We start from the raw sequence: 57671 nt of genomic DNA, 5'->3' as shown, positions 1-57671 counted from the left end.
TGCAGTACGGCGCCTTGCCGCTGTCGTTCGAGCAGTCCGACGCGCGGACGGTGTCGCCGACCCTGGGGCTGGCCTCGCTGAAGGCAGGGTTGCTCGCGGGCGCGCTGGGTTTCGCGCTGGTGATCGGCTACAGCGTGCTGTACTACCGGCTGCTCGGCGTCCTGCTGGTCGCCTCGCTGGGGTTGACCGCGGGCCTGATCTACCCGGTCATCGTGCTGCTGAGCAGGTGGATGGGCTACACCTTGGACCTCGCGGGCGTGGCTGGGCTGATCATCGCGGTCGGTGTCACCGCGGACTCGTTCGTGGTGTACTTCGAACGGCTCAAGGACGAGATACGTGGGGGCAGGACCGTCCGCTCCGCGGTACCGCGCGCCTGGGTACGAGCGCGAAGGACCATCCTGTCCGCCGACGCGGTGGTGTTCCTCGCGGCCGGGGTGCTGTACGTGCTGGCGGTGGGCCAGGTGAAGGGCTTCGCGTTCACCATCGGGCTGACCACGGTGCTCGACCTCGTCGTGGTGTTCATGGTGACCCACCCGCTGCTTGCGATCGCGGGCCATTGGAGGATCTTGAACAACAAGACCCTGTCCGGACTGGGCATGGTGCAGGACCTGGGCGCTGTGGCGCAGCGTCAGCGCAACGCGCGAGCGCGCGGAGTCGCACCGGCGGAGGGGACGTAACGTGACCGAGTCATCCACCACCGAGGACGAGGCGAAACCTGCCGGCGGCGCCCGGCGCAAGCGGCACGGCAAGATGGCCCAGATCTACCTGGGCACGGGCGGTTTCGAGTTCATAGAGACACGCAAGTACTGGTACATCATCGGCGCCGCCGTGATGCTGGCGTGCATCGTCACCATCGTGTTCCGGGGCTTCACACCCGGAATCGAGTTCGTCGGCGGCACGCAGATGCAGATGCCCGCCGCTGGCGCGGCAGGCGAGATCGACCCCGACGAGGCGGGCGATGTCGTCAGCGAGGCGATCGACGCCGAGCCGTCGTCCACCCAGCTGGTCGGCTCGGGGGATGCCGCGAGCGTCCAGATCCGGATGGATACCCTGACCGTCGCCGAGACCGACCGGGTGAAGTCGGCGCTGTTCGAGGAGTTCCAACCCCTCGGCGTCGACGGGTCGCCGAGCGAGGCGGCCATCAGTGACAGCGCGATCAGCGCGTCCTGGGGCGGGGAGATCACGCAGAAGGCAGTGATCGCGCTGGTCGTGTTCCTCGTGCTGGTCTCGGTGTTCATCGCGCTGTACTTCGAGAAATGGATGGCCGTCGCGGCCCTGGCGGCACTCGTCGTCGACCTGACGGTGACGGCCGGCGTGTACTCCATGATCGGTTTCGAGGTCACCCCGGCCACGGTCATCGGGCTGCTGACGATCCTCGGTTACTCGCTGTACGACACCGTGGTCGTCTTCGACAAGGTCAAGGAGAACACCCGTGGCCTGCTGAACCTGAGCAGGCAGACCTACGGCGAGGCGGCGAACCTCGCGAACAACCAGACGCTGATGCGGTCGATCAACACCTCCCTGACCTCGTTGCTTCCGGTGCTCGGGTTGCTGCTGATCGGGGCGGGCCTGCTCGGGGCGGGGACGCTGAAGGACCTCGCGCTCGTCCAGGCGATCGGGATCACGGTCGGCACCGCGTCGTCGATCTACATCGCCGTTCCGGTGCTGGTCGACCTGAAGATGCGCGATCAGGAGTACCGGGACCAAGCCGCCCGGGTGCATTCCCGGCGCGGTTTGGCGCGACGCGGCGCAGGCACGGCCTCCAAGGAGGACGAGGCGCCGGACACCGGTGACGACGAGGTACTCAGCAGCGAGGTGCGTAAGGAGAAGGCGTACGCGGCCGCGGCCAGCGTGCCGGCGCGCACCCCGAAACGTTCCAAGTCCGGCGCTTCGCCCAGCGCCAAACCCGCTGGCAAGAGCTCCGGTACACCGACGGGCAAGTCCTCGGGCAAGTCGTCCGGCCGCCCGTCGGGCAAGCGAGGGCGGTAGCCCGCGACATCGCTGACCCGCACCGACGCACACGGTCCGTACCCGGTGGCGTTACGCTGGACACAGCGAACGCCTGAGCAGGTAGGAGGTCCGGGTGAGCCACGACGTCGGTTCCTCGACTCCTGCGGAGGAGACGACCGACCGTAGGCCGCAAGAGGCCCCGTCGGCGACCCGACGTGTGCGCGCGCGGCTGGCCCGCCGGATCACCGGACAGCGGGCGGGCTCGGTCAAGCAGGTGCTGGAACCGCTTGTCTCGGTGCACAAGGAGCTGCACCCCAGCGCGGACCTCGCGCTGCTGCAGCGCGCCTACGACGTCGCCGAGGAGCTGCACCGGGACCAGCAACGCAAGTCCGGGGACCCGTACATCACCCACCCGCTCGCGGTGGCCACGATCCTGGCCGAGCTCGGGATGGACACGATCACCCTGGTCGCGGCCCTGCTGCACGACACGGTGGAAGACACCGGCTACTCGCTGGACAGGCTCAAGGAGGACTTCGGCGAGGAGGTCGGCCAGCTGGTCGACGGGGTCACCAAGCTGGACAAGGTCAAGCTCGGTACCGCGGTCGAGGCCGAGACGATCCGCAAGATGGTCATCGCGATGGCGCGCGACCCGCGCGTTCTGGTGATCAAACTGGCGGACCGGCTGCACAACATGCGCACGATGCGGTTCCTTCCACCGGAGAAGCAGGTCCGCAAGGCGCGCGAGACGCTGGAGGTGCTGGCTCCGCTCGCGCACCGGCTGGGCATGGCCACGATCAAGTGGGAGCTGGAGGATCTGGCGTTCGCGATCCTGCAGCCGAAGAAGTACGACGAGATCGTGCGGCTGGTGGCCGACCGCGCTCCGTCGCGGGACGTCTACCTGCGCTCGGTCGTCGACCAGCTCTCCGCGCAGCTGAACAACTCGCGGGTCCAGGCGACGGTGGAGGGCCGTCCCAAGCACTACTACTCGATCTATCAGAAGATGATCGTCAGGGGCCGTGACCTGGACGACATTCACGACCTCGTCGGGGTCCGGATCCTGGTGGACGAGCTGCGGGACTGCTACGCGGCCATGGGGGTGGTGCACGCGCTGTGGCAGCCGATGCCTGGGCGGTTCAAGGACTACATCGCGCAGCCGCGTTTCGGCGTGTACCAGTCGCTGCACACCACGGTGATCGGGCCGGACGGTAACCCGCTCGAGGTGCAGATCCGTACGCACGAGATGCACCGCACCGCCGAGTACGGCATCGCGGCGCACTGGCGGTACAAGGAGACGCGCGGTACGCACAGGGGCGACTCCGGCGTCGAGGACATGGCGTGGATGCGGCAGCTGCTGGACTGGCAGCGTGAGGCGGCCGACCCCGGTGAGTTCCTGGAATCGCTGCGCTACGACCTGGCGACCCGGGAGATCTTCGTGTTCACGCCCAAGGGCGACGTCATCACGTTGCCCGCGGGTGCCACCCCGGTGGACTTCGCCTACGCCGTGCACACCGAAGTGGGACACCGCTGTATCGGGGCACGGGTCAACGGCAGGCTGGTGGCGCTGGAACGCAAGCTCGACAACGGCGAGGTCGTGGAGATCTTCACCTCCAAGGCGGAGTCGGCAGGTCCGAGCAGGGACTGGCTGAACTTCGTCGGCTCGCCCAAGGCACGCGCGAAGATCCGGCAGTGGTTCGCCAAGGAACGCCGCGATGAGGCGATCGAGCAGGGCAAGGAAGCGATCACCAAGGAGATCCGCCGCGCGGGCCTTCCGATGCAGCGGCTGGTGTCCGCGGACTCGATGAGCGCGCTGGCAACGGAGCTGCGCTACGCGGACATCAGCGCGATGTACGCGGCCGTCGGCGAGGGCAAGACCAGCGCCAAGCACGTCGTGCAGCGCCTGGTCGCGTTCATCGGGGGCGTCGACGAGGCCGAGGAGGAGCTGGCGGAACGGTCCACCCCGTCGACGGTGGGCAGGCGGCGCGGCAGCAACGACGTCGGTGTGGTGGTCAAGGACGCGGGCGACGTGTGGACCAAGCTGGCCCGGTGCTGCACACCCGTCCCCGGGGACGAGATCCTCGGGTTCGTGACAAGGAGCGGTGGCGTGAGCGTGCACCGCACGGACTGCACCAACGCCGACGACCTGCGTGGCCAGCCGGAACGGCTCGTCGAGGTGGAGTGGGCCCCGTCGGAGTCGTCGGTGTTCCTGGTCGCGATCCAGGTGGAGGCGCTGGACCGGCACCGCTTGCTGTCCGACGTGGCGAAGGTACTCGCCGACGAGAAGGTGAACATCCTCTCGGCCTCGGTGACGACGTCGTACGACAGGGTGGCTGTCAGCCGTTTCTCCTTCGAGATGGGTGACCCGAAACACCTCGGGCACGTCCTGAAGGCGGTGCGGGGCATCGAGGGCGTCTACGACGTCTACCGGGTGACCTCGGCTTCCTGACGCGACGCGGCCGCCCGGGCACGGCCGGGGTCGGCACGGCCACGCCCGGAAGCCGCACCGTAGGCTACGGGCCATGATCGAAGGTTTCGAACTGGTGCGTGAGGGTGACCTGGCATGGCTGACGTTCACCCGGCCGGACAAGCACAACGCGATCACCCTGGAGATGTGGTCGGAGATCCCGCGGGTGGTCCGCCAGGTGGAGGACGACCCTGCCGTGAAGGTGCTGATGCTGACCGGCTCCGGCGCGAACTTCTCCGCGGGCGCCGACATCGGGGAGTTCCGTGAGCTGCGCTCCAGCGCCGAGGGAGCAGCACGCTACGACGACGCGGTACAGGAAGCCGTGCGGTCGCTTTCCGAGATGGTCAAGCCGAGCGTCGCTGTGATCAGGGGCAACTGCATCGGCGGTGGATGCCAGATCTCGGTGGCGTGTGACTTCCGGTTCGCCGCCGACAACGCCCGGTTCGGGATCACCCCGGCGAAGCTGGGCATCGTCTACGACTACCTGTCCACCCGGCAGCTCGTGGGGCTGGTCGGCCCGGCGCAGGCACGGTACTTCCTGCTGTCCGGGCAACTGGTCGACGCGACGCGGGCCAGGGAGATCGGCTTGGTCAACGACACCAGTGCGGACGAGGAGCTGGACGGCGACGCGCGTGCCTTCGCCGCGACGCTGGGCTCGCGTTCGCAGTTCGCGGTGCGCGGGATGAACCGCATCATCACCAAGATCACCGACGGTCAACCGGAAGCCGATGACGAGGTGGACCGAATCCGCTCGGAGGCGATCACCGGACCGGACTACGCCGAAGGCGTATCCGCCTTCCTCGAACGCCGGACCCCGCAGTTCCCGCACCGCTGATACACCGCGATCTCCGTTCCGACCCCACCCCGCGGTGGGGAGCCGAATGTCACGTCCGGCTCCTTAGAGGGAACCGAGGTCACCTTCGGCTCCCCACCAGCGGGCTCGGGTGAGCGGGCTCAGGTGTCGATGGTGACGTCGGTGAACCGGACTTCGGTGTTGGGCTCGCCGGTGCCGTCCGGTCCGGGCGAGGCGACGCCGTCGCGGGCCACCGAGTCCAGTACCTCGAGCCCGGAGTCGGAGACGGTGCCGAACACGGTGTACTCCGGCGGCAGCTCGGCCTCGCCGTAGACCATGAAGAACTGGCTGCCCCCGCTGTCGGGTTCGGCCGTGCGAGCCATGGCCAGCAGGCCGCGCCCGTAGCGCAGCTCGTCGAAGTTCTCGTCGGGGATGGTGTAGCCGGGGCCGCCGGTACCGTCGCCCTTCGGATCGCCGCACTGCAGCATCTGCAGCCCAGCGGTGCCCAGCCGGTGGCATGCGGTGTCGTCGTAGAAGTCCTGCTCGATGAGGTTGACGAGGCTGTTGACCGTGCACGGCGCCAGCGCGCGGTCCAGCGTCAGCGGGATATCGCCCGCGGTGCTCTCCAGGACGACGTCCACGGTCCCCTCGGCAGGTACCTCGTCGCCGTCCGGTGGGGTCACCGCGCTGTCCGAGGCGTCCCCACCGGTGTCGTACTCGCATGTCTGCGGGTCGGGCAGCGGGGTCGGCCGTTCGGGCGCGGCGACGCGCTCGGCCGGGATGTCCAGAGCGGCCTCGGAGGTCTCGCCGTCCTCCTGCTCGTCGGCGGCGGACTGGTTGCCGGATTGCTGGATGACGAAGAACAGCAGAAGCCCGGCGGCCACCACGACAGCCGTGACGGTGCCGGTGATCGCGAGGCGTTTGTTGCGCCGTTCCCGTTCGGACTGACGTAGCAGTGACCGTTCGAGTTTGCGCTTCGCTGCCGCGCGTCGTTGCTCGTTCGTCCCCACGGAGGCTCCTGATTTCGGGTGCCCGGCCCATCCGGGCCGGTGGATTCGGCCTGTTTCTGCCGGTGGATTCTATTGGCGCACCCTGTGAGGGGGCCGCTGAGGTCCCAGTACGCTTGGCGGGCAGCACACCGCATCGTATGGAGGTGAGTTCGTGCTCGTCGCCGGTTTCGCAGCAGGCGCGTTCCAGGCCAACTGTTACCTGTTGGCCACGGGCGAAGGCACGGAATGCGTCATCGTCGACCCGGGGCAGGACGCGGTCGGCCGGATCGACGAGGCGCTGGCCGAGCACCGCCTCACGCCCGTCGCGGTGCTGGCCACACACGGGCACTTCGACCACGTGTACTCCGCGAGCGAGGTGGCAGGCGCGCACGACATCCCGGTCTACATTCACGGCGACGATCGGGACCTGCTGTCGGACCCGCTCAAGGGGCTCGGACCGCAGCTGTCCGCGATGTTCGGTGGTCAGGTGCAGATGACGGAACCGGCGCGCGTCGTCGAGCTGGACGGTACGCCCCTCGAGCTCGCGGGCCTGAGTATCGCGGTGGACCTCACCCCCGGCCACACGCCCGGATCGGTGATCTTCCGGTTGTCCACCGACGAAGGGGGAGAGGTGGCGCTGACCGGCGACACGCTGTTCGCCGGGGCCATCGGGCGGACCGATCTCCCTGGCGGCGACACGGCGCGGATGCAGGAGAGCCTGCGGGACACGGTGCTGTCGCTGCCGGACAGGACGGTGATCCTGCCCGGGCACGGTACGACGAGCACTATCGGGGACGAGCGCGCGAGCAACCCGTTCCTGGCGGGGCTCACACCGGCCCACGGTGCAGGTGCGGGGTAAGTGGGGGCGCGCGGATGAACGATATCGACGAGGCGGGTTCCGGCGGTGCGCCCGGGGGGCAGGAACGCGTCACGCTGCATCGCACGACCGCGACGGTGCGGCGGCGCCGGTTCTGGGTAGGCGCGGTGGCCGTGCTGGTGCTGTCGGCGGGGTGCGGCGGTATCGCGGGATTGATCGGGGGCAGGACCGTCGGCGTCGGCGTGGCCGCGGCCGTCGGACTGCCCTTGCTGTACGTGCTCGTGTGCCAGGTCCGCAGGCGGCTGTGGCTGGAGGGGTCGGCACTGATCCTGCGTACGTGCGGAACCCGGCGGGTGGACCTGACGGGAGCCGGCCGGATCGATGTCCTTGTCACGGAGATGCGCGGCGCGCGGTCGGTCGGATTGATGATCAACGCCCATCAGCGGCGCCGGTCGGTGCGCATCGACCTGGCGGTGTACGCAGGCGATCGCGGGTGGGAGCTCGACATCCTCGCGCTCCGCAGGCTCGCGGACGCCCTGGCGAACAACAACGACGCCAACGGCATGGTGTTCACCGAGCTGCTGGTGGCCCAGCTGCGCGCGGCCGCGCGGGAGGCGCCGTTCGGCCAGCGCCCGCTGCATCAGCTCGCGGTGGCCGCGCCGAGCGGCAAGCTCGTGCAGCGATACCGCATGGAGGCCGTCAGCAAGTTCGTGGCCTCGCTGGAATGAGCCGGCCGAGACGACGCCAGGCCCGGCACGGGGTGGCAGCGGGTGGCCACTGTGCACCGGGTTCGGCGCTTACGGCCCGTGCCGGGCCTCCAGCAGCATGTCGCTGTAGGAGCGTGCCTCGAGCTGGTCCTGGCCGATGCGTAGCGCGTGCAGGTACTCCTGGCACTGGTCGAGCAGCCGATCGTGGCCATGGTTGCCGTCCCGGTCGATCGCTTCGATCTCCACGAAGGAACCGAGGCCGGCAACGTCGTCGATATGGATCTTGACGTTGTCGGCCCACAGGATATGCCGGTGCTTGTCGACGACGACCGTCCTGCCGAGCGCGGCGGTGAGCGCCTCACGTAGCGTCTCGCTGTCCCCGGTGGGCTCGTACAGCAGGACGTGGGAGCCCTTCGGCCCGTCCTGGTCCGGCCGCAGGTAATGGATCAGTGCGTTCTCGATGGTTCCTTGGCGGAGCTTCAACCGGCCGTGCGGGACGGCGAAGTAGGTATCGACCTGATGGTCGCGTCCCTGCAGCCGCGCCCCGAGGTCGCGAGCCGTTCGGAGCGTCGCGTCGGCGTCCGGGCAACGGGCCTTGATCTCGACATTGAGGTGAGTCGGCACGGGACGATTCTCGTCGACGGCCCGCCGGTCGGGAAAACCGGCTAGACGTGCCGGCCCAGGTACGACAGCAGGCGGGCTTGCTCGTCCGCGTCGGCCGGGGGGTCGACCGCGGGGCCGCAGACCCCGTCGCCGCGAAGCGCCTCGCCGAACAGTTCTGTACCGGACCAGAGCCAGGGCAGGTCCTGCGGGAACAGCCGCTCGTCCTGGCCGGTGGCGCGGGCGAGGTCCCAGCCGTGCACGGCGAGGTCGAAGCACAGGAAGCGGTCGATGGCTTGCGCGAACGTGGTCCTGCCGAAATACCCGTCGAACTCGGCACCGGCGCGGGCTGGATCCTCCAGGTCGGACTGGATCTGGTCACTTCCCGTCGTGAAGGCACCGAGCGGGTCGTCGTCGACGCTCGGGCGGGGGCGCACGTCCCTGCCCACGAGCCCGAGGAACAGCGTGTGGTTGTCCGTGACGTGCCTGACGAGGTCGCGCACGTTCCATGCGGTGCACGGAGTCGCTGCGTTCCAGCGGTCGGGCGGTACCGCCGCGATCTTGTCGGCGAAGGCTGTGGACAGGCGGCTGTGTCGTTCGGAAACCTCGGTCATGCGGCAAGCGTATCGGCGCCTGTGCGGGTGTCTTGGAGAAACGCGACGCGCTACGCTGGGTCTCGTGGTCGAGCAGGTCGATCGGGACACCCGGGGCATCCTGTACCCGGCGACCGGGCTGCGGCGGTTCTCACTGACGCGCCACGAGCCGTCTCCGGCGGCGGCCCGCTTCGTGGACCGGTACTGGGAGGTGGTCTGGGACCTGCCGCCGGGGGAGCGGCACGAGCAACACGTGCTGGTGCATCCGGTGGCCAACGTCGTGCTCGGGGACGGACCGGCCGCCGTGCACGGCGTGCGGACCCGCCTGTTCACCCGTGTGCTCGAAGGGCGAGGCCGCGCGCTGGGCATCATGTTCCGTCCCGCGGGCTTCCGGGCGTTCCTGCGCGCGCCGATGGTGTCATTGACCGACCGGGTGGTCCCGGCCGCCGACGTCTTCCGCGCCGAGCTCCCCGAGCCGACGCCCGAGGCTGTCGACGCGTGGCTTCGCGACCTCGTACCGGGCGACACCCAGCCGTGTGAGGACACCGTCCGGCTCGCCGAGCGTGTCGCCGGTGACTGGTCGATTCGCCGCGTGGACGAGGTGGCCGGGCTGGCCGGTACGACGGTGCGTACGCTGCAACGCCGGTTCGTCGACCACGTCGGCATCGGTCCGAAGTGGCTGATCCGCAGGTACCGGCTCTACGACGCCGCGGAGATGGCGGCGCGCGGGACACACGTGCACTGGGCACGGCTGGCGTCGGATCTGGGGTACTCCGACCAGGCACATCTCGTTCGCGACTTCACGGCGTCGGTGGGAACCTCGCCCGCGGCCTACGCCCGTGCCTCGTGCGAGTGAGTATCGGTGCCGGTGCCAGCCGGCGCGGCGGTGACGATCAGCGCGGCGAGCGCGGTGGTGACCGGGACGGCGGCGACGATGCCGATGCTGCCCGCGAGCGTACGGACGATCTCCTGCGCGATGTCCTGCGAGCCCAGGATCGAACCCATCCCGACACCGGAGATCGCCGAGTACAGCAGGACGGGAAGCGCGGCACCCGCGTAGGCCATGACCAGAGTGTTGACCGAGGCGGCCACATGGTCGCGACCGATGCGCAACCCGGCAGCGTACAGCTGGCGCCAGCTGAGCGCGGGGTTGGCGTGGCGTAGTTCCCAAACCGCGCTGGACTGCGTGACCGTGACGTCGTCGAGAACCCCGAGCGCCCCGATCACGATCCCGGCGAGCAGGAGGCCGCGGGCGTCGATCCCGCCGCCGAGCGTGCCGATCAGGGTGGACGTGGGCTCGTCCAGGCCGGTCAGGTGGTTCAGCTCGGAGAAGACCGCCGAGATGACCCCGATGAGGGTGAGACTGACCAACGTGCCGAGTACGGCCACGGAGGTCCGTGCGGACAGGCCGTGGGACAGGTACAGCGTCAGGAACATGATCACCCCTGCGCCGACGATGCCGACCAGGACGGGGTCCTGTCCGGCGAGGATCGCGGGCAGGATGAACAGCGCGATCACCACGAAGCTCAGGCCGAGTCCGAGCAGCGCCCGCGCGCCCTGCCACCGTCCGAGTAGCAGTACGGCCAGCGCGAAGGCGCCCGCGAGCACGAGCAGCGGGGTTCCGCGTTGGAAGTCGACGACCTGGTACGACCCGGCTTGCTCCGGCGCGGCGCCGTGGTACTCGAGCACGATCGCGTCACCCGGGGCGAACCGGGGACGTCCGGGACCGACCGGCTCCGTCTTGGTGATCGTGCTCCCCGCAGCCGGACCTTCGGTGAGCTCGATATCGACTGCCACGCAGCCCTGTCCGGTGGGCTCGCCCCCGCCGGTGTCGACGTCCACGTCGCCTTGCGGGGTACAGCTGCTCTCGGCGACGGCGACCACGTCGGCGTTGACCGGCGTCCCGGTCAGCGCCTCATCGCCGGGTAGCTCGTCTCCGAACGGGTAGAGCAGTACCATACCGACGATCGCGGCGAGCGCGAACGGCACGAGCAGCGCGGTCAGCAGACTGCGGACACGCGGCGGGGCCGGCGTGGCAGGCCCGTGGGCATGCGCGTGGGCATGCCCACCGGCATCGCCGGTTCCGTGCGCGTGCCCGTCGTGCCGCGGGCCGGTGTGTGCCGCGCCCGGGCCGGACCGCTCCGGCACGCGCTGGATCGGGCCGGTCTCCTCCTCGGGGGCGGCCCGGCTCCGCCGTACTCGGTCGGGTTGGTTGCCGCTCTGGTGTCGTGCCACGCCGGTAATCTTCCTGCACGCGGCAGCGGGCGCATGCAGGGGACCTACCCCTCCGCGCGCACGGCGTGGAGTACCGGCGCCGCATCGCCGTTCACCGGTTGCCGTACGGCGGCGCGTTCAGTGCCCCAGGACCCGCTCCAGATCGCCGCGCACCGACGTCAGGTACATCTCCACGGTCGCGGTGTCGTAACCGCTTCCGGGGGTGTCGGTGGTGGCCAGCTGGTGGTTCTCGAGATCGTGCGCGGTGAGGTCGGGTGGTCGGCCGCCTGCGATCTGGCGGTAGGCGTGTTCGATGTGCCCGATGAGCGTGTCGACAGCCGCTGCGTCGTAGCCGACCGTTCCCTCCCGGGCGGCGGGAAAGTCGGGCCGGTGGAACGCCGGTTCCGGGCCCTGCGCCGGACCGTGCCGCGTGCCGGTGCCCGACTCCGCCGGGCTGGTGAGCGTGCCGGTTCGTGCGGCGGCGTGCAGGATGGATCCGACGAGCGCGAACAGCGCACCGGCACCGCCCACGATCAGCGGGGCGAGCCACCTGTGCGCCCACGAGTCGAGCGCGGCGTCCGAGGGGTCGTCCGGGTCGTAGTTGACGGTGACCTCGTCGCCGACCTCGTTGCCCTCCTGTGAGCCGGTACAGATGCCGGACTCGTGACTGAACGGTTCACCGTCCACTGTGTACTCGACTGTCGGGCAGTACGTGATCGTGGTGCGGTTCTGCCCGTCGGTGTCGCGCGTCCGGGTGGTGCGCTCGGTGACCTCAACGACGGTCGCCGCCGTGCTCTCGGTGCGGCCGGCCGAGGAGCGATCGAGCACGACCGCCACCACGACGGCCGCGAGGAGGGCCGCACCGAGCCCGATGAGCAGTAGCGGCACGAAGCGTCGGGCCGTGCCGGACAGCGGGCGTGTGGTGCCGACCCGGTAGCTCATGCCGCGCAGTGTCGCATGTCTCGTGCCGCGTGTCGGAGCTGGACGTGATGTCGAACTCGTGTTCGAATAAGGGTGTGCGCTGGGAACAGTTGAGAGAAGGTACTGACAATGGGGCGTTGCTGGACATCAGTGAGGTTCGGCAACCGGTCGAAAGAGGAACGGGCCGGGCGGGGCTGGGTGCCCCCGGATCGGGCCCGGTCGTCTCCGGGGACGAGTCCGATGCGGTCGCGGTGGAGATTCGTGCGCGGTCGATCATCAATCGCGTGCCCGGGGAGTCCGCGGTGCCGTTCCGCTGGACGGTGAACCCGTACCGCGGCTGCAGTCACGCCTGCGTGTACTGCCTGTCGGGGGATACGCCCATCCTCATGGCTGATGGCCGGACCGAACGCCTGTCCTCGATCCGCGTCGGCGATCGGGTCTACGGGACGCGGCGAGTAGGCGACCACCTGCGTTACACAGCGACACCGGTGCTGGCGCACTGGGCGACGGTCGACCGCGCGTACCGGGTCACCCTCGCGGACGGCACCACTCTCGTCGCAGGCGGCGATCACCGGTTCCTGACCAGCAGCGGGTGGAAGCACGTCACAGGCGGTACGGCCGGTCGACAGCGGCGTCCGTACCTCATGGAAGGCGACACCCTGGTCGGTACCGGCCGGTACGCGTGCGGCCCCGAGGACACCGAGACCTACCGGCGGGGTTACCTGTGCGGGGTCGCCGACGGTGCTGCTGCGCCCGGGGAGTACAGCCATACCCGCGCGGGAGGCTCCGCGGATGACGAGCGCGGTTACCGTTTCCGTCTCGCCTCGGACGACCACGAGGCGCTGAGCCGTACGGCACGTTACCTCTCCTCGTTCGGCGTGCGTACCGATCGGTTCGACGTGGCCGCGGCGACGGTCGACCGGCGAGCGGCCACGTCGAGCGCGCGGCGTATCGCGCCCGTGCGCGTCCGCGACCTCGTGCGCAAGCCCGTCGCGCCGTGCGACGACTGGCGCAAAGGGTTTCTCGCCGGGATCTTCGACTCCGAGGGCAGCTGTTCGGGTGGAGTGGTCCGGGTCTGGAGTACCGACGACGAGATCATCACGGAGGTCTGTCTGGGTCTGAAGTGTTTCGGCTTCGACTACACCGTGGAGGGGTGCGCCGACCGGCCGTCCATGCGGGTGGTCCGGCTCACCGGCGGGCCTCGGGAGCGGCTGCGCTTCTTCCACACGACGGATCCGGCCGTAACCGGTAAGCGAGGCATCGACGATGCCGCGATCAGGCCGGAGGCCCGGCTCGAGATCGTCTCGATCGTGGACACGGGCGAGGAGCGCGCACTCTACGACATCACCACCGGCACCGGGGACTTCCTCGCCGACGGCGTGGTGAGCCACAACTGCTTCGCGCGTCGCACGCATGAGTACCTGGACCTGGACTCGGGGCACGACTTCGACACCAAGATCATGGTGAAGGTCAATGCGGGGGAGCTGGTGCGCAAGGAGCTCGCGCACCCCAGGTGGTGCGGCGAGCCGATCGCGATGGGCACCAACACCGACCCGTATCAGCGCGCCGAGGGACGGTACCGGCTCATGCCGCAGATCATCGGGGCGTTTCGTGACTTCGCCAACCCGTTCTCCATCCTGACCAAGGGCAGCCTGATCCTGCGGGACGCCGCGCTGATCGCCGAGGCTGCGCGGCAGGCTCCGGTGTCTCTCGCCGTATCGGTCGGTTCGCTGGACGAGCAGGTGTGGCGGTCCGTGGAGCCGGGTACACCACGTCCCCAGCGGCGGTTGGATGTCGTACGCCGGTTCGCCGACCTGGGGATCGGCTGTTCGGTATTGATGGCACCGATCCTGCCCGGCCTGACCGACACCGAGGAGCAGATCGAGGCGACGGTCGCCGAGATCGCGGCCGCCGGTGCCACCGGAGTTACCCCGATCGTGCTGCACCTGCGTCCCGGCGCGCGGGAGTGGTACTTCGCCTGGCTCGCCCGCTGGTACCCGGGGCTGTACGACTACTACGCGCAGCTCTACCGGCGCGGGGCGTACGCGCCGAAGAGCTATCAGGAAACGGTCACCACGCGGGTCCGGCGAGCCGCGCGCAGGTACGGACTGCGGGGAGACGGGAGCGGTCGCGCGCAGGACGACGCCGGACGACCGGAACGCGTGGACCCGGACACCGGCGAGCAGCTCACGCTGCTGTGACCCGAGCTGGCGTGCCGCGGCGAGTCAGAGGTACTGCGACGAGGCGTCGGGGTCGGAATGCCCGTATGACTGGCCGCGTGGCATCTCGTGCTTCTCCTCGGCCGAGGCCTCCCGGGGTGCGGGCAGTGGCCCGTTTCCGCTCCCGGAGAGACCGCTGTCCAGCCGTCCGGGCTCATGAGTGACGAGCCTGGTGAGAATCGTGTCGATCTGCGTCGCAAGGGAACCCGTGTCGGCGTACTTGAGGATCAAGGCATGCGTCTTGAGTTCGGTGAGGTACTGATCGAGGCGGGTGAGCTGGCCGGAGTCCAGGGATGCCCAGTCGACAGGGCGCGCGCAGCGCAGCACGCTGACCGGTTTTCCTGCTGCGGAGATCCTGTTGATCTCCTCAACGGTGCCCGACTCCGCGTCAGGGGTCGGCGCACCGAGCCGTGTCCACAGCACGGCGATCGCCAGGTCGACGGTCTCGACCAGCTGCTCGTTCACGATCTCCTGGGGTGGGGCGCCGAACGCAGCCGCGGCGTGCTCGCTCCACTGCACAGGGATCACGATCGATCCGAACCGCTCACCGAGCAGGACGTTCCAACGCGTGATGGCAGCCTGGATGGCGCGGATGTCGTCGAGCTCGATATCCGCAGGGCAGGAGATCAGTGCCCGGAACACCATCGCATGATGTGCCATATCCCGATTATGCCAGTGACTATTGCTATATGACGTCGGTTGATTGCGTGCTGTAAAAGAAGACACTTGTGGGTGAAAATCCGATAGCCGTGTAGCGACGAGATAATTACCTAGGGTAACTAGTCATCGGCCGGTATGTCGTGCGACGTCGCGCGGTGGCCGGACGCTGGACCTGGTCAGCGGTTCGTTAGCCTGACCTAGACCGTCCGGCCGAATTTCGTAACGAGAGTGAGCAGCTCAGTGCTTCGAACTCATGACGCGGGCACCCTGCGTGCCGAGCACACCAGTCAGACCGTCAGCCTGGCCGGGTGGGTAGCGCGTCGGCGCGATCACGGAGGCGTGATCTTCATCGACCTGCGCGATGCCTCTGGAGTCGCGCAGGTCGTGTTCCGCGAGGGTGAGATGGCAGAACGCGCGCACGACCTGCGTGCCGAGTATTGCGTGCGGGTCACGGGTGAGGTGTCCGTGCGTCCGGACGGGAACGAGAATCCCGAGATCGCCACGGGCGCGATCGAGGTACTCGCCACCGAGCTCGAGGTACTCGCCGAGTCGGATGCGCTCCCGTTCCCGATCGACGACCGGCTGGAGGTCGGCGAGGAGGTGCGGTTGCGGCATCGCTACCTGGACCTGCGGCGCGGCGGTCCGGCGAGCGCGATGCGGCTGCGTAGTGAGGTCAACCGCGCCGCGCGGGAGGTGCTGCACAGCAGGGAGTTCGTCGAGGTCGAGACGCCGACGATGACGCGGTCCACTCCAGAGGGCGCGCGCGACTTCGTGATCCCGGCCCGCTTGAAGCCCGGCTCGTGGTACGCCCTGCCACAGTCGCCGCAGCTGTTCAAGCAGTTGCTGATGGTGGGCGGGATCGAACGGTACTTCCAGATCGCGCGTTGCTACCGGGACGAGGACTTCCGCGCGGACCGGCAGCCCGAGTTCACGCAGCTCGACATCGAGATGAGCTTCGTGGAGCAGGATGACGTGATCGCGCTGTCCGAAGAGGTCATCGCCGCGCTGTGGCGCCTGATCGGGCACGAGGTCCCCACGCCGATCCCGCGGATCAGCTACGCCGACGCGATGGCGAAATACGGTACGGACAAACCGGACCTGCGTTTCGGCGTGCAGCTGACGGACCTGACGAGTTTCTTCGAGGCGACACCGTTCCGCGTGTTCCAGGCACCGTACGTCGGTGCGGTCGTGATGGAGGGTGGGGCGAGCCAGCCCCGCCGGCAGCTCGATGCCTGGCAGGACTGGGCCAAGCAGCGCGGTGCGAAGGGGCTGGCCTATGTGCTCATCGGCGAGGACGGAACGCTCAGCGGGCCGGTCGCGAAGAACCTGGCCGAGCACGAGCGGGCGGGACTCGCCGACGCGGTCGGCGCCGGGCCGGGTGACTGCGTGTTCTTCGCGGCCGGGCAGCCCGCCGAGGCGCGCGGTCTGCTCGCGGCCGTGCGCGGCGAGATCGGGCGGATGCTCGACCTTATCGGGGAGAACGAGTGGTCGTTCGTGTGGGTGGTCGACGCACCGCTGTTCGAACCGGCAGGGCAGACCGACGACGTGGCCGTGGGCACGGGCGAGTGGACGGCGGTACACCACGCCTTCACCGCGCCGACCCCGGAGTGGGAGGACAAGTTCGACTCGGATCCGGGTAACGCCCTCTCGGCCGCCTACGACATCGTGTGCAACGGTCACGAGATCGGCGGGGGATCGATCCGTATTCACCGGCCGGACGTGCAGCGGCGGGTGCTGGACCTGATGGGGATCTCCGCCGAGGAAGCGCAGGAGAAGTTCGGGTTCCTGCTGGATGCCCTGCAGTACGGGGCCCCACCGCACGGTGGGATCGCGTTCGGGTGGGACCGCATCGTGATGCTGCTTGCCGGAGCCGAGTCGCTGCGCGACGTCATCGCGTTCCCCAAGACGGGTGGCGGCTACGACCCGCTCACCGGGGCGCCCACTCCGATCACCGCCGAGCAGCGCAAGGAAACCGGCGTGGACGCCACCCCCAAAGGCTCGGCACCCCACGCAGGGACATCCAAGCCCGCCCCCGAGGAGTAACCCGCACACCCCTGCGGGTAGGAGCCGAATGTGACACCGGGTTCCTAGAGGGCGCCCGATGTCACGTTCGGCTCCCATCACCCGGGCTCGGCCGGAAGGAGCCGGAGGTGACACCGGGTTCTTAGAAGGCGCCCGATGTCACGTTCGGCTCCCACCACCGCGCAGTCTCGGGGCGCGTTCGGCCGCCGAGTCGACCCCGTGGCCCGCGTCCAGCTCGCCGGCCAGCTGGTTCGCCCAGCCGAGCAAGTCGGAGACGGCTAGGCCGTGCGGCGCGCTCACGGCGTGCGGCTGGATGTTCTCCGCGCCACGCCGGAGCAACCGGGCACCGCCGACGAGGTTGCCGCGCGCGGCGTGCGTGAGTCCGACAGCGAGCTGCGCCAGGCCCTTCCACAGCATGGGATCCGGGTCGAGCCCGGATTTCCAGGCGTCCTCGAACACCTCGTGCGCGTGGAACGGCATGCCCGCGTCGAGCAGCCGCTGCGCGTCGTCGACGGCCTGGTCGGGAGTGCGCTCGATCCCCTCCGGCTGGCGTTCCACGCCTTCCGATCCGTAGGGCAGTGGGCGGCCCAGCCCGTCCCGGGGCCGGGAGTTGTGTGCCCGACCCTCCTCGTCACGGTCACGATCCACCGACGTCGGGCGCTCCATCGCTCGGCACCTCCGCGCGCGTAGTCTTCGACAACGTAACGGTATCGCTTCATACCCGCGGCTGCCGGTAGCTGGTCTCGCTGAGTCCGTCGCTAGTAGGCTGCGTTGCGATGAGCGTGCACACCTCCTCCGCCGGGGACGAGCGCGCCGGCAATGGAGCCGCCGCCGATAAGCTGGGGGCAGTAGTCGCTGCCGGTGAGTCCGTGCTGGCACAGCGTTTCGGTGCGCAGATCACGCTGATCGATCCCGAGGACCTGCATGGCAGCGGGCCGGCCTCCGTGGTCCGCGCGAAGGTGGACTCCTCGCCGTTCGAGCTGCCCCGCACACTCGTGATCAAGCACTACCCCGAGGAGTTCGACGAGCAACTGGACCCGTTCGCGACCGAGTCGGCCAGCTACCAGCTGTTCACCGCGCTCTCGCCGGAGGACCGGGTATGCCCGGAGCTGATCGCGCACGACGGTTCCCGCCGCGTGCTGGTACTGGAAGACCTGGGTGTCGCGCCGACACTCGAAGCCAGGCTCGCCGAGCACGACTCGCGCACCGCGGAGCGCACGCTGCTGTCCTGGGCTCGCACCCTTGGCCGGATGCACGCGACGACAGCGGGCCGGGAACCGGACTTCAACGCGCTGCTGCGGCGCCTCGGCGCCAAGAACGACCAGCAGGGCGAGGCCTTGCCTGTCACGTGTGACCGGCTCACCCATCTGCTGCGCGAGCACCTGCTGGTGGACACCCCGGACCAGGTCATCAAGCGCGTGCACCGCGCGGCAGCGTGGGCGACCTCGCAGGAGTACCGCGCGTTCTCGCCGACCGACCTGTCGCCGGAGAACAACCTCGTCACCGAGGACGGAGTGCGGTTCCTGGATTTCGAGCACGGGTGCATGCGTAACGCGCTGATCGATGTCGCGCACCTGCGGGCGCCGTTCGCGTTCTGGGAGGGCGCGCTGGCACTGCCGCCCGGCATGAGCGAGGCGATGGTCGCGGCGTGGAGCGCCGAGGTTACCGGTGTGTGGCCGGGCCTGGACGATCACGAGGCGCTGGCCGAGGGGTTGCTGGACAGCCAGCTCATCTGCGTGTGGTCGCAGAGCGTGCGGGTACTTCCCGGTTTGCTCGAGGAGCCGGTGCCCGCCGGGGCGCAACGCCCGGCAGCCGTGCGGTGGTGCTGGCAGGAACTGGCGAACCAGGCCGGCCGGCTCGGGCTCGCTGGCATCGCCGAGCACGCCGAACGGGTGGCGCAGGCGTTGGACGACCGGTTCGGCCCGGGTATCGAGCTCGGTTTGTACCCCGCTTTCCACTGAGCACGCGCGAAAGCCTCACGGTTCACGCGCGTGGGTGACGCGGTATGTAGTCTGTCCGAGTTGGGGCGGATGTAACGAATTGCCGTGTGAGTCCTACCTATACAAATAGGGGTAGTTCACGTTGCCCGGCACAGATCCCGACACCCGCCCGCAGCGAGACCGACAGTTACGTGAGGAACCGGTGTATGTCACTTCGGAGAAGGCTGTTCTGCGGGGGCGCCGCGGTCCTTGTCGGGGCCGCGATGTTGACCCCGACGACGACCGCGACGGCCGATACCGCATTACCCGAGCCGGTCACGGCCGGTGGACTTCCGACCCCGCAGACCGACGGGATCGTGTTCGACGTCGAGATCGTCGGCGACACCGTCTACGCGGGTGGGCGGTTCGACCACGCCCGGCCGGCAGGGGCCGCGCCCGGCGAGCACGAGGTGCCACGCCGCAATCTGATGGCGTTCGACCTGCACACCGGTGAACTACTGGACTGGGGTCCCACCGCGTTCGGCAGCGAGTTCTCCTCGGGAGATCCCGGGCTGAGCTCCTGGTGCAGGGACACCGGAAACGACAGGTGGATCTGCGACTCGGTCTTCCGGATCGAGACCGACCCCGCGGGCGAGCACGTCTACGTGGCCGGTGACTTCGATCGGATGGACGGCACGTGGCGGTCCCGCATCGCCGCGTTCGACGCCGGCTCGGGGGAGTTGACCTCGTTCGACCCACCACCGACCAACCGGCGCGTGCGGGCGCTGTCGGTCGGTGAGGACGCCGTGTACTTCGGCGGCGGGTTCACCAGTGTCGGCGGCACGTCCCGGACCCGGCTGGCCGCTGTCGACCACGAGGGCAACCTGCTCGACTGGGCACCGGCGGCCAACCGGGAGGTGTGGGCGGTACTGGCAAGGCCCGACCTGGACCGAGTGCTCATCGGTGGCGGATTCGACGAGGTCAACGGCTCCACGAAGCGCAGCATGGCCGCGGTCGATGCCACGAGCGGCGACAGCGTCGCCTGGCAGGCGCAACCGCCTGCCGGGACGCCGATCGTGACCGACATCGTCTCGGACGGATCCGACACCGCATGGATCAGTGCGCTGGACTTCCGGCACGGCGGAGGTGAGCAACGTTTCGAGGGCCGTATGTCGGTGGACATCTCCAGCGGCACGGAGCACTGGTGGGATGGCTGCCTGGGTGACTCGATGCGCATGGCTGTTACCGACGAGGTGCTCTACAGCGTGACCCACGCGCATGACTGCTGGGCGGTCGAAGCGATCCCGGAGCGGGGTGCCGACTTCCGGCACTTCCGCATGCTGGCCCAGACCAAGGATGCGGTGCGTACCGCGCCCCGCGACCACACGCTCGTCAGCGCGGGCGACCCGATTCCCGAGATCCTGCCGTGGTTTCCCAACACCAACGCCGGCAAGTCCGACACGCTCATCAACAACGGCACATGGGCCATCGACGCGACCGAGGACTACGTCGTGGTCGGTGGCGACTTCACCGCGGTCAACACGCATTCCCGCGACAGTCACCGGCAACAGTCGCTGACCCGCTTCGCAGCTCGCGGGGTGGACGGCGCGCGGAACAACGGACCCCAGTGGCCGTTCCGGGCACCGGAGCTCGACAGCGTCGACGGTGGCGTGAAGCTGACGTGGCCTGCCATCTGGAACGCGCAGAACGGCGAGATGCACTACGAGGTGATGCGAGCGGGCACGCCGGAACCCATCCACGTGACGGACCCGGTCCCCTCCCGGCCGTGGTACGGGCCCGAGCCGTGGGAGCGCGAGGTGATGAGCTACGTCGACACCGGCGCGAGCTCGGGTACGTACTGGATACGGGCGATCGACGCCGATGGTGAACGCGTCGGCTCGTCGTCGGCGACGATCGGCTAGACGCCGGCCCCGATCGCAAGCCCCACCGCGTCGAAGGGACGGATGTCACATCTCGATGCGGTGGGGCTCATGCCGGTGGGATCGGAGGCAGTACGGTCGTGTGTATGTTGGTTGATCGTCTGCTGCTCGGTCCTGGTCCATCGAACCCGTACCCGGAGGCCTCCCAGGGGCTTTCCCAGCCGTTGCTCGGGCATCTCGACCCGGAGTTCCTGACGCTGCTCGACGAGACCAATGACAGGCTCCGGACCGTGTGGGGGACGCAGAACCCGCGTACCCTGCCGCTGTCCGGTACCGGCTCGATCGGTATGGAGGCGGCCTTCGCCAACACCGTGCGCCCCGGCGATGTCGTGGTGATCGCGGTGAACGGGCTGTTCGGTGAGCGCATGGTGGACGTGGCCGGGCGGTACGGCGCCGAGGTCGTCCGCGTGGACCACGACTGGGGCCGGCCCATCGACGTGCAGCGCGTGCTCGACGCGCACCCGCGGCCGCGCCTGGTCGGTGCGGTCCACGCGGAGACATCGACCGGCGTGCGTAGCGACATCGGGTCGCTGGCACGGGCCGTGCACGAGCGGGACGATGCCGCGCTTGTGCTTGCCGACTGCGTGACCTCGATCGCCGGTATCCCGGTGGAGATCGACGAGTGGGGTGTCGACCTCGCCTATGCCGGTACCCAGAAGTGCATCGGCGTCGCTCCGGGGCTCGCGCCGTTCACGGTGTCCGAGCGGGCATGGCACAGCAGGGTGGCCTCACCCCCGACCTGGTACCTGGACCTCGGCCTGATCGGCAACTACGTCTCCGGTACCGAGGGCGGGGCACGGGTCTACCACCACACCGCGCCGACCGCGATGATCGCCTCCCTGCACGCCGGTCTGGGACGCATCCTCGACGAAGGGCTCGGTGAGGTGTATGCCCGGCACGCATCGGCCGGGCAGCGGTTGGCCGACGGCCTGCGTGCGATGGGCCTGGAGCTGTTCGCCGCGGAGGGGCACCGGTTGCCGGAGCTGACCACCGTGTGTGTCCCCGACGGTGTCGACTCCGCGAAGGTGCGGACCCAGCTGCTCGAGGAGTACGGAATCGAGATCGGTGCAGGCGTCGGGCCGTATGCCGCCAGCGTCTGGCGGATCGGCCTGATGGGCCACAACGCGCGCCTCGACCGCGCAGAAGCGGTACTCGGCGCGCTTGCCAAGGTGCTCGGCCGCTGAGGTCGCGTCGGGCCTGCGGGCACGCTGTGTCGGGCGAGCGGGCATGCTGTGTCGGGCGTGCCGGCTACCGTGTCGTAGCCGGGTGTTGGGTGGCTGCGTGATCACCGCGCGTCGCGCGCGGAGGCGTGTCGAGGCGCGCTCCAGTGCGGATCCCGCCCGCTCAGCCCGATAAGCCGGTCCAGAAGGGGCGCGTCGTCGGCGACAGCGACCGGGGGGCCGAACGGGCTCTCGGACCCGTTGTCCGCGGCAGCCATCTCGGCTACGAACGTGATGGACTCCTCGAGCGACGTGGGATCGCCGTCGTAGGGCCGGTCGGTAGCACGTGCGACGTCCCAGCCGTGAATGACGAGCTCGGTCAACACGACCCTGCCTGCCACCTCACCCGGCAGGTCGAGCCCGCCGACTCGCGTCATCCCCTCCCAGGCCCCGGGTGCTTGCCAGGCAGCCACCAGGTCGGTGAGCTCGGCCGGAACGCGACTGCGCCAGTCGCCGCCGAGGTGTGCCGCGTCCGGAGCGGGCGGCGCGGACGCCTCCGGGCCGGTGGATTTCGCCGCCGCGGCGGCGAAGGCGACAGACAGTGCGCTGACATGGGCGAGGAGGTCTCCGAGGGTGTAGTCCACACACGGCGTGGGATCGGCGAGCCGGTCGTCGGTGACGGCGTCGAAGAGTCGGGTCATACGTCGAGCGGCCGGTTCGATGTCGAGCATCTGTGCGTACCTCCGTAGCGGTGTCGGCTGTGACGGGGTCCCGAGCGACCCCGTCTCGTGGGTGACGACTGCCGAGCGGACCGATTCTCATCGGTGTGTGACCAACACGGCCTGCCGGAGGGCCCGACTCGCGGTGTTCGAACGCCCGACACGGGTGGGTGGCGGCGCGGTAGCGTGGGCGATGTGCAGGACGAGCTGTTCGTGGTGAACCCAGAAGCCGGCCGGGACGCCGGCGATCCCGGCCCGGGACCGGACGGGAACGACGGGGGCGATGCCGGCGCGCCGCTGGCCGTACGCATGCGACCCCGCACGCTGGACGAGGTCGTCGGCCAGGACCATCTGCTGACCGAGGGCGCTCCGCTGCGCAGGCTCGTGGAAGGCGGCGCGCCCGCGTCGGTACTGCTGTTCGGGCCGCCGGGAACCGGTAAGACCACCATCGCCTACCTCATGGCCGGTGCCACCGGACGGCGGTTCGTGGCGCTGTCCGCGCTGTCCTCCGGGGTCAAGGAGGTCCGCGGGGTCATCGACCAGGCCCGGCGACGGCGCTCGCACGCCGCCGAGGACACCGTGCTGTTCATCGACGAGGTGCACCGGTTCTCCAAGACACAGCAGGATGCCCTGCTCGGCGCGGTGGAGGACGGGACAGTGCTCCTGGTCGCCGCGACGACGGAGAACCCGTCGTTCTCGGTGGTGTCCCCGCTGCTGTCCCGCTCACTCGTGTTGCAGCTGCGCACTCTGGACGACGACGATGTGCGCGGGCTGGTGGACAGGGCGTTGCGCGAGGATCGGGGCCTGTCGGGCGAGTTCACACTTTCCAGTGAGGCTGCCGACCATATCGTGCGGCTGGCCGCCGGTGACGCGCGTCGCGCGCTGACCGCGCTGGAAGCGTCCGCCGACGGCGCGCGCTCGGCCGGTGACGTCACGATCGACCTTGGCACGGTGGAGGCCTGCGTGGACAGGGCCGCGGTGCGCTACGACCGGGACGGTGACCAGCACTACGACGTCATCAGCGCGTTCATCAAGTCGATCCGCGGTTCGGACGTGGATGCCGCGCTGCACTACCTGGCACGCATGATCGAGGGAGGGGAGGATCCCCGGTTCATCGCGCGACGCCTCGTGGTGCACGCCAGCGAGGACATCGGCATGGCCGACCCCACAGCGTTGCAGGCGGCCGTCGCCGCCGCGGACGCGGTGCAGTTCATCGGGATGCCCGAGGGAAGGCTCTCCCTCGCCCAGGCCACGGTTCACCTGGCGATGGCACCGAAGTCGAACGCCGTGATCGCCGGGATCGACGCCGCGCTGGCCGACGTGCGTGCTGGCAAGATCGGTCCGGTCCCGCCGCACCTGCGTGACGGGCACTACGCCGGTGCCGCGCGGCTGGGCAACGCGCAGGGGTACGCCTACCCGCACAGCGTGCCCGAAGGCGTGCTCGAGCAGCAGTACCCGCCGGACGAGCTGGCGGACACGGACTACTACACGCCGACGACGCGCGGCGCGGAGCGCGCGATCGCCGAGCGCCTGCCACGCCTGCGGCGTACCATCCGCGGCCGGTGAGCCGCTTCGCGTGCCGGTGCGACGGGTCGTCGGCACGGCGGGGCGGGGCCACCGGTGGGCAGGAGGCGATGCGCGGTAGCCTGTGGCCCATCCAACCTACCGCTCACAAGGAGGGCCCGTGTCGCCGGAACAGGTCGCAGTGCTTGTCGCCGCAGGCGCATTCGTGCTGCTCGTGGTTCTGCTGGCGATCCCCCTGATCAAACTCGGCCGCACGCTCGACGAGGCGACCATCGCCATCCGCAAGGCGCACGAGAACTCTGATCCGTTGATGCACGGCGCCAACGACACGATCACGCACGTGAACACCCAGCTGGAGCGGGTGGACGGCGTCACGGCGAACGTGCAGCAGGTCTCCAGCAATGCGACGGCGCTGTCCTCGGTCTTCACCGCGACCCTTGGCAGCCCCCTTGTCAAGGCGGCAGCGCTGTCCTACGGCATCACCAAGGCGATCCGCGCGCGGCGTGCCCGTGGCGAGCAAGGTAAGCACGCGCGCAGCGGACGGAAAGGATCGAAGCGATGAAGCGTCTGTTCTGGTTCGGTCTGGGGTTCTCCGCAGGCTTCGTCGTGTGCAGGAAGGCGAACGAGACCGCTCGTCAAGCGACTCCGGCGGGGTTAGCCTCGAATGTAGGCGAGGCCGTGCGTGAGCTGGCCGCGGCCGTGGGTGCATTCGGTGCCGACGTCCGGGCCGGGATGAGCGAGCGAGAGCTCGAACTGGGCGAGTTGTTCGACAGTCCCTCCGGCAGGGCCTCCCGAGCCGCGGGCGTCGTGGCGGGCTCGTCCGGCCGCCACACGGATCGCGACAGCGGGCGTGCCGCGGCGGCCGGGCAGTACCGGCGAGCGCGGTCGGCGGAGGACTGAGGCGCCGCCCGACAGCCGGCGTGGCTCCTTCGCCACCCCCGCACCGAGCCCGACGAGCCTTGTACACCGGTTCGGCGATCGACCGGTGTCCGAACCAACACAGGACCCAGACGTGCAGACACACGAGATACGCGAACGTTTCCTCCGGCATTTCGAATCGAACGATCACACCAGGGTGCCCAGCGCATCGCTGATCCTCGACGACCCGAACCTGTTGTTCGTCAACGCGGGCATGGTCCAGTTCAAGCCGTACTTCCTCGGCGAGGTGCCCGCTCCGTACTCGCGCGCGACCAGCGTGCAGAAGTGCGTGCGTACCGGCGACATCGACGAGGTCGGCAAGACGACGCGGCACAACACGTTCTTCCAGATGGCCGGCAACTTCTCGTTCGGCGACTATTTCAAGGAAGGCGCCATCAAGCAGGCGTGGGACCTGGTCACCAAGCCGCAGTCCGATGGCGGCTACGGGTTCGACCCGGAGCGGATCTGGACGACGGTCTACGAGCACGACCCCGAGTCGGCCGAGCTGTGGCAGAAGGTGGCGGGGTTGCCCGCCGAGCGGATCCAGTATCGCGACGCCAAGGACAACTACTGGGACATGGGGGTGGCCGGACCCGGCGGTCCCTGTTCGGAGATCTACTACGACCGAGGACCGCAGTACGGCCAGGAGGGCGGCCCCGTCGTCGACGAGGATCGCTACCTGGAGATCTGGAACCTGGTCTTCATGCAGGACATGCGCGGGGACGGCAGCCCGAAGGACGGGTACCCGGTGCTGGGGGAGCTGCCGAGCAAGAACATCGACACCGGCCTCGGCGTCGAGCGGGTCGCGTTCCTGCTGCAGGGCGTGGACAACGTCTACGAGACCGATCTGGTGCGCCCCGTCATCGCGGCCGCCGAGAAGTTCTCCGGCCGTACGTACGGCCAGAATCATGCCGATGACGTGCGGTTCCGCGTGATCGCCGACCATGCTCGGTCGGGTGTGATGCTCATCGGTGACGGCGTGACGCCTGGCAACGAGGCGCGGGGGTACGTGCTGCGCAGGTTGCTGCGCAGGATCGTGCGCTCGGTGCGCCTGCTCGGCGTGCACGAGCCGGTGCTGCCGGAGTTCGCCGCCGTCGTCCGGGACGCGATGTCGCCGTCCTACCCGGAGATCGAACGGGACTTCGAGCGCATCAGCGATGTGATGCGCATGGAGGAGGACACGTTCCTGGCCACCCTCAGCACCGGGTCGAAGATCTTCGACATGGCCGCTGAACGGGCCAAGCAGTCGGGTGCCACCGTGCTCGGCGGGGACCAGGCCTTCCAGCTGCACGACACCTACGGCTTCCCGATCGACCTCACCCTGGAGATGGCAGCCGAGCAGGGACTCGAGGTGGACGAGGACGGCTTCCGCTCGCTGATGGAGGAGCAGCGCCAGCGGGCCAAGGCCGATGCGGCGACACGCAAGAGCGGGCACGGGGATCTCTCCGAGTACCGCGCCGTGCTCGATCAGCACGGCGAGACCGAGTTCCTCGGCTACAGCGACCTGGAGGCGGGGTGCCGTGTCGTGGGGCTGCTGTCGGGTGGCGCCTCGGTGCCCGCGCTGAGCGAGGGGCAGCGTGGTGAGCTGGTCCTCGACCGCACCCCGTTCTACGCGGAAAGCGGCGGCCAGATCGCCGACACCGGCATGCTCTACGGCGCGGGCGCGCAGGTGTCGGTGCTGGACGTGCAGAAGGCCGTACCGGGACTGTCGGTGCACACGGTCGAGGTCGTCGCGGGCGATGTCGGTGTCGACGACAAGCTGACCGCCTCGGTGGACCAGGCACGGCGGATGTCCATCGCGCGATCCCACTCGGCCACACACCTGGTGCACGCCGCCGTACGCGGGGCCTATGGCCAGCGCGCCGCGCAGGCGGGTTCGCTCAACTCGCCCGGGCGGATGCGGTTCGACTTCACCTCCCCGGGGTCGGTCTCGGCGGACGTGTTGAGCGAGGTCGAGGAGGAGGTCAACGACTACCTGCTGCAGAACGTCGAGGTGTCGAGCTACGTCACGTCCAAGGACAAGGCCTTCGAGCTCGGCGCCATCGCGTTGTTCGGTGAGAAGTACGGTAACCAGGTCCGTGTGATCGACATGGGCGACTACTCCCGTGAGCTGTGCGGCGGTACGCACGTCAACCGGATCGGTGAGCTGGGCCTGGTCAAGCTGGTGTCCGACTCCTCCATCGGTTCGGGTGTACACCGGATCGAGGCGCTGGTCGGCACCGACGCGCTCCGGCACGTGCGCAAGGAGCAGTTGCTGGTCTCCGAGCTCGCCAACACGTTCAAGGTGCCGAGCGACCAGCTGCCGGACCGCATCTCCGACGTGCTCGGCAGGTTGCGCGACGCGGAGAAGGAAGTCGAGCGGCTGCGCAGGGAACGGGTGCTCGCCTCGGCAGGAAGCCTCGCCGAGGGCGCGCGTGACATCGACGGTGTGTCACTCGTCGCGGACACCATTACCGAGGATGTCGATGCGCAGGCGTTGCGGTCGCTGGTCTCGGAGGTACGTAACCGGCTCGGGTCGCGGCCCGGAGTGGTCGCGCTGTTCGTCGCCGACGAGCAGAAGGTGAGCTTCGTCGTCGGCACCACCCCGGCCGCTCGCGACAAGGGCCTGGTCGCCGGTGACCTGGTGCGCAGCGTGGGCGGCCCGGTCGACGGGCGCGGGGGCGGCAAGGCGGACATGGCCCAGGGAGGCGGCTCGAACCCGGCCGGGATCGGTGACGCGATTCGTGCGCTCGAGCGGGAGCTGCGAGGTACGGCAGGATGAGCGCGCGGGCGCGGTTCGCGGTGCGGACGGGGGTGGCGACGCGGTGACGCGAGGACCGGACAAGCCGGGTGAGGACGATCCCGGCCCGGGGCGGCGGATCGGCGTCGATGTGGGATCCGTGCGGGTCGGGGTCGCGATGAGCGATCCGAGCCCGATGCTGGCCAGCCCGCTGCAGACGTTGCGGCGCAGCGCCAGGGACGACTCCGACGTCGCGCAGCTCGCCGAGCTCGTCGCCGAGCACGATGTGGTCGAGGTGGTCGTCGGCCTCCCGCGCACGCTGGCCGACAGGCACGGTTCCGCGGCCGAGGACGCCGTCCGGTATGCGGGCCTGGTTCGGCACCGGATCGCCCCGGTGCCTGTGCGGATGGCCGATGAACGGTTGAGTACGGTGAGCGCGTCGCGGATGCTGTCGTCCCGTGGCATGAGCGCCCGGGAGCAACGTGCCGTCGTCGATCAGGCCGCCGCTGTGGAGATCCTGCAGGGTTGGCTGGACGCGCGGTCCGCACGGATCGACCGGTCCGGCACGGGCGGAGCGGCTTCCGAACCGGCCGGTTCGTCCGAGGAATAAGCGACCAGTTCGGCGCGAGAGAACGGAGACGTGCGATCAATCGGCGTGGAGCGAGTAGGGACGAACCCGACAAGCCCCAGCAGCGGCGGCCGAGCGCGCGCGGCGAGCGGCAGGAGCGCGCCCCGCGTACCCGCGGACTTCCTGGCGTCGAGGGCAGCGCGTCCGGCAGCTTGCCGGACCTGTTCGACGAGCACGGCAGTGACGATCGCTGGAACTCGGGGCAGGCAGGCCCTGACAATGTCGGTGTGTACTCGCACGATGACGAACCGCGACGCGGGAACGGTGGCCGACGGGCGCTGGGCTGGTTGCTCGCGGTCGGTCTGATCGCCCTGATGGCGTGGGGAGCCTGGTACGGCGCCCGTGACCTGCTCGGGATGAACTACGCCGACTACAGCGGGTCGGGCGACGACGAGGTGGTCATCGAGGTGTCCGAAGGCGACTCGGTGCGGATGATCGCCGATACGCTGGAGCGCGCCGATGTGGTCGCCAGTAGCAGAGCTTTCGTGGTCGCCGGTGACGACAACGGCGATGTCAACGCGATCCAGCCCGGGTACTACGTGATGCGCACGCGGATGTCCGGTGAGCACGCCGTCGAAGCCATCACCGATCCGGACGCGCGTGTCGGCAACCTGCAGATCCGCGGTGGCATCAAGCTCGACGACGTCACACATTCCGACGACACCGTCACGCGCGGCGTACTGACCCGGATGTCGGAGGCGTCGTGTGTGGATCTCAACGGGGAGAGCGACTGCGTCGAACCGCGGGAGCTGCGTGAGGCTGCGACGGAGACGGACCTGACCGAGCTGGGCGCACCGGAGTGGCTGGCCGACGCTGTGGCCGACGTCGACCCGGAGCGCAAGCTCGAAGGCCTGGTGATGCCCGGCGTGTACGACGTCGACCCGAGCTGGGGAGCGCGTGAGCTGCTGACCGAGGTGCTGACGACCTCGGCGCGCAAGCTGGAGGCCGCCGGCCTGCCTGGCAGCGCCGAGGATGTCGGCTACGAGCCGTACGAGGTACTCACGATCGCCTCAGTGATCGAGCACGAAGCGGTCGAGAACGACTTCGGACGGGTATCGCGGGTCATCTACAACCGGCTCGACGAGGACATGCGCCTGGAGATGGACTCGACGGTCAACTACGTACTGGACCGTCCGGATGTGCGCACCACCGAGGAGGATCGCGCGAAGCCGGGTCCGTACAACACCTACCGCAATACCGGCCTGCCGCCGACCCCGATCTCGGCTCCGAGTATGGAGGCACTGCAGGCGGCACTGAGCCCGGAAGACGGTACGTGGAAGTTCTTCGTCAAGTGCGAGGACAACGGGTTGTCGTGCTTCGCCGACACCTACGAGGAACACAAGGAGAACGTGCGAGATGCGCAAGCCCGCGGGGTCTTCTGACGCCACCGGTGCCGATGAGGAGCGCAAGGCGGCAGTGCTGGGCAAGCCGATCGAGCACTCCCTCTCGCCGGTGCTGCACCGGGCTGCTTACCACGCCCTCGGGCTCGCGGAGTGGAGCTATGACCGGATCGAGGCGGATGCCGCCACACTCGCCGACGTGGTCCGGGGCATGGGACCGGAATGGGTCGGCGTGTCGGTGACGATGCCCGGCAAGCGTGCCGCGCTGGAGCTCGCGAGCGAGTGCACGGATCGCGCCGCCGCCGTCGGAGCCGCGAACACCCTGGTTCGTTCGCCCGCACGGCCCGATGGAACACCGCGCTGGTTCGCCGACTGTACGGACGTGGACGGCGTGGTCGGCGCGGTGCGCGCGGCCTGCGGTCAGCCGGACGTCGCCGGGGGGAGCTCCGCGCGAAGCGGCGTCGTTCTCGGAGCGGGGGGCACCGCGGCTGCCGCGGTGGTCGGCCTGGCCGAGCTCGGCATCTCGCACGTCACGCTGGTCGCGCGGGAGCCCGCGCGGGCACAGGAGACGCTGGCGGCCGCGCGTACAGCCGGCTTGCACGCGGAGGTGGTCCGCCTCGACGAGGCCGACCTCTCCGGTCTGGCCGGCTCGGCGGCGGTGCTGGTGAGCACTGTTCCCCCGGACGTAACCGCACCGCACGCCGCGGCGCTGGCGCGTGCCGCGTGCGTGGTCGACGTAATCTACGACCCGTGGCCGACCCCGCTGGCCGATGCGGTGCACGCCCGCGGAGGCCGGATCGCTACCGGGCTGGACATGCTGCTGCATCAGGCGTTCGGGCAGGTGGAACAGTTCACCGGGTTGCCTGCGCCCCGCGAGGCGATGCGGGCCGCGCTGCGTGAGGCGACGGGTGACGCGGTGCCGCTTCCGTTGTCCGGAGAACGGTAGCGTGGCGATCATGCGTATCGCGATCCTCGATGACTACCAGAATGTCGCACGTTCCTTCGCCGACTGGGATTCGCTGGAGGCCGAGATCACGGTGTTCACCGAGCCCCTCGGTGGGCACGATCGGGTCATCGAAGCGCTCGAGGGGTTCGATGTGGTCGTGGCGATGCGAGAGCGCACCCCGTTTCCCGCGCGCGTGCTGCACAGCCTGCCCGACCTGAAGTTGCTGGTCAGCACCGGTCAGCGCAACGCGGCTATCGACCTGGACGCCGCGCACGCGGCGGGGATCACGGTCTGCGGCACCGGTTACCTGCCGTATCCCACGGCGGAGGCGACCTGGGCGCTCATCCTGGCGGCGGCGCGCAACGTGCCGAGCGAGGAACGGTCCGTGCGGGAAGGCGGGTGGCAGCACACGGTCGGCACCGCCTTGCGGGGCAAGACCCTCGGGTTGATCGGGCTGGGCAGGCTCGGCGGTGAGGTGGCCCGGATCGGTCAGGCGTTCGGCATGAACGTCGTCGCGTGGAGCCAGAACCTCACCCCCGAACGGGCGAGCGAGCACGGGGCGACTGCGCTGTCGCTCGGGGAGCTGCTCGGTACCGCCGATGTCGCCTCGATCCACCTCGTGCTCAGCGACCGCAGCCGCGGGTTGCTCGGTGCGCGCGAGCTGGACTGGATGAAACCCGGCGCCTTGCTGGTCAACACCTCGCGTGGACCGATCGTGGATGAGGCCGCGCTGCTCGATGCCGTGCGGCGCGGGCACATCCGAGCTGCGCTGGACGTCTACGGCACCGAGCCACTCCCGGCGGACCATCCGCTGCGTTCGGCCCCGAACACGGTGTTGACCCCGCACATCGGGTACGTCTGCGACGACGTGTACCGGGTCTTCTACCAGGACGCTGTGGAGGACATCGCCGCGTTCGAGGCAGGAAGCCCGATCAGGGTGATGACGCCGGCAGCTTCCTGAGCGCACGCGCCCCCGCTCCCGGCGGCCGCGGGTGTACACGTGAGGCGGCGCAGGCGCCGGGCCGGGGTGAGCGACGTCCCCGTTGTTCAGAGCGACAGGTAGGCCGGCTGGTGTGTCACGCGTTGGATGTCGTCTGCCGTCACGTCGAGCAGCCGGTGTGCCAGGTCGGACAGTGCGCGCGACGCGGCGAGCTCGTCCCCGATCTCGGGGACGTTGCGGTCATCGGGGTTGAGTCTCGCCGTCCCGACCCCGGTCAGGTTGATGTCGCGATCACTGGTCAATCTGGCCCGTGCGCGGGTGCGTTCCTCATGCTCGTCGATGGTGATCTCGACGGCCCAGTGCTTCTCACGCATGGTGCCCTCCTCGACTCTCGTGCCAGCGAGATGCCCGCAGCAGGCTGGTGACTCTCACTGTCCTCCGCGTAGCCGCGGAAGGCCAGAGGGCGAGGCGTGTGGCTGCACCGATACAGCCTGGCCGGGTGCCGTCCGGCCGGCTCGCCCGCGTCGACGATCCGGACGGTGGCCGCCGGACTCACGCCAACTCGGCCAGCACGGCGTCGGTGTACGCAGGCCAGGCCTCGACGGCCCACGGGCCGAAGTCCCTGTCGGTCAGCGCCACGCAGGCCACGCCCGCGTCCGGGTCCACCCACAGGAAGGTTCCGGACTGGCCGAAGTGCCCGAACGTGCGTGGTGAGCTGGCCGCACCCGTCCAATGCGGATCCTTCCGCGAGCGGATCTCGAAACCCAGCCCCCAGTCATTGGGTTTCTGATGACCGAACCCGGGAAGCACGCCGTTGAGGCCGGGCCGGACGACCGAGGTCGCGGTCGCCAGCGTTTCCGCGGCGATCAGGCGGGGATGCTGCAGCTCGGCGGCGAAGGACGCCAGGTCGTCGACGGTCGAGGTCGCTCCCGCACCGGGCGAGCCGTCCAGTGTCGTTGCCCGCATGGCCAGTGGCGTGAGCAGCGCCTCCTGCTGGTAGTCGGCGAAGTCGATGCCGGAGTGTTTGGTCAGCGCTTCGGCGAGCTGCTCGAAACCGGCGCTCGAGTACAGCCTCCTCGTGCGCGGCTCGGCCACGACCTTGTGCTCGTTGAAAGCCAGCCCCGAGGTGTGCGCCAGCAGGTCGCGCACGGTCGAGCCCTCCGGGCCCGCTAGAGTGGCCAGCTCGAAGACGCCCTCTTCCAGCGCGATCAGGGTGCTGTACGCGGTGAGCAGCTTGGTCACCGACGCGATGGGGAACCGGCGCGCGGTATCGCCGTGCGCGCCGAGAGTGGCGCCGTCCCGCGCGATCACCGCTGTCGCGGCGTGGTCGACCGGCCACTGCTCGATCTGGCTCACGCTGTGCATGCTCGTTACGGTACGCACCGGGTGAGGCGGACGGGGCCGGGGGAGTCGAGCGCGCCCGACCGGCGCACCGGTGGCGCTTCCGGTGCAGTACGCGGGCGGGCGCCGCTGCGGGCTGCGAGAGACCGTGCACCGGTGACCACGACGATGCTCGTCATAGCGGCGGTCTGCGGTGCCCTGCTCGGCGCGGGGATCCGGTTCGTGCTGGCCAGGATCCGGCACCCGCCCGCGCTGCGCACCGGATGCTGTGAGGTGGCTACCGCTGCCGGTCTGGCCGCTGTCGCGATGCGCTGGTCCACCGGGCACCTCCCGCTCGCGTGGTCGCCGGTCCCGTCGACCCTCGCGGTGCTGGCGGTCGCGCTCGGCGCGACGGACCTGGTGCAGCGTCGCCTGCCCAACGTGCTCACCTACGCCAGTTACCCGGTACTGGCCACGGCGCTGGCACCGTGGGCGCTGACCGGCCGTGCCGGTGACACGGTCACTGGTGCCCTGCTCGGCGGCATCGCCTTCGGTGGTGCGCACCTGGTGGTCCACCTGATACGTCCCCGGTCACTCGGTGCGGGTGACGTCAAGCTCGCCGGCGCGCTCGGGGCCGTGCTCGGCGTGCTCGGACCGCCTGCCGTGTTACTGGCGGCCCTCATGGCGGCGGCCGGTACGCTGGCACTGTCGGCAGGACAGGCGTTGCTCGGCGGACGCAGGTGGCGGGCCGGTGTCCCGTACGGTCCAGGGCTGCTGGTCGCGACGTGGCTGCTCTCCGTCACACCGGAGGCGGGCCTGGTGACCTGAGCTGACGCGCGCGTGACAGGATCGATGCGTGTTGCGCTGGATGACCGCAGGAGAATCACACGGCCCGAGCCTGGCCGCGGTGCTCGAAGGCATGGTGGCCGGGGTACGGATCACCACACCCGAGCTCGGCGAGCAGCTGGCACGCAGGCGACTCGGGTTCGGGCGTAGCCCGCGTATGGGTTTCGAGACCGACGCCGCGGAGTTCACCGGTGGTGTACGGCACGGCCTGACCCAGGGTGGCCCGATCTCGGTGCAGATACCCAACAGCGAGTGGCCGAAATGGGAAAAGGTCATGGCCGCCGATCCGGTGGATCCCGCCGAGATCGACGGCCTCGCGCGTAACGAGCCGCTGACGCGCCCGCGCCCCGGTCACGCCGACCTGCCCGGCATGCTGAAGTACGGATTCGACGAGGCGCGGCCGGTGCTCGAGCGCGCGAGCGCGCGGGAGACGGCCGCGCGTACCGCGCTCGGCACCGTGGCCCGCGCCTACCTGCGCCAGCTACTCGGCGTCGAGATCATCAGCCATGTCGTCTCCATCGGCCGCGCCGAGGCCGTCGACGGCCCGCTGCCCGGCCCGGACGACCTCGCCGAGGTCGACGAGAGCCCGGTACGGGCATACCTGCAGGCCAGCACCGACGCGATGGTGCACGAGGTGGACGCGGTGCGGAAGGCCGGGGACACCGTCGGCGGTGTCATCGAGGTGATCGCCTACGGGCTGCCGCCCGGCCTGGGCTCGCACGTGCACTGGGATCGGCGACTGGACTCCCGGCTGGCTGGCGCGCTGATGGGGGTGCAGGCGATGAAGGGCGTGGAGGTCGGCGACGGCTTCACCACCGCGCACCGCTGGGGCAGCCAGGCGCACGACGAGATCGACATCAGCGACGGGGCCGGTGGTGTGACGCGACGGTCCAACCGCGCGGGTGGCCTCGAGGGTGGCATCACCAACGGCGAGCCGCTGCGCGTTCGGGTGGCGATGAAGCCGATCTCCACGGTCCCGCGCGCGCTGGCCACTGTCGACGTCGCGACGAAGGAGGCCGCCGAGGCCATCCACCAGCGCTCGGACGTCTGCGCGGTACCACGGGCGGGCGTGGTGCTGGAGTCGGTGACCGCCCTGATCCTCGCCGGGGCGGCGCTGGAGAAGTTCGGTGGTGACTCGCTGGCCGAGAGCAAGCGCAACGCGGAGGCCTACATGACGAACCTGGAAGAGTGGTGGGGACAGTGACGTCACCGAGAGCTGTTCTGGTCGGCCCGCCGGGCTCGGGCAAGTCGACGGTGGGTCCGCTGCTTGCGGAGCGGTTGGGCGTGGACTTCCGCGACGCCGATGCCGATATCGAAGCTGCGGCGGGAAGGAGCATCCCGGAGATCTTCACCTCGGACGGCGAACCCGCCTTTCGCGAGCTGGAGAAGCGCGCCGTCGCCGACGGCCTCGGACGGTACGACGGCGTGTACTCGCTCGGCGGTGGCGCGATCCTCGCCGAGGAGACCCGCGCACTGCTGGCCGAGCACACCGTGGTGTTTCTCTCCGTGAGCATGCCGGCGGGCATGCAGCGCACCGGCATGTCGACGGCGCGGCCCGTGCTGGCGGGGGTCAACCCCCGCGCGACGTACAAGCAACTGCTCGAGGCACGCCTGCCGCTGTACCGCTCGGTGGCGACGGCGGAGGTCGATACCGACGAGCGCCGCCCGGACGAGGTGGTCGACGCGGTGCTGGCGGCCTTGGGCGAGAAGGCACCCGTGGAAGGATCCTCATGAGCACGCAGGAGGCGAGCCCCGAGAGGCTCACCGTGGCCGCCGAACGCTCCTACGAGGTCATCATCGGGCGCGGGCTGCTCGGGGAGCTGACCGAAGCGGTCCAGGACGCCTCGGTGGTGGCGATCATTCACCCGCCGACGCTGACGACCACGGCCGAGGCCACCCGCAGCGAGCTCGCCGACGCCGGGATCGACGCGCACCGGGTCGAGATCCCGGACGCCGAGGACGGCAAGGCGCTGACGGTGGCCGGGTTCTGCTGGGAGGTGCTCGGCAGGATCGGGCTGGACAGGCACGGGGCCGTGGTCGCGCTGGGCGGGGGAGCCGTCACCGACATCGCCGGGTTCGTGGCCGGTACCTGGATGCGGGGTGTGCGGCTGGTCAACGTGCCGACGACGCTGCTGGGCATGGTCGATGCCGCGGTGGGTGGCAAGACCGGCATCAACACCGAGGCAGGCAAGAACCTCGTTGGCGTGTTCCACGAGCCGCACGCGGTGCTGGTCGACCTCGCCACCCTGGAGACCCTGCCCCGCAACGAGCTGGTCGCCGGCCTCGCCGAGGTCGTCAAGTGTGGCTTCATCGCCGACGGGCGCATCCTGGAGCTGATCGAGCGGGACGCGGCGGCCGCCACGGACCCGGCCGGGGAGGTTCTCGCCGAGCTGGTGCGCCGCGCGATCCAGGTCAAGGCCGATGTCGTTGCGCGGGATCTCCGCGAGTCGGATGTGCGCGAGATCCTCAACTACGGCCACACGCTCGGTCACGCCATCGAACGCAGGGAGCGGTACCGGTGGCGGCACGGTGCCGCGATCAGCGTCGGGATGGTGTTCGCAGCCGAGCTGTCCCGGCTCGCGGGCAGGCTCGACGACGCCACGGCCGATCGGCACGCCGGCGTGCTGGGAATGCTCGGGCTGCCCACCCGTTACGAGCCGGACGCCCTCGCGGAGCTGATGGAAGGCATGCGCGCGGACAAGAAGAGCCGTTCCGGCGTGCTGCGCTTCGTGGTGCTCGACGCGCTCGGTAAGCCGGGGCGCCTGGAGGGGCCGGACCCGTCGCTGCTCGCCGCTGCGTACTCGGCGATCGCGGGTGAGACGACCGAGGATGGTGGGAGCGTGCTGCTGTGAAGGTACTCGTACTCAACGGCCCGAACCTGAACCGGCTGGGCACCCGGGAACCCTCGGTGTACGGCAGCACCAGCTACAGCGAGCTGGTGGGGCGCTGTGAGCGGGAGGGCGCGGCGCTCGGCCTGGAGGTCGAGGTACGCCAGACCAACCATGAGGGCGAGCTCGTCGAGTGGCTGCACGAGGCCGCCGACGCTGGCCGGCCCGTGGTGCTCAACGCGGGCGCGTGGACCCACTACTCGATCGCGATGCGCGACGCGGCCAGCCAGCTGGCGGCACCGGTGCTGGAGCTGCACATCTCGAACGTGCACAAGCGCGAGTCGTTCCGCCAGCACAGCGTGCTGTCGGACATCGTGACCGGGGTGATCGCCGGGCTGGGTGTCGACGGGTACCTGCTCGCGCTGCGCTGGATGGCCGAGCACGGCGAGTACTGATCGTGGGGACCGGGTGCGGCGCGTGCCTGCCGGTCACCTCACGTGCCGGACGGGGCGCCGAGCGCGTGGGATGATGATCCTCGCGAGTGCGGCGGCGTGTCCGCGGCCGGGTGCGCCGTGGACACCGCGTCGGGACAGCCGGGTGAAGGCAGGGAGCATGAGCGCGAGGGCGAGGGCGGCACGGCGCGTGCGCGTCGCGGCCGCGCTGACGACCGGTGCGGTGATGCTCGCGGCGTGCTCGGCGATCGGCCCTGTCGAGGTTCGGCGGGACCGGACCGCGACGGACGGATCGCAAGCCATCGCGGGCTCCGTGGCCAACCCTACGGGAGGGGGCGAGGCAGGCGACCCCGTCGCGCTCGAGACCGACCACCACCGGCGAAGCGACGGCGTGGTCGCCGAGGGTGGTGCGGGCGCGCCGTACAACTACACACCGACCGTGATGCGCGACGGCGACGACACCCGGATGTGGTGGTGCAGCCAGTACAACACCGCGTACCCGGCGGGAGACGACATCGTGTACGGCGTGGACGCCGGGGACCGGGGGGAGACCGGCACGGGCGGGCGGTTCACCGGGCCCGGCGGCGGCATCCCGGAGGTGGTGTTCTCCGGCGATCCCGGCTCGTTCGACGGTAAGCACACCTGCGACCCATCCGTGATCAAGGTCGACGGTGTCTACTACCTCTACTACACGGGAGCGGACGGCGATCACGACTTCGTCAACGCCATCGGCCTCGCCACCAGCGAGGACGGCCGTACGTGGCGGCGTGCCGGCGGCGGGGAGCCGATCCTGCGGCCCGCGCGGGACGTCACGAGGGACAACACCTACGGGGCAGGTCAACCGGCCGTCGCCCATGTGGACGGGTGGTTCTACCTGGTCTTCACCGACACGACGGGCTTCGCGGCCGGATGGAACGGCGCGGGCCAGTTCGTGCTGCGTTCGACCGACCCGGCGTTCGGGTCCGGCGTCGAGGCGCTGGGTCCGGACGGGTTCGTGCCGGTCGAGGGCACCGAGCAGCTGCGCGCACACGCGGTGCTCGACGCCTTCAGCGTCGACCTCATGTGGGTGGATGTGCTGGACGCCTTCGCGGTGGCGCACCAGACGGCCGGCGGTACCTCGCTGACCTTCTTCGACAGGGACTTCAGCTCCACCCCGTACGAGCCGGTGGTCATCGAGGGACCGTGGCAGGAAGGGCCGGGACTGGTACGTACGCCGCAGGGTCATGCGCCGCGGGCCGGGCACGATCCGTGCGGGACGGTCCCGGTGGATGTCATCCGCGCGACCCGGGACGAGCGAGCCCCGACCGACCTCCGCCGGTTCGGGCTGGACATCACCGGAGTCGAGGGGTGCGGTGACCAGCGACGGGCGGGGCGAGTCCTGGACGGTTACGCGATGCCGTCCCCGGAGCGCACGATGGACCTGGTCGTCGACGGCGCGCTTGTGCGGGTGGAACGGCGCGCGGTCGCCGAGCAGCTGGCGGAGCGGGTGCTCGACGAGCGACCGGAACGGCTCGCGGAGCTACCGGTCGCCGCACGGCTGGATCCGGGTGCTCCGGTGCTGTACTCACCGAACGCCGGAAGGGGTGTGCTGCTCGACGACGGTCGGCTGTGGCCGTTGAGCACCGAGCAGGCCACGCGGCTGCGCGAGCTCAACGACTCGGCGGGCCGCACCATCGGTGACTCCCGGTGGTCGGCTTACCCGGAAGGCGCGTCCTTCCGCTGATCACGAGCGGCCCCGGCGGAGTCGTCGGAGTCGGACGAGTCGGCCGTGCCCGCGTGTCGGGTGCCCGCACGGTCCGGTGGGGCGAGCCTGCCACCGACGAGCAACCCGAGGCCCGCGGGCAGCAGCACCAGAAGCGCGACGAAAGCGGCGCCACTGGTGAGCGCGTCGCCGAGCGCGGAGACACCGGTCTGGTCGACGAAAAAGGCCCTGCCCGCGACGTCGAGGAAACCGGCGAGCACGGCGGCGAGCATGGCGGCCACCAACCAGGTGCGGCCGCGCCCCGGGCGGCGGAGCCAGCTGTCCACCGCCGCCCACCCGGCGGCGATGCCGATCAGCACGGCGAACGTCACCGAGGTCAGGACCGTCGTGTCGGTGGGCCGGAACACCGCGACCTTGGCGAGCGAGACGCTCGCAGCAGCATGGACGGCGGCGAGGACGAGCGCGCGTAACAACCAGCCAGGCACGCCTCCACTGTAAGTGCCGCGCCCGCCGGCCGGTGCCGGAGGTGGCGCAGTCCCGGTCGCGCGGGAGCAGCCGCGCAGCCGGGTGTCTCGGCCCGCCAGTAGGGTGGGAGCGGTGACCGAGTCGTATCCCCACAAGACACACACCCTGCGCCGGGCGTCGCTGCGCACGCGGATGGCGGAGCACGAGCTCGACGCGATGCTGATCACCGAGCCGCGCAACATCCGCTACCTCACCGGCTTCACCGGTTCGAACGCCGCGCTGCTCGTGCACGGCCGGGGCGAGGACCGCACCGTGTTCTGCACGGACGGTCGCTACGTACAGCAAGCCGGGCAGGAGGTCGGTGAGCTGACGACGGTCATCGAGCGCGCGTGCGCGGCCGCGCTCGTCCGGCGGGCCGCGGCCGAACCCGACGAGCACGGCCGCACCGGTTTCGAGAGCCGGCACGTCAGCGTCGCGGAGTTCGACGCCCTCACACAGCAGGCCGAAGCCATCGAGCTCCGCCGGACGACCGGTCTGGCAGAGCAGCTGCGCATCGTCAAGGACAGTGCCGAGGTCGACACGATCCGGACGGCGTGCGCTGCCGCGGACCGGGCGCTGACCGAGCTGCTCGAGCACGGCGAGATCAGGGCGGGCCGCACCGAGCGCCAGGTGGCGCGGGCGCTGGAGAACCGGATGCTGGACAACGGGGCGGCCGGACCGGCGTTCGAGACCATCGTGGCGACCGGGGCGAACTCGGCCGTGCCGCACCACCGTCCGACGGACGCGGAGCTCGCGGTCGGGGACCTGGTCAAGCTGGACTTCGGCGCGCGCATCGACGGCTACCACTCGGACATGACGCGGATGCTGGTGATCGGCTCACCGGCTGACTGGCAACGCGAGCTGTACCAACTGGTCCGTACCGCCCAGGCCGCCGGGTCCGGTGCCGCGGTGGCCGGCGCGCGGACGGCGGCGGTGGACGCCGCCGCTCGTGACGTGATCGACGGCGCGGGGCACGGCGAGGAGTTCGTGCACGGGCTCGGTCACGGTGTGGGCCTGGACGTGCACGAGGCGCCCCGGCTGGCCATGGAGGCCACCGGTACACTGGCCGCGGGAATGACGGTCACCGTCGAACCCGGTGTGTACCTACCCGGACGCGGTGGGGTCCGCATCGAGGACACTCTCGTGGTGCACGAGGGTGGCAACGAGATCCTGACGCTCTCCACCAAGGACCTGGTGACCGTGTCGTGAGTGACGCCGGGCTGCGAACTGCCCGCGTCACGCACGGCGACATCGCATACCGCACAGGAGACCGAAACCAGTGGCGACCACGAACGACCTGAAGAACGGACTTGTCCTCAACCTCGACGGCCAGCTGTGGTCCGTCGTCAACTTCCAGCACGTCAAGCCGGGCAAGGGCGGCGCGTTCGTCCGCACGACGCTGAAGAACGTGATGACCGGCAAGGTCGTGGACAAGACGTTCAACGCGGGGGTGAAGGTCGATACGGCGACGGTGGACCGTCGCACCATGACCTATCTCTACAACGACGGCGCGGACTACGTGTTCATGGACGGCACCACCTTCGAGCAGGTCCCGATCGCACCCGAGACCGTGGGGGACGCCGCACGCTTCATGCTGGAGAACTCCGAGGTACAGGTGTCCTTCCACGAGAACAACCCGCTGTTCGTGGAACTGCCGACCTCGGTCGAGCTGGTCATTCAGCACACCGATCCCGGGGTGCAGGGCGATCGCTCGACCGGTGGCTCCAAGCCCGCGATCTTGGAGACCGGAGCCGAGGTGCAGGTGCCGCTCTTCCTGGAGACCGGAGAGAAGATCAAGATCGACAGCCGGGACGGCCGGTACCTCGGCCGTTCCAGCAACTGATGCCGCCTTCCCGGCGTTTCCACCATGCCGATGCCGAGAGCGATCCGCGTGCTCGGCGAGCCCTGCCAGCGACGGTCGTAGCGGATGAGGACCTATGAGCACCGACTCCACCTCGAAACGTGCGCCGTTCGGACGGCACGCTGCCCGGTTACGGGCCGTCGAGCTGTTCTACGAAGCGGAGCAGCGCGACACCGACGCGGTCACGTTGGCCTCGGGCCGGGTCGGCTCGCTCGACGTCGAACCCATCGGCGACTACACGATCTCGCTCGTGGAAGGTGTCGGTGCACACCGGCAGCGCATCGATGAGGTGCTCGCCGAGCACGCGCACGGCTGGTCGCTCGAGCGGATGCCCGCGGTGGACCGCGCTGTGCTGCGCATCGGCATCTACGAGATGCTGTGGATGAGCGACGTACCGGATGCCGTGGCGATCGACGAGGCCGTCGGCCTCGCCAAGGAGCTGTCGACCGAGGATTCGCCCCGGTTCGTCAACGGCGTGCTTGGCCGCATCGCCACGATCGCGGACCGACTGCGCGCGGTCCTGTAGGACCGCCGGTCGGTCACGGAGCTCGTTCCGCCGGCCGCGCGCGACCGCGTCGCCGGGGCCTGGCATGGTGCGGTGGCGCAGTCCCTCGGTAGGCGCCCCACGTCCGCGATCGCGGGGCTTCGCCGGGTGCGCCTCGGGCGCGGCACCGTGCCCGGCGACGTGCCCGGGAACAGGCTCTCAGATGTCATCCTTGGCGGGCCGAGCCTCAGGGGGTAGTACACCCCAGTCGATGAGCTGCTCGGTGAGCTCTCCCGGGGTCATGTCATAGATGATGGCCAGGGATCGCAGGTCCTCGGTACGGATGGACAGCACCTTGCCGTTGTAGTCGCCACGTTGACTCTGGATCGTCGCGGCATAGCGAGCGAGCGGCCCCACCTTCTCGGCAGGAAGTTGCTGCAGCCGTTCCAGGTTGATAACGATCTTCGTGGCGGGCTCCGCACCGGAGGGCACGCGCCCCTCCGGGAGGAGTTCCACTACCGGAACGCCGTAGAAGTCGGCAAGTTCGGCGAGTTTCTGGACCGTGACCGCACGGTCGCCGCGCTCGTACGAGCCGACGACAACCGCCTTCCACCGTCCGCCGGACTTCTGCTCGACCCCGTGCAGGGACAGGCCCTGCTGCTGTCGGATACCTCGGAGCTTGGCCCCGAGCGCTGTGGCGTAATCGCCCATCTGGTCACATCTCCGTTTCGTGTGCCCCGTCACGCGGTGTCGGCCGGCGGGGACTCAGTGAGTCGAATACTCAGCGTAATGGTTACCTGTTGTCGTCAACAGGTCAACCCGATCTAGTGGCGGAATTGGTCCAAACTCGTGCCACCACCCGGTCGATTGAACAGTGCGTACTGCTACAGTCAGTGGGATTCCGCAGGGGTTGATCCTTTAACGGACCGTCCAGCGAGGCGGAGAAGGAGACAATCGTGGCACCGCACACACGCGGTGCGGGCGAGACGGCCGGGCAGCGTGAGCTGCTGACGGCCGACGACGTCGCGCGCACCATCGCCAGGATGGCCCACCAGGTCATCGAGAAGACCGCACTCGGTTCCGAGGCGGCATCGCCGGTGGTGTTGCTGGGGATTCCCACCCGAGGCGCGACGCTCGCGGCCCGCCTCGCCGAACGTATCCGCACCTTCTCCGGCATCGATGTCCCGTACGGCACGCTCGACATCACCCTCTACCGCGATGATCTGCGGCACCATCCGACGAGGCCGCTCGAACACATGGAAATGCCCGGGGAGGGAGTCGACGACCGGGTCGTGATCCTCGTCGACGACGTGCTGTTCTCCGGCCGCAGCGTGCGGGCGGCGCTGGATGCGTTACGTGAGCACGGCCGCCCCCGCGCCGTGCAGCTCGCGGTCCTCGTGGACCGGGGCCACCGGGAGCTGCCGATCCGCGCCGACTACGTCGGCAAGAACATGCCGACGGCGCGGGACGAGGACGTCGCCGTCCAGCTCGACGAGGTCGACGGCAGGGATGCCGTGCTGCTCAACCAGGCGCGTACGGGCAGCGAGGATGCCGCCGCTGCCGGTCAGGAGCGCCACGAGAGTGAAGGGGACCGGACGTGAGACATCTGCTTGGCACCGACGGTCTGGCCCCGGAAGTGGCGACTCAGGTGCTGGACAGCGCCGAGACGATGAAGCAAACCCTGCTCGGCAGGGAAGTGCGCAAGCTGCCGACGCTGCGCGGCCGCACCGTGATCACGGTGTTCTACGAGAACTCCACCCGCACGCGGGTGTCGTTCGAGCTTGCCGGTAAGTGGATGAGCGCGGACGTGGTCAATGTCTCGGCAGGAGGCTCCTCGGCCGGCAAGGGGGAGTCCCTCCGGGACACGGCATTGACCTTGTCGGCTGCCGGTGCCGACTGCGTGGTGTTGCGGCACCCGGCCTCCGGCGCGGCCCATCGCCTCGCCGGCTGGCTGGAAGGCACGGGAACCGCGGTGGTCAACGCCGGTGACGGCATGCACGAGCACCCCACCCAGGCACTGCTGGACGCGGCGACCCTGCGGGAGCGGCTCGGCGACGTCGCGGGCAGGCGCGTGGCGATCGTGGGCGATGTGCTGCACAGCAGGGTGGCACGCTCGAACGTGCACCTGCTCGCGGCGCTGGGGGCCGAGGTCGTGGTGGTGGCGCCGCCGACGCTGCTCCCGGCGGGCATCGACAGCTGGCCGGTGACCGTGTCGCACTCCATCGATGCCGAGCTGCCCACGGTGGACGCCGTGATGATGTTGCGCGTGCAGGCCGAACGCATGCACGGCGCGTTCTTCCCTTCGGCACGGGAGTACTCCGTCGGTTTCGGCCTGAACGAGGCCCGCGCCGCGCTGCTGCCCGAGCACGCCGTGGTGTTGCACCCCGGCCCGATGCTGCGCGGTATGGAGATCGCGGCGCCGGTGGCCGATGCGCCGAGCTCGGCGATCACCGAGCAGGTGCGCAACGGCGTTCATGTACGGATGGCGATCCTCTACCACCTGCTGGCGGCGGGAGCCGAGGAGGGACAACAGTGACCGAGCAGGACGCCGGCGGCGCGCGCGACCACGGGAGCGTGCTGATCACCAACGCCGTACCGTACGGCGAGGGCGATCCGGTGGACGTGCGCACCGTGAACGGGGTCATCGCCGAGATCGGTCCGGCCGGGTCGGTACGCGACCCCGGCGACGGCACCGACGTGCTGGACGCGGCGGGCGGCGTACTGCTGCCCGGGTTCGTCGACCTGCACACCCACCTGCGTGAACCGGGCCGGGAGGATGCCGAGACGGTGCGCAGCGGCGCGACTGCCGCGGCGCTCGGTGGTTACACCGCGGTGTTCGCGATGGCCAACACCGATCCTGTCGCGGACAACGCGCTGGTCACCGAGCACGTTTGGCGAGCGGGCCGGCAGGTCGGGCTGGTCGACGTTCATCCGGTCGGCGCTGTCACGGTGGGGCTGGACGGCGCGAAGCTGGCCGAGCTCGGCACGATGGCCGACTCGGCGGCGGCGGTTCGGATCTTCTCCGACGACGGGCGCTGTGTGGACGACCCGCTGATCATGCGTAGGGCACTGGAGTACTCCAGGGCGCTGGACGCGGTGATCGCCCAGCACGCCGAGGAACCCCGGCTGACCGCCGGTGCCCAGGCGCATGAAGGGGAGCGGGCCGCGAGGCTGGGCCTGACGGGGTGGCCGTCCTCCGCGGAAGAGTCGATCGTCGCGAGGGACTGCATCCTGGCCGCGCACGCCGGGGCACGCCTGCACGTCTGCCACGTGTCCACGGAGGGCACCACCGATGTGTTGCGCTGGGCCAAGCCGCGTCATCCCGGCGGGCCCGCCGCGATCTCCGCGGAGGTCACCCCGCACCACCTGCTCCTCACCGACGAGCGGCTGACCGGTTACGATCCGGTGAACAAGGTCAACCCGCCACTGCGGACCTCATCGGATGCCGAGGCGCTCGCCGGTGCGCTGGCCGAGGGTGTGATCGACTGCGTGGCCACCGACCACGCACCGCATGCGGTGCAGGACAAGGACACCGAGTGGGCCGCGGCGCGACCGGGCATGTTGGGCCTGCAGACGGCGCTGTCGGTAGTGGTTCGCACGATGCTGCGGCCGGGCCTGCTCGACTGGCGGGGCGTGGCCAGGGTGATGAGCGAGCGACCGGCCGAGATCGCACGGCTACCCGACCAGGGCAGGCCGATCGAGGTCGGTGAGCCGGCCAACCTGGCGGTCGTCGACCAGGATGCGGAGTGGACCGTGCGCGGCGCGGAACTCGCGAGCATCGCGAGCAACACCCCGTACGAGGGCATGCGGTTGCCCGCCAGGGTGCGGGCGACCGTGCTGCGTGGTCGGGTGACCGCACGGGACACGGCGACGAGCCCAACCGAAGGATGAATGGAACGAGACCGATGGAACGGTTCCTGCTGAGCATGCTGATGCTCGCGGTATTCCTGCTGCTCGCGGCAGGTATGTGGTGGGGATGGCGGCGCAAGGCGCGCGAGGACGGTTCGCGGTACGCGCCGTTCCCCGAGGTGCCGGAGCAGCTCGACGCGGGCGCCGCGCGGGACTCCGTTGCCGGCGTCTACGTCGCCACCACCAGCGCGGGGCACTGGCAGGACAGGATCGTGGCGCGCGGGGTGGGGATGCGCAGCGCGGCGACCCTGCGGAGATACACCGCGGGGGTCGTCGTGGCGCGCACCGGCGCGCCGTCGTTCTTCATCCCGAGCGAGTCCCTCGTGGACGCGCGCACGTCGAAGGGGATGGCGGGCAAGGTCATGGGGGTGGACGGGTTACTGGTGATCACCTGGCGGCTGGGTGACGAGCTCGTCGACACAGGTTTCCGTGCCGACGACAAGTCGGTGTACGCGCGCTGGATACACGCACTGCGGGCCGCCGCGCCGGAACGGGCCGCGTGGCTCACCGAGGACACACATCAGCAGCGATCGATCGAAGGGCGTGCGCAGGAGAAGTGAGTAGACAGACTTTCCGGGTGAACACCGGCGGAGGCACTCCGGCCGCGCTGGTGCTTGAGGACGGGTCGGTGTTTCGCGGCCTCGGCTACGGAGCAACGGGGCGGACGTTCGGCGAGGTCGTGTTCTGTACGGGCATGACCGGTTACCAGGAGACCTTGACGGACCCGTCCTACCACAAGCAGATCGTGGTGCAGACGGCTCCGCAGATCGGCAACACCGGGTGGAACGACGAGGACGACGAGTCGTCCCGGATCTGGGTGGCGGGCTACGCCGTGCGCGACCCCGCGCGTGTGCCGTCGAACTGGCGCTCGGCCAGGTCCCTGGAGACCGAGCTGGAGCGGCGCGGTGTCGTGGGGATCGCACAGCTCGACACCCGCACCCTGACCAGGCATATCCGCGAGCACGGGGCGATGCGCGCGGGGGTGTTCTCCGGCGCGGAGGTCGGCACCACCGAGCAGATGCTCGCCAGGGTGGCCGAGTCGCCCGCGATGACGGGTGCGGATCTCGCAGGCGAGGTCACCACCGCCGAGCCGTACGTGGTGCGCCCCGACGGGCCGGTGCGTTACCGGGTCGCGGCGGTGGATATGGGGATCAAGAGCAACACACCGCGGATGATGGCGCGGCGCGGTATCGAGGTGCACGTGCTGCCCGCAACGGCAACCCTGGACGAGGTGCTCGCTGTGGAGCCGCACGGGGTGTTCCTGTCCAACGGTCCCGGCGACCCGGCGACCACGACACACGTGACCGAGCTGACGCGTCACGTGCTTCAGCGGCAGGTGCCGCTGTTCGGTATCTGCTTCGGCAACCAGATCCTCGGTAGGGCGCTCGGGCTGGGTACCTACAAGATGCGCTACGGCCACCGGGGGATGAACATCCCGGTGATGGACACCGCGACACGCAGGATCGCGATCACAGCGCAGAACCACGGGTTCGCGCTCGAGGGCGAACCGGGCGCGCGGTTCGACTCACCGTACGGCGCGGCAACGGTCAGTCACTACTGTCCCAATGACGGCACCGTGGAGGGCGTGCGCTGCCTGGATGTGCCCGCGTTCTCGGTGCAGTACCACCCCGAGGCGGCCGCGGGCCCGCACGACGCCGCCGTGCTTTTCGACGAGTTCGTGTCCTTGATGGAGGGAGCGTCCTGATGCCGATGAACGCGTTTGGCGCGCTCGTGGAGGTAAAAGCCTGATGCCGAATGGATTTGGGTCGCTCGTGGAGGTCATAGCCTGATGCCGAAAAGAACGGACCTTTCGCACGTTCTGGTGATCGGCTCGGGGCCGATCGTGATCGGGCAGGCTGCCGAGTTCGACTACTCCGGCACGCAGGCATGCCGCGTGCTGCGCGAGGAAGGCCTGCGGGTCAGCCTGGTCAACTCCAACCCCGCCACGATCATGACCGACCCCGAGTTCGCCGACTCGACCTATATCGAGCCGGTGACCCCGGAGTTCCTCGAGCAGGTCATCGCGGCCGAACGGCCGGACGCGCTGCTGGCGACACTTGGTGGGCAGACCGCGCTCAACGCCGCTGTCGAGCTCGACCGCAGCGGCGTGCTCGACAAGTACGGCGTGGAGCTGATCGGCGCCGACATCGAGGCGATCCAGCGCGGGGAGGACCGCCAGAAGTTCAAGGACATCGTGCGCCAGGCCGGGGGAGACGTGCCCCGCAGCGCCGTGTGCTGGACGATGGACGAGGTCCGGGACTGTGTCGCCGAGCTCGGCCTGCCCGTGGTGATCCGTCCGGCGTTCACCATGGGTGGGCGTGGCTCCGGGATGGCGCACACCCGGGAGGATCTGGAGCGGATGGCGGCCTACGGGCTGTCCGAGAGCCCGGTGTCCGAGGTGCTCGTCGAGGAGAGCGTGCTCGGCTGGAAGGAGTACGAGCTCGAGCTCATGCGTGACCACCGCGACAACGTGGTGGTGGTGTGCTCCATCGAGAACGTCGACGCCATGGGCGTGCACACGGGCGACTCGGTGACGGTCGCGCCGTCGATGACACTGACCGATCGCGAGTACCAGAACATGCGCGATGTCGGTATCGACGTGCTGCGCGAGGTCGGGGTGGACACCGGAGGCTGTAACATCCAGTTCGCCATCCACCCCGAGACCGGCCGCATGGTCGTCATCGAGATGAACCCGAGGGTGTCGCGCTCGTCGGCACTGGCGTCGAAGGCGACCGGGTTCCCGATCGCCAAGATCGCCGCCAAGCTGGCGATCGGGTACAGCCTGGACGAGATCCCCAACGACATCACCGGTGAGACCCCGGCGAGTTTCGAACCGACCCTGGACTACGTGGTCGTCAAGGTGCCGCGGTTCGCGTTCGAGAAGTTCCCCGGAGCCGACCCGGCACTGACGACGACGATGAAGAGCGTCGGTGAGGCCATGTCGGTCGGCAGGAGCTTCACCGAAGCGCTCGGCAAGGCGCTGCGCTCCACCGAGACCCGCGCGCTGGGGTTCTGGACGCAACCGGACCCGGAGGGGGTCACGCTCGCGGACACCCTCGAAGCGCTGCGTACCCCGCACGACGGGCGGCTCTACACCGTGGAACGCGCGCTGCGCTGGGGCGCGACGATCGAGCAGGTGTGCGAGGCGAGCTGGATCGACCCGTGGTTCGTCGACCAGATCCAATCGCTCGTCGAGCTGCGCGAGGAGATCACCGAGGCGCCCGTGCTCGACGAGGCCTTGCTGCTCGGAGCGAAGCGATTCGGGGTATCCGACCGCCAGATCGCCGCCCTGCGGCCCGAGCTGGCAGGTGAGGACGGTGTGCGGGCGCTGCGGCACCGGCTCGGGGTGCGCCCGGTGTTCAAGACGGTGGATACCTGCGCCGCGGAGTTCGCGGCCCGTACCCCGTATCACTACTCCGCCTACGAGAGCGATCCGGCCGCGGAGTCCGAGGTGATCGCCCAGCACGACAAGCCGAAGGCGTTGATCCTCGGCTCCGGGCCCAACCGGATCGGGCAGGGCATCGAGTTCGACTACTCCTGCGTGCACGCCACGCTCGCGCTGCGCGAGGCCGGGTACGAGACGGTGATGATCAACTGCAACCCGGAGACGGTTTCCACCGACTACGACACCTCGGACCGGCTGTACTTCGAGCCGCTGACCTTCGAGGACGTGCTCGAGGTGGTGCACGCCGAGCAGGAGTCGGGCACTCTCGCCGCGGTGATCGTGCAACTCGGTGGGCAGACGCCGTTGAGCCTGTCCAAGCGGCTCGCCGATGCGGGGGTGCCGGTGGTCGGTACGTCACCGGACGCGATTCACCTGGCCGAGGAGCGGGGCGCGTTCGGTGAGGTGCTCGAGGCCGCTGGGCTGCCCGCCCCGAAGTACGGGACGGCGACATCCTTCGAGGGCGCGCAGCGCATCGCCGACGACGTCGGCTACCCGGTGCTGGTGCGACCGTCCTACGTACTCGGCGGCCGGGGAATGGAGATCGTCTACGACGCGGCGCACCTCGCCTCGTACATCTCAAGGGCCACCGAGGTCAGCCCCGAGTACCCGGTGCTGGTCGACCGCTTCCTCGACGACGCGATCGAGATCGATGTCGACGCCCTCTACGACGGGGAGGAGCTGTACCTCGGCGGGGTGATGGAGCACATCGAGGAGGCTGGTGTGCACTCCGGCGACTCCTCCTGCGCGCTGCCGCCGATCACGCTCGGCCGCGCGGACCTGGAACGCGTGCGCGCATCGACCGAGGCGATCGCCAAGGGCGTCGGGGTACGCGGGTTGCTGAACGTGCAGTACGCCCTCGCGGGGGACGTGTTGTACGTGCTGGAGGCCAACCCCAGGGCCTCCCGTACGGCCCCGTTCGTGTCGAAGGCCACGGGTGTCCCGCTCGCCAAGGCCGCCGCGCTGATCATGACCGGTTCGTCGGTCGCGGACCTGCGTGCCTCCGGAGTGCTCCGTGCGTGGGGCGACGGTGGCACGCTGCCCGCGGACGCCCCGATCGCGGTCAAGGAGGCCGTGCTGCCGTTCCACCGCTTCCGCACCCCGGAGGGCCACGGCGTCGACTCGCTCCTCGGCCCGGAGATGAAGTCCACGGGCGAGGTGATGGGCGTGGACGCGGCGTTCGGAATGGCCTTCGCCAAGTCGCAGGTCGCCGCGTACGGTCCGTTGCCGACCTCCGGGACGGTGTTCGTCTCGGTGGCCAACCGGGACAAGCGGGCACTGATCTTCCCGGTCAAACGGCTCGCGGACCTGGGCTTCGAGGTGCTCGCGACCTCGGGGACCGCGGAGGTGCTGCGCCGTAACGGGGTGCCTTGCACGGTGGTGCGTAAGTACTCGACCCCGGAGGGTGAGCACCCGGCAGCCGCCGCGGACGGTTCGGAGGAGGAAGCCCCGAACATCGTGGAGATCATCCTCGACGGCGGTGTGGATATGATCATCAACACGCCGTACGGCAACAGCGGCCCGCGTATCGACGGCTACGAGATCCGTACCGCAGCGGTGTCCAGGGACGTGCCGTGCATCACCACGGTGCAGGGCGCGGGAGCCGCCGTGCACGGCATCGAGGCATCGATCCGGGGTGACATCGGGGTGCAGTCCCTGCAGCGGCTCCAGGCCGCGATGGCTGCGTCGGCAGAGTCGGCGGCGGCAGCAGCGGGGGTAGCCGCGCCTGCCGCGAGAGGGCGGCAGGCGTGAGGTTCGGCGCGCGGCTGGCGGATGCCGTGCGCCGCAGGGGCCCCCTCTGCGTCGGTATCGACCCGCATCCCGAGCTGCTCGCCGCGTGGGGCCTACCCGCCGACGTCACGGGGCTGGACCGGTTCACGGCCACCTGCGTCGATGCGTTCGGCGACCAGGTCGCGGTGGTCAAGCCGCAGTCGGCGTTCTTCGAGGCCTACGGTGCGCAGGGCGTCGCGGTGTTGGAGCGTGCGATCGACGGGTGCGCGCGACGGGGCGCGCTCGTCGTGCTGGACGCCAAGCGGGGCGACATCGGCTCCACGATGGCCGCCTACGCGCGCGCGTACCTCGCGGACGGCTCGCCGCTCGCGGTCGATGCGGTGACGCTGTCGCCCTACCTGGGCTTCGGGGCGTTGCAGCCCGCGTTCGAGCTGGCCGGGAGTACCGGACGCGGGGTGTTCGTGCTTGCCCGCACCTCCAACAAGGAGGGAAGCGAGATGCAGGCGGCCCTGGTCGGCGGGCGTAGCGTAGCGCAGCTGGTCGTCGACGCCGCTGCCGGGCACAACGCTGGCGCGCAGCCGTACGGCGATGTCGGGGTGGTGGTCGGGGCGAACCGTACCGGCACCGACGTCGACCTGAGTGACCTCAACGGCCCGGTGCTGGCTCCCGGGCTCGGTGCGCAGGGAGCGACCGCGCAGCAGCTGCGGGCCGCGTTCGGCGCGGGCCTGCACGGGGTCGTTCCCGTCTCGGCCAGGGACGTACTCGCCTACGGCCCCGATGTGGGTGCGCTGCGTGACCGGGTTGCTACGGTGCAGCACAGCCTTGGCGTCGCCGACACCCCGTGACACCCCGTTCCGGCGTCGCTGTGAGAAGCTTTTGAGGCCGCACAGAGGAAAATCCTGGCGAATAGGCGGACCCGCATTGTGATTACGCGGCAAGGATGGGTACCGTCTCGACGACGAATCGAACAGATGCGTATCGGAGGAAATCGTGGCACTTCCCCAGCTGACCGAGGAACAGCGTGCTGCTGCGCTGGAGAAGGCTGCTGCCGCTCGCCGCGCACGCGCTGAGCTGAAAGAGCGGCTGAAGCGCGGCGGCACCACCCTCGCCGATGTGCTCAAGCAGGCCGACGAGGACGAGACCCTTGGCAAGATGAAGGTCTCGGCGCTGCTCGAGTCACTTCCCGGCGTGGGCAAAGTTCGTGCGCAGCAGACCATGGAGAAGCTGGATATCGCACCCAGCCGTCGGCTGCGTGGCCTCGGTGAGCGGCAACGGAAGGCGCTCCTCGCCGAGTTCAGTGACGAGTGATAGCGGTAGGCGAGTCCGGTGGTGAGCCGGGGCCGGGCGGGGCAGCCCGGGCCCGGCTCACGGTCGTATCCGGGCCCTCGGGGGTCGGCAAGTCCAGTGTGCTCGCCGAGCTGCGGAGGCTCGAGCCCGACGTCTTCTTCAGCGTGTCGGTGACCACGCGACCGCCGAGGGAAGGCGAGGTGGACGGGTACCACTACCACTTCGTCGACCGCCCCGCCTTCGAGGCGATGATCGAGGAGGGAGCGTTCCTCGAGCACGCCGAATTCGCGGGCAACTGCTACGGGACACCGCGACGGCCGGTGGAGGAGGCTCTCGCCGAGGGCAGGCCGGCGGTGCTGGAGATCGAGATCCAGGGCGCGAGGCAGGTACGTGCCGCGATGCCGGAAGCCCGGCTGGTGATGCTGGTGCCACCGAGCTGGGAGGATCTCGTCGGTCGCCTCACCGGGAGGGGCACCGAGGCGACCGACGCGCTGCGCAGCAGGTTGACCGTTGCCGCAGAGGAGCTGTCCGCGGCCGAGGAGTTCGATTCCTGCGTTGTCAACACCGACGTGCGCAGCGCTGCCGAGGAGTTGCTAACCTTGGTGTCCGGCAGGGCCGTGAGCTGAACCGGCGCGCGCCGGCATTCCACCCACCCAGCACAGCATCGACCCCAGTTACAGGAGCATCGCGAGTGAGCACCACGCTTGGTCTTCATGGTGACAGGCTCGAGGGCATCACCAACCCGCCGATCGACGACCTGCTGGAGCGGGTCAGCTCGAAGTACGCGCTGGCGATCTTCGCCGCGAAGCGCGCCAGGCAGATCAATGACTACTACGCCCAGCTCGGTGAGGGCCTGCTCGAGTACGTCGGGCCGCTGGTCGACCCGGGTACGCGGGAGAAGCCGCTGTCGATCGCGCTCCGGGAGATCCACTCCGGCCTGCTCGAGCACGCAGAGGGCGAGTGACCCGGCCGGTCCGGGCAATGTCGAGGGCACCCACACGGGTGCTCGTGAGGTCAGCAACCGCGGACACCGGGGAACGCAGGCACGCGGGCCGGTGTCGGCGTCCGCCGGCGACGGGGCAGTGGACGATCCGGTGAACAACGACGAGACGGCGAGGGCACCCCGTGTGGTGCTCGGCGTAGGCGCGGGTATCGCCGCGTACAAGGCGTGCGAGGTGGTTCGCGGGCTGACCGAGTCCGGGCACGATGTGCGGGTGGTTCCCACCCGCTCGGCGCTGGAGTTCGTCGGTGCGGCGACCTTCGAGGCGCTCTCCGGCAACCCGGTGCACAGTGGGGTGTTCTCGAACGTGCCCGAGGTCGAGCACGTGCGTATCGGCCAGGAGGCCGATCTGGTCGTCGTCGCGCCTGCGACGGCCGACCTGCTGGCCAAGGCGGCACACGGGCAGGCCGACGACCTGCTGACGAATACCCTGCTGACGGCGCGCTGCCCGGTGGCCTTCTTCCCGGCGATGCACACCGAGATGTGGGAGCACGCCGCCACCCGGTCCAACGTGGCGACGTTGCGGAGCCGGGGCGCCGTCGTCCCCGATCCCGATTCGGGCAGGCTCACCGGCGTGGACTCGGGCAAGGGCCGGATGGCCGACCCAGCGGAGATCACTGATCTCGCGCGGCTGCTCATCGATGAGCCGCGGGCATTGCCACGGGACCTGGAAGGGGTTCACGTGGTCGTCTCGGCAGGCGGGACCCGCGAGCCGCTCGACCCGGTGCGGTACCTGGGCAACCGCTCCTCCGGCAGGCAGGGCTACGCGCTGGCCAGGGTGGCCGCGGCGCGCGGAGCCCGGGTGACGTTGATCTCCGCGCACACCATGTCGTTGCCGGTGCCTGCGGGTGTCACGGTCGTGAACGTCTCGACGGCGGCCGAGTTGCGCGCGGCCGTGCACGAGGCAGCTCCCTCGGCCGAGGTGGTCGTGATGGCGGCGGCAGTGGCCGACTTCCGGCCCGCGGCGCTGCTCGAACACAAGATCAAGAAGACCGAGGGCGCACCTGATCCCGTCGTGCTGGACCGCAACGCCGACGTGCTGGCCGAGCTCGTCGAGAACCGGCGCGGTGACCAGGTCATCGTCGGGTTCGCCGCCGAGACCGGGGACCGCGGTAGCGACGTGCTGCAGTACGGCAGGACGAAGCTGCGCCGCAAGGGCAGCGATCTTCTGGTGGTCAACGCTGTCGGGGACGGCCGGGCCTTCGAGGTCGAGGAGAACTCGGGGTGGCTGCTGGCCGCCGACGGGGCAGAGACCGCGATACCGTTCGGTTCGAAGTCGCAGCTGGCTGCCGCACTGTGGGACTCCGTAAGCGAGCTCGTCGGCAGGGCGCACGCGTAGCGCGGCACGACGCGCGCGGGCCCGGCCACACCGCAGGCCGGGAACGGGGAAGTCGCTGTATACCTCGAACTCCGGTCCGGTGGACCGGCACCGTCCGGATGGCCCGCGCGATCGGCCCGCGTCGGCTACGCTGGGTCGCAGAGCCTGTTGCGGCGAGCGCTCGGCTGTCGGGTGGTGTACCGCTCGAGAAGATCTCGGGTAACCGGCTCCGCGTACAGCGGCCCGTCGAGACGAGGCAGGTAGCCGTGAGTGAGTCCATCCGGAGGCTGTTCACCTCGGAGTCGGTGACCGAGGGGCATCCCGACAAGATCTGCGACGCGATCAGCGACACCATCCTGGACGCGATGCTCGCTGCGGACCCGGACAGCAGGGTGGCTGTGGAGACCGTGGTGACCACCGGGCAGGTGCACGTCGTGGGGGAAGTGTCGACGCGAGCGTACGTGGACATCCCCACGCTCGTGCGCGGGCTCGTCAACGACATAGGTTACGACTCGTCGAGCAAGGGCTTCGACGGTGACTCGTGCGGGGTCAGCATCGCCATCGGGGCGCAGTCTCCGGACATCGCGCAGGGCGTGGACACCTCCTACGAGGTCCGGTCGAACGGCGCGGACACGTCCGCGGAGCGCCGGGCCAGGCAAGGTGCCGGCGACCAGGGGCTGATGTTCGGTTACGCGTGTACCGACACTCCCGAGCTGATGCCGATGCCCATCGCGCTCGCGCACCGGCTGTCCCGGCGCCTGGCCGCGGTGCGCAAGGACGGCACGTTGCCGTACCTGCGACCGGACGGCAAGACCCAGGTCACCATCGAGTACGAGGGGGACCGCCCGGTACGTCTGGACACCGTGGTCGTGTCCACCCAGCACGCCGAGGGAGCCGACCTGGAGCACCTGGTCGCGCCGCAGGTGACCGAGCGAGTGGTCAAACCGGTGATCGCCGACCTCGGGATGGACAGCGGGGATGCCCGGCTGCTGATCAACCCCACGGGACGGTTCGTGCTGGGCGGGCCGATGGCCGACGCCGGACTGACGGGCCGCAAGATCATCGTCGATACCTACGGAGGCATGGCGCGGCACGGGGGCGGCGCGTTCTCCGGCAAGGATCCGTCGAAAGTGGACCGCTCCGGCAGCTACGCGATGCGGTGGGTGGCCAAGAACGTCGTCGCCGCCGGGTTGGCCGCACGAGCGGAGATACAGGTGGCGTACGCGATCGGCAAGGCCGAGCCGGTCGGGCTGTTCGTCGAGACGTTCGGTACCGAGACGGTCGAACCGCGCGCGATCCAGCGCGCCATCTCCGAGGTGTTCGACCTGCGGCCCGGATCGATGGTCGAGGCGCTCGACCTGCTTCGCCCGATCTACGCGAGCACCGCAGCCTACGGTCACTTCGGACGGCCCGATCTGGATCTTCCCTGGGAACGAACGGATCGCGTGGAGGACCTGCGGCGCGCGGTTACCGGCTAACCGCGCGGGGCGAGCCGAAGGCCTCCTCCGGTGCGTATGTGGTACCCGAGGAGTCCCTCGGCTCGTTCTGTGCGTCGAGATGCGTCGAGGTGCGTCGAGATGCCGGGAACCGAGGTGGGTGCTCGTTCTGGTAGGGAGATCAATCATGGGCACATCGAGTGGCGTGCGGAAGGGGCAGCGGCGACCGGCGGAGACCGCGCCGGTCGCGCGCGTCTACGTCGACGTGCCACTGGCACACCTCGACCGGACCTTCGACTACCTCGTGCCGCACACGCTGGAGGACAGCGCGCAACCCGGTTGCCGGGTGCGCGTTCGCTTCGCGGGCCAGCTGGTGGACGGCTACGTGGCCGAGCGCGCGGGCAGCAGCGAGCACACCGGCCGGCTGGCCTACCTGGAACGGGTGGTCTCCGACGAGCCGGTACTGACACCGGAGCTGGCCCGGCTCGCCCGCGCGGTGGCCGATCGCTACGCGGGAACGATGGCCGACGTGCTGCGGCTGGCGATCCCGCCGCGCCACGCGCGCGTCGAGCGGGAGACGCCTCCGGAACGCGCCGAGCCGCCCCCGGCGCCGAGCACCGAGGGATGGCGACGTTACACGCACGGTAGCGCGCTGGTGGCCGCGCTGGCAGCAGGCAAGCGCGCGCACGCGGTGTGGCAGGCGCTCCCCGGGGAGGACTGGCCCGCGCGCCTTGCCGAGCTGGCCGGCAGCACGGCGGCCGCAGGCCGGTCCACGCTGATCGTCGTTCCCGATCACCGTGACCTCGCGAGGGTGCGCGCACGGTGTGCGGAGCTTGCCGGTCAGGCGGCCGTCGTGGCGTTGTCCGCCGATCTCGGCCCCGCGGAGCGCTACCGCCGGTGGTTGCGTGTGCGCAGGGGACACGCGCGCATCGTGGTCGGCACGCGCGCCGCGATGTTCGCGCCGGTCACCGAGCCGGGTGCCTTCGTCGTCTGGGACGACGGGGACGACCTGCACGCAGAACGCCGTGCACCGTACCCGCACGTACGGGACGTGCTGATCCAGCGGGCACACGCCAGCGGCGCGGGCATGGTCGTGGCAGGGTTCGCGCGCACGGCCGAGGCCCAGTTGCTCGTGGAGTCCGAGTGGGCGCGGCCGGTGCTCGCGGCACGCGAGCGGGTACGGGCGAGTGCGCCCCGCACGATCGGTACCGGTGACGAGTTCGAGCTGGCACGCGACCCCGCGGCCGGAGCGGCTCGCCTGCCCGCGGCAGCCTTCGACGCGGCAAGGACGGCTCTGGCGGCCGGGACGCCCGTGCTCGTCCAGGTGCCGCGCTCCGGGTACGTGCCCGCGCTCGCGTGCGCGCGCTGCCGCCACCCGGCGCGCTGCAGGAGCTGCGCCGGCCCGCTCGCGGTGCCCGGCGGTACCGCCGAGACGGCGCCCACGTCCGCGCACTGCAGCTGGTGCGGCGCGATCGAGTCCAACTTCTCCTGCCCGACCTGCGGTCCGTCCGGGATGCGCGCGGTGGTCGTCGGTGCAAGGCGCACGGCAGAGGAGCTGGGGCGGGCGTTTCCCGGCAAGCCCGTTCGCACGTCCGGCGGCTCCGAGGTGCTCGACGTCGTCCCCGGCGAACCGGCGGTTGTGGTCTGCACGCCTGGTGCCGAGCCGGTCGCACACGGGGGTTACGGCGCCGCGTTGCTGCTGGACGGCTGGGCACTGCTGAGCCGCCAGGACCTGCGCGCGGGCGAGGAGACCGTCCGGCGCTGGATGTCCGCGGCAGCGCTGGTGCGTTCCGCGGGCGACGGCGGCCGGGTGGTTGTCGGTGCCGACGCCGCGCTTGCCCAGGTGCAGGCG

54 protein-coding genes (2 of these 54 running past the window's edge) are annotated in these 57671 nt (G+C 69.9%); 42 read left to right on the top strand and 12 right to left on the bottom strand.

Going from position 1 to position 57671, the window contains the following annotated elements; translation table 11 throughout:
* The 4 genes from secD to H0B56_RS10755 all read left to right on the top strand — a co-directional run.
* Nucleotides 1-677 carry the final stretch of a protein translocase subunit SecD gene (secD, locus tag H0B56_RS10770; protein ID WP_180892826.1) on the top strand. 1129 nt of this gene lie to the left of the window's left edge, so the window shows 677 of its 1806 coding nt (coding positions 1130-1806); its start codon lies beyond the left edge, outside the window; its stop codon occupies nt 675-677.
* A gap of 73 nt (nt 678-750) precedes the next feature.
* The gene (gene secF, locus H0B56_RS10765; protein WP_219632666.1) at nt 751-1989 is read left to right on the top strand and encodes a protein translocase subunit SecF; all 1239 of its coding nucleotides are present in this window, start codon (nt 751-753) and stop codon (nt 1987-1989) included.
* A gap of 94 nt (nt 1990-2083) precedes the next feature.
* Nucleotides 2084-4393: a RelA/SpoT family protein gene (locus H0B56_RS10760; RefSeq protein WP_180892824.1), complete on the top strand. Its 2310-nt coding sequence runs from the start codon at nt 2084-2086 to the stop codon at nt 4391-4393.
* A 73-nt stretch (nt 4394-4466) separates the two neighbouring features.
* Complete coding sequence (locus H0B56_RS10755; RefSeq protein ID WP_180892823.1) at nt 4467-5246, top strand: enoyl-CoA hydratase/isomerase family protein; 780 nt, start codon at nt 4467-4469, stop codon at nt 5244-5246.
* 119 nt (nt 5247-5365) lie between these two features.
* On the opposite strand, the gene H0B56_RS10750 is transcribed toward H0B56_RS10755, so the two are convergent.
* A complete protein-coding gene (locus tag H0B56_RS10750; RefSeq protein WP_180892822.1) occupies nt 5366-6214 on the bottom strand; it encodes a peptidylprolyl isomerase in 849 nt (282 codons plus the stop codon).
* A gap of 151 nt (nt 6215-6365) precedes the next feature.
* On the opposite strand from H0B56_RS10750, the gene H0B56_RS10745 reads away from it, so the two are divergent.
* Both H0B56_RS10745 and H0B56_RS10740 read left to right on the top strand, forming a co-directional pair.
* A complete protein-coding gene (locus tag H0B56_RS10745; RefSeq protein ID WP_180892821.1) occupies nt 6366-7052 on the top strand; it encodes an MBL fold metallo-hydrolase in 687 nt (228 codons plus the stop codon).
* A 14-nt stretch (nt 7053-7066) separates the two neighbouring features.
* Nucleotides 7067-7738 carry a hypothetical protein gene (locus H0B56_RS10740; RefSeq protein ID WP_180892820.1) on the top strand — a complete coding sequence of 224 codons (672 nt, stop codon included), beginning with the start codon at nt 7067-7069 and terminating at the stop codon, nt 7736-7738.
* 69 nt (nt 7739-7807) lie between these two features.
* Here the strand turns inward: H0B56_RS10740 and H0B56_RS10735 are convergent, their stop codons facing one another.
* Entirely contained in the window at nt 7808-8341 is a 534-nt protein-coding gene (locus tag H0B56_RS10735) for a CYTH domain-containing protein (protein WP_180892819.1), read from the bottom strand.
* Between the two features lie 41 nt (nt 8342-8382).
* Nucleotides 8383-8931, bottom strand: coding sequence for a TIGR03086 family metal-binding protein (locus H0B56_RS10730; protein WP_180892818.1), 549 nt, complete (start codon nt 8929-8931; stop codon nt 8383-8385).
* A gap of 64 nt (nt 8932-8995) precedes the next feature.
* Between H0B56_RS10730 and H0B56_RS10725 the strand changes: the two genes are divergently transcribed.
* Entirely contained in the window at nt 8996-9766 is a 771-nt protein-coding gene (locus H0B56_RS10725) for a DUF6597 domain-containing transcriptional factor (protein ID WP_180892817.1), read from the top strand.
* Here H0B56_RS10725 and H0B56_RS10720 read toward each other — a convergent pair.
* Nucleotides 9742-11145, bottom strand: a complete 1404-nt coding sequence (locus H0B56_RS10720) for a YibE/F family protein (RefSeq protein WP_343063843.1) — start codon at nt 11143-11145, stop codon at nt 9742-9744. The genes H0B56_RS10725 and H0B56_RS10720 overlap by 25 nt on opposite strands.
* 117 nt (nt 11146-11262) lie before the next feature.
* Nucleotides 11263-12066 (bottom strand): DUF3592 domain-containing protein, encoded by an 804-nt coding sequence (locus H0B56_RS10715; RefSeq protein ID WP_180892816.1) that lies wholly within the window; start codon nt 12064-12066, stop codon nt 11263-11265.
* Nucleotides 12067-12182: 116 nt separating this feature from the next.
* Here H0B56_RS10715 and H0B56_RS10710 point away from each other — a divergent pair, with 116 nt between their 5' ends.
* Entirely contained in the window at nt 12183-14246 is a 2064-nt protein-coding gene (locus H0B56_RS10710) for an intein-containing Rv2578c family radical SAM protein (protein WP_219632561.1), read from the top strand.
* 24 nt (nt 14247-14270) lie between these two features.
* Here H0B56_RS10710 and H0B56_RS10705 read toward each other — a convergent pair whose 3' ends face one another.
* Nucleotides 14271-14924, bottom strand: coding sequence for a hypothetical protein (locus H0B56_RS10705; protein WP_180892814.1), 654 nt, complete (start codon nt 14922-14924; stop codon nt 14271-14273).
* A gap of 240 nt (nt 14925-15164) precedes the next feature.
* On the opposite strand from H0B56_RS10705, the gene aspS reads away from it, so the two are divergent.
* Nucleotides 15165-16967, top strand: a complete 1803-nt coding sequence (gene aspS, locus H0B56_RS10700; protein ID WP_180892813.1) for an aspartate--tRNA ligase — start codon at nt 15165-15167, stop codon at nt 16965-16967.
* Between the two features lie 138 nt (nt 16968-17105).
* Here the strand turns inward: aspS and H0B56_RS10695 are convergent, their stop codons facing one another.
* Nucleotides 17106-17612 carry a DUF309 domain-containing protein gene (locus H0B56_RS10695; RefSeq protein ID WP_180892812.1) on the bottom strand — a complete coding sequence of 169 codons (507 nt, stop codon included), beginning with the start codon at nt 17610-17612 and terminating at the stop codon, nt 17106-17108.
* A gap of 110 nt (nt 17613-17722) precedes the next feature.
* On the opposite strand from H0B56_RS10695, the gene H0B56_RS10690 reads away from it, so the two are divergent.
* From H0B56_RS10690 to H0B56_RS10680, 3 genes are all read left to right on the top strand, one after another.
* Nucleotides 17723-18907: a phosphotransferase gene (locus H0B56_RS10690; RefSeq protein WP_180892811.1), complete on the top strand. Its 1185-nt coding sequence runs from the start codon at nt 17723-17725 to the stop codon at nt 18905-18907.
* A gap of 185 nt (nt 18908-19092) precedes the next feature.
* Nucleotides 19093-20787, top strand: a complete 1695-nt coding sequence (locus H0B56_RS10685; RefSeq protein WP_219632560.1) for a hypothetical protein — start codon at nt 19093-19095, stop codon at nt 20785-20787.
* Between the two features lie 104 nt (nt 20788-20891).
* Nucleotides 20892-21989 carry a pyridoxal-phosphate-dependent aminotransferase family protein gene (locus H0B56_RS10680; protein WP_180892810.1) on the top strand — a complete coding sequence of 366 codons (1098 nt, stop codon included), beginning with the start codon at nt 20892-20894 and terminating at the stop codon, nt 21987-21989.
* 101 nt (nt 21990-22090) lie between these two features.
* Here H0B56_RS10680 and H0B56_RS10675 read toward each other — a convergent pair whose 3' ends face one another.
* Nucleotides 22091-22696, bottom strand: a complete 606-nt coding sequence (locus H0B56_RS10675) for a TIGR03086 family metal-binding protein (RefSeq protein WP_180892809.1) — start codon at nt 22694-22696, stop codon at nt 22091-22093.
* 183 nt (nt 22697-22879) lie between these two features.
* On the opposite strand from H0B56_RS10675, the gene H0B56_RS10670 reads away from it, so the two are divergent.
* The 8 genes from H0B56_RS10670 to H0B56_RS10635 all read left to right on the top strand — a co-directional run bounded on the left by H0B56_RS10670 (nt 22880) and on the right by H0B56_RS10635 (nt 31720).
* Nucleotides 22880-24250 carry a replication-associated recombination protein A gene (locus H0B56_RS10670; RefSeq protein WP_343063842.1) on the top strand — a complete coding sequence of 457 codons (1371 nt, stop codon included), beginning with the start codon at nt 22880-22882 and terminating at the stop codon, nt 24248-24250.
* A gap of 118 nt (nt 24251-24368) precedes the next feature.
* Complete coding sequence (locus H0B56_RS10665) at nt 24369-24770, top strand: DUF948 domain-containing protein (protein ID WP_180892808.1); 402 nt, start codon at nt 24369-24371, stop codon at nt 24768-24770.
* Nucleotides 24767-25108 (top strand): hypothetical protein, encoded by a 342-nt coding sequence (locus H0B56_RS10660; protein WP_180892807.1) that lies wholly within the window; start codon nt 24767-24769, stop codon nt 25106-25108. The genes H0B56_RS10665 and H0B56_RS10660 overlap by 4 nt, the downstream gene beginning before the upstream one ends.
* A 112-nt stretch (nt 25109-25220) precedes the next feature.
* Nucleotides 25221-27887, top strand: coding sequence for an alanine--tRNA ligase (gene alaS / locus H0B56_RS10655; protein ID WP_180892806.1), 2667 nt, complete (start codon nt 25221-25223; stop codon nt 27885-27887).
* A 43-nt stretch (nt 27888-27930) separates the two neighbouring features.
* Nucleotides 27931-28455: a Holliday junction resolvase RuvX gene (ruvX, locus tag H0B56_RS10650; RefSeq protein ID WP_180892805.1), complete on the top strand. Its 525-nt coding sequence runs from the start codon at nt 27931-27933 to the stop codon at nt 28453-28455.
* A 245-nt stretch (nt 28456-28700) separates the two neighbouring features.
* Nucleotides 28701-29855: an endolytic transglycosylase MltG gene (gene mltG, locus H0B56_RS10645; protein WP_180892804.1), complete on the top strand. Its 1155-nt coding sequence runs from the start codon at nt 28701-28703 to the stop codon at nt 29853-29855.
* A complete protein-coding gene (locus H0B56_RS10640; protein WP_180892803.1) occupies nt 29830-30759 on the top strand; it encodes a shikimate dehydrogenase in 930 nt (309 codons plus the stop codon). Before mltG ends, H0B56_RS10640 begins: the two co-directional genes overlap by 26 nt.
* A 10-nt stretch (nt 30760-30769) precedes the next feature.
* Complete coding sequence (locus H0B56_RS10635) at nt 30770-31720, top strand: D-2-hydroxyacid dehydrogenase family protein (protein WP_180892802.1); 951 nt, start codon at nt 30770-30772, stop codon at nt 31718-31720.
* An 86-nt stretch (nt 31721-31806) separates the two neighbouring features.
* Here H0B56_RS10635 and H0B56_RS10630 read toward each other — a convergent pair whose 3' ends face one another.
* Together H0B56_RS10630 and H0B56_RS10625 are read right to left on the bottom strand one after the other, a co-directional pair.
* Nucleotides 31807-32073, bottom strand: coding sequence for a DUF1876 domain-containing protein (locus H0B56_RS10630; RefSeq protein WP_180892801.1), 267 nt, complete (start codon nt 32071-32073; stop codon nt 31807-31809).
* A 178-nt stretch (nt 32074-32251) separates the two neighbouring features.
* On the bottom strand, nt 32252-33064 hold the full coding sequence (locus H0B56_RS10625; RefSeq protein ID WP_180892800.1) for a serine hydrolase domain-containing protein: 813 nt from the start codon (nt 33062-33064) through the stop codon (nt 32252-32254).
* A 132-nt stretch (nt 33065-33196) separates the two neighbouring features.
* Between H0B56_RS10625 and H0B56_RS10620 the strand changes: the two genes are divergently transcribed.
* The 6 genes from H0B56_RS10620 to H0B56_RS10595 all read left to right on the top strand — a co-directional run bounded on the left by H0B56_RS10620 (nt 33197) and on the right by H0B56_RS10595 (nt 38868).
* The gene (locus H0B56_RS10620) at nt 33197-33847 is read left to right on the top strand and encodes a prepilin peptidase (protein WP_180892799.1); all 651 of its coding nucleotides are present in this window, start codon (nt 33197-33199) and stop codon (nt 33845-33847) included.
* A 28-nt stretch (nt 33848-33875) separates the two neighbouring features.
* Complete coding sequence (gene aroC, locus H0B56_RS10615) at nt 33876-35069, top strand: chorismate synthase (RefSeq protein WP_180892798.1); 1194 nt, start codon at nt 33876-33878, stop codon at nt 35067-35069.
* Complete coding sequence (locus H0B56_RS10610) at nt 35066-35599, top strand: shikimate kinase (RefSeq protein WP_180892797.1); 534 nt, start codon at nt 35066-35068, stop codon at nt 35597-35599. Before aroC ends, H0B56_RS10610 begins: the two co-directional genes overlap by 4 nt.
* Nucleotides 35596-36717, top strand: coding sequence for a 3-dehydroquinate synthase (gene aroB, locus H0B56_RS10605; protein WP_180892796.1), 1122 nt, complete (start codon nt 35596-35598; stop codon nt 36715-36717). The genes H0B56_RS10610 and aroB overlap by 4 nt, the downstream gene beginning before the upstream one ends.
* A complete protein-coding gene (aroQ, locus tag H0B56_RS10600) occupies nt 36714-37148 on the top strand; it encodes a type II 3-dehydroquinate dehydratase (RefSeq protein ID WP_180892795.1) in 435 nt (144 codons plus the stop codon). The genes aroB and aroQ overlap by 4 nt, the downstream gene beginning before the upstream one ends.
* A gap of 157 nt (nt 37149-37305) precedes the next feature.
* Entirely contained in the window at nt 37306-38868 is a 1563-nt protein-coding gene (locus tag H0B56_RS10595) for a glycoside hydrolase family protein (protein ID WP_180892794.1), read from the top strand.
* Here H0B56_RS10595 and H0B56_RS10590 read toward each other — a convergent pair.
* Nucleotides 38841-39332 (bottom strand): B-4DMT family transporter, encoded by a 492-nt coding sequence (locus H0B56_RS10590; RefSeq protein ID WP_180892793.1) that lies wholly within the window; start codon nt 39330-39332, stop codon nt 38841-38843. The two genes, H0B56_RS10595 and H0B56_RS10590, sit on opposite strands and share 28 nt — an antisense overlap.
* 112 nt (nt 39333-39444) lie before the next feature.
* Between H0B56_RS10590 and H0B56_RS10585 the strand changes: the two genes are divergently transcribed.
* From H0B56_RS10585 to nusB, 3 genes are all read left to right on the top strand, one after another.
* Nucleotides 39445-40560, top strand: a complete 1116-nt coding sequence (locus H0B56_RS10585) for a M24 family metallopeptidase (RefSeq protein WP_343063841.1) — start codon at nt 39445-39447, stop codon at nt 40558-40560.
* A 70-nt stretch (nt 40561-40630) separates the two neighbouring features.
* Complete coding sequence (gene efp / locus H0B56_RS10580) at nt 40631-41194, top strand: elongation factor P (RefSeq protein WP_180892792.1); 564 nt, start codon at nt 40631-40633, stop codon at nt 41192-41194.
* 94 nt (nt 41195-41288) lie between these two features.
* Nucleotides 41289-41738 carry a transcription antitermination factor NusB gene (nusB, locus tag H0B56_RS10575; protein WP_180892791.1) on the top strand — a complete coding sequence of 150 codons (450 nt, stop codon included), beginning with the start codon at nt 41289-41291 and terminating at the stop codon, nt 41736-41738.
* A gap of 177 nt (nt 41739-41915) precedes the next feature.
* On the opposite strand, the gene bldD is transcribed toward nusB, so the two are convergent.
* On the bottom strand, nt 41916-42407 hold the full coding sequence (gene bldD / locus H0B56_RS10570; protein ID WP_180892790.1) for a transcriptional regulator BldD: 492 nt from the start codon (nt 42405-42407) through the stop codon (nt 41916-41918).
* A gap of 245 nt (nt 42408-42652) precedes the next feature.
* Here bldD and pyrR point away from each other — a divergent pair, with 245 nt between their 5' ends.
* The 13 genes from pyrR to H0B56_RS10505 all read left to right on the top strand — a co-directional run.
* Nucleotides 42653-43297: a bifunctional pyr operon transcriptional regulator/uracil phosphoribosyltransferase PyrR gene (pyrR, locus tag H0B56_RS10565; RefSeq protein ID WP_180892789.1), complete on the top strand. Its 645-nt coding sequence runs from the start codon at nt 42653-42655 to the stop codon at nt 43295-43297.
* The gene (locus H0B56_RS10560) at nt 43294-44232 is read left to right on the top strand and encodes an aspartate carbamoyltransferase catalytic subunit (RefSeq protein ID WP_180892788.1); all 939 of its coding nucleotides are present in this window, start codon (nt 43294-43296) and stop codon (nt 44230-44232) included. Before pyrR ends, H0B56_RS10560 begins: the two co-directional genes overlap by 4 nt.
* The gene (locus tag H0B56_RS10555; RefSeq protein ID WP_180892787.1) at nt 44229-45587 is read left to right on the top strand and encodes a dihydroorotase; all 1359 of its coding nucleotides are present in this window, start codon (nt 44229-44231) and stop codon (nt 45585-45587) included. The genes H0B56_RS10560 and H0B56_RS10555 overlap by 4 nt, the downstream gene beginning before the upstream one ends.
* A 14-nt stretch (nt 45588-45601) precedes the next feature.
* Nucleotides 45602-46165, top strand: coding sequence for a PH-like domain-containing protein (locus H0B56_RS10550; RefSeq protein ID WP_246361024.1), 564 nt, complete (start codon nt 45602-45604; stop codon nt 46163-46165).
* Nucleotides 46162-47310, top strand: a complete 1149-nt coding sequence (gene carA, locus H0B56_RS10545) for a glutamine-hydrolyzing carbamoyl-phosphate synthase small subunit (protein WP_425484521.1) — start codon at nt 46162-46164, stop codon at nt 47308-47310. Before H0B56_RS10550 ends, carA begins: the two co-directional genes overlap by 4 nt.
* Before the next feature lie 84 nt (nt 47311-47394).
* The gene (gene carB, locus H0B56_RS10540) at nt 47395-50799 is read left to right on the top strand and encodes a carbamoyl-phosphate synthase large subunit (RefSeq protein ID WP_180892786.1); all 3405 of its coding nucleotides are present in this window, start codon (nt 47395-47397) and stop codon (nt 50797-50799) included.
* Nucleotides 50796-51623 carry an orotidine-5'-phosphate decarboxylase gene (gene pyrF, locus H0B56_RS10535; RefSeq protein ID WP_180892785.1) on the top strand — a complete coding sequence of 276 codons (828 nt, stop codon included), beginning with the start codon at nt 50796-50798 and terminating at the stop codon, nt 51621-51623. The genes carB and pyrF overlap by 4 nt, the downstream gene beginning before the upstream one ends.
* Nucleotides 51624-51768: 145 nt before the next feature.
* Complete coding sequence (gene mihF / locus H0B56_RS10530; RefSeq protein WP_089301118.1) at nt 51769-52086, top strand: integration host factor, actinobacterial type; 318 nt, start codon at nt 51769-51771, stop codon at nt 52084-52086.
* Complete coding sequence (gene gmk, locus H0B56_RS10525; protein ID WP_180892784.1) at nt 52083-52691, top strand: guanylate kinase; 609 nt, start codon at nt 52083-52085, stop codon at nt 52689-52691. The genes mihF and gmk overlap by 4 nt, the downstream gene beginning before the upstream one ends.
* Nucleotides 52692-52756: 65 nt before the next feature.
* Nucleotides 52757-53029 (top strand): DNA-directed RNA polymerase subunit omega, encoded by a 273-nt coding sequence (rpoZ, locus tag H0B56_RS10520; RefSeq protein WP_180892783.1) that lies wholly within the window; start codon nt 52757-52759, stop codon nt 53027-53029.
* 166 nt (nt 53030-53195) lie between these two features.
* Nucleotides 53196-54404, top strand: coding sequence for a bifunctional phosphopantothenoylcysteine decarboxylase/phosphopantothenate--cysteine ligase CoaBC (gene coaBC, locus H0B56_RS10515; protein WP_180892967.1), 1209 nt, complete (start codon nt 53196-53198; stop codon nt 54402-54404).
* Between the two features lie 245 nt (nt 54405-54649).
* Entirely contained in the window at nt 54650-55861 is a 1212-nt protein-coding gene (gene metK, locus H0B56_RS10510; protein ID WP_343063840.1) for a methionine adenosyltransferase, read from the top strand.
* 145 nt (nt 55862-56006) lie between these two features.
* Nucleotides 56007-57671, top strand: the 5' portion of a protein-coding gene (locus H0B56_RS10505; protein WP_246361023.1) for a primosomal protein N'. Its footprint extends 348 nt past the window's final position; the window shows 1665 of its 2013 coding nt (coding positions 1-1665); the start codon lies at nt 56007-56009; its stop codon lies off the right edge, out of view.

The sequence above is a fragment of the Haloechinothrix aidingensis genome (assembly GCF_013450155.1).
GTDB classification, from domain to species: domain Bacteria; phylum Actinomycetota; class Actinomycetes; order Mycobacteriales; family Pseudonocardiaceae; genus Haloechinothrix; species Haloechinothrix aidingensis.
Note: the sequence above shows the minus strand (reverse complement) of the source record. Positions and strands in the feature narration are given on the sequence as shown.

What these genes read in the sequence shown, in the direction of transcription:
- H0B56_RS10635 (WP_180892802.1), top strand. Translation starts at nt 30,770, where the DNA reads ATGCGTATCGCGATCCTCGATGACTACCAGAATGTCGCACGTTCCTTC.
- H0B56_RS10630 (WP_180892801.1), bottom strand. Translation starts at nt 32,073, where the DNA reads ATGCGTGAGAAGCACTGGGCCGTCGAGATCACCATCGACGAGCATGAG.
- aroB (WP_180892796.1), top strand. Translation starts at nt 35,596, where the DNA reads ATGAGCACGCAGGAGGCGAGCCCCGAGAGGCTCACCGTGGCCGCCGAA.
- H0B56_RS10730 (WP_180892818.1), bottom strand. Translation starts at nt 8,931, where the DNA reads ATGACCGAGGTTTCCGAACGACACAGCCGCCTGTCCACAGCCTTCGCC.
- H0B56_RS10715 (WP_180892816.1), bottom strand. Translation starts at nt 12,066, where the DNA reads ATGAGCTACCGGGTCGGCACCACACGCCCGCTGTCCGGCACGGCCCGA.
- H0B56_RS10640 (WP_180892803.1), top strand. Translation starts at nt 29,830, where the DNA reads ATGCGCAAGCCCGCGGGGTCTTCTGACGCCACCGGTGCCGATGAGGAG.
- H0B56_RS10690 (WP_180892811.1), top strand. Translation starts at nt 17,723, where the DNA reads ATGAGCGTGCACACCTCCTCCGCCGGGGACGAGCGCGCCGGCAATGGA.
- H0B56_RS10695 (WP_180892812.1), bottom strand. Translation starts at nt 17,612, where the DNA reads ATGGAGCGCCCGACGTCGGTGGATCGTGACCGTGACGAGGAGGGTCGG.
- H0B56_RS10625 (WP_180892800.1), bottom strand. Translation starts at nt 33,064, where the DNA reads ATGCACAGCGTGAGCCAGATCGAGCAGTGGCCGGTCGACCACGCCGCG.
- H0B56_RS10705 (WP_180892814.1), bottom strand. Translation starts at nt 14,924, where the DNA reads ATGGCACATCATGCGATGGTGTTCCGGGCACTGATCTCCTGCCCTGCG.
- H0B56_RS10595 (WP_180892794.1), top strand. Translation starts at nt 37,306, where the DNA reads ATGAGCGCGAGGGCGAGGGCGGCACGGCGCGTGCGCGTCGCGGCCGCG.
- H0B56_RS10550 (WP_246361024.1), top strand. Translation starts at nt 45,602, where the DNA reads ATGGAACGGTTCCTGCTGAGCATGCTGATGCTCGCGGTATTCCTGCTG.
- H0B56_RS10740 (WP_180892820.1), top strand. Translation starts at nt 7,067, where the DNA reads ATGAACGATATCGACGAGGCGGGTTCCGGCGGTGCGCCCGGGGGGCAG.
- H0B56_RS10660 (WP_180892807.1), top strand. Translation starts at nt 24,767, where the DNA reads ATGAAGCGTCTGTTCTGGTTCGGTCTGGGGTTCTCCGCAGGCTTCGTC.
- secF (WP_219632666.1), top strand. Translation starts at nt 751, where the DNA reads ATGGCCCAGATCTACCTGGGCACGGGCGGTTTCGAGTTCATAGAGACA.
- H0B56_RS10685 (WP_219632560.1), top strand. Translation starts at nt 19,093, where the DNA reads ATGTCACTTCGGAGAAGGCTGTTCTGCGGGGGCGCCGCGGTCCTTGTC.
- H0B56_RS10755 (WP_180892823.1), top strand. Translation starts at nt 4,467, where the DNA reads ATGATCGAAGGTTTCGAACTGGTGCGTGAGGGTGACCTGGCATGGCTG.
- bldD (WP_180892790.1), bottom strand. Translation starts at nt 42,407, where the DNA reads ATGGGCGATTACGCCACAGCGCTCGGGGCCAAGCTCCGAGGTATCCGA.
- nusB (WP_180892791.1), top strand. Translation starts at nt 41,289, where the DNA reads ATGAGCACCGACTCCACCTCGAAACGTGCGCCGTTCGGACGGCACGCT.
- H0B56_RS10680 (WP_180892810.1), top strand. Translation starts at nt 20,892, where the DNA reads ATGTTGGTTGATCGTCTGCTGCTCGGTCCTGGTCCATCGAACCCGTAC.
- carB (WP_180892786.1), top strand. Translation starts at nt 47,395, where the DNA reads ATGCCGAAAAGAACGGACCTTTCGCACGTTCTGGTGATCGGCTCGGGG.
- H0B56_RS10675 (WP_180892809.1), bottom strand. Translation starts at nt 22,696, where the DNA reads ATGCTCGACATCGAACCGGCCGCTCGACGTATGACCCGACTCTTCGAC.